Annotated in this window: 52 protein-coding genes, 2 tRNA genes, 1 other RNA gene and 1 pseudogene (1 of these 56 only partly in view); 46 read left to right on the forward strand and 10 right to left on the reverse strand. The window is 56.5% G+C overall.

Annotated elements, in window-relative coordinates:
• Positions 1-120: 120 nt before the first annotated feature.
• The 15 genes from BLU26_RS14910 to folE all read left to right on the forward strand — a co-directional run bounded on the left by BLU26_RS14910 (position 121) and on the right by folE (position 14,670).
• On the forward strand, positions 121-1,197 hold the full coding sequence (locus BLU26_RS14910) for an amidohydrolase family protein (RefSeq protein ID WP_092287661.1): 1,077 nt from the start codon (positions 121-123) through the stop codon (positions 1,195-1,197).
• A complete protein-coding gene (locus tag BLU26_RS14915) occupies positions 1,197-2,048 on the forward strand; it encodes a fumarylacetoacetate hydrolase family protein (RefSeq protein WP_092287662.1) in 852 nt (283 codons plus the stop codon). Before BLU26_RS14910 ends, BLU26_RS14915 begins: the two co-directional genes overlap by 1 nt.
• Before the next feature lie 14 nt (positions 2,049-2,062).
• Positions 2,063-2,965, forward strand: coding sequence for a 3-hydroxyacyl-CoA dehydrogenase (locus tag BLU26_RS14920; RefSeq protein ID WP_092287663.1), 903 nt, complete (start codon positions 2,063-2,065; stop codon positions 2,963-2,965).
• Positions 2,965-4,146 (forward strand): thiolase family protein, encoded by a 1,182-nt coding sequence (locus tag BLU26_RS14925; protein ID WP_092287664.1) that lies wholly within the window; start codon positions 2,965-2,967, stop codon positions 4,144-4,146. The genes BLU26_RS14920 and BLU26_RS14925 overlap by 1 nt, the downstream gene beginning before the upstream one ends.
• A complete protein-coding gene (locus BLU26_RS14930) occupies positions 4,146-4,649 on the forward strand; it encodes a carboxymuconolactone decarboxylase family protein (RefSeq protein WP_092287665.1) in 504 nt (167 codons plus the stop codon). The genes BLU26_RS14925 and BLU26_RS14930 overlap by 1 nt, the downstream gene beginning before the upstream one ends.
• A gap of 9 nt (positions 4,650-4,658) precedes the next feature.
• Positions 4,659-5,198 carry a glutathione peroxidase gene (locus tag BLU26_RS14935; protein WP_092287666.1) on the forward strand — a complete coding sequence of 180 codons (540 nt, stop codon included), beginning with the start codon at positions 4,659-4,661 and terminating at the stop codon, positions 5,196-5,198.
• A gap of 134 nt (positions 5,199-5,332) precedes the next feature.
• Positions 5,333-6,607 (forward strand): cytochrome P450, encoded by a 1,275-nt coding sequence (locus BLU26_RS14940; RefSeq protein ID WP_092287667.1) that lies wholly within the window; start codon positions 5,333-5,335, stop codon positions 6,605-6,607.
• Positions 6,608-6,854: 247 nt separating this feature from the next.
• Complete coding sequence (locus BLU26_RS14945) at positions 6,855-8,162, forward strand: amidohydrolase family protein (protein WP_092287668.1); 1,308 nt, start codon at positions 6,855-6,857, stop codon at positions 8,160-8,162.
• Positions 8,163-8,265: 103 nt separating this feature from the next.
• Entirely contained in the window at positions 8,266-9,417 is a 1,152-nt protein-coding gene (locus BLU26_RS14950) for an acyl-CoA dehydrogenase family protein (RefSeq protein WP_092287669.1), read from the forward strand.
• Positions 9,417-10,478 (forward strand): acyl-CoA dehydrogenase family protein, encoded by a 1,062-nt coding sequence (locus BLU26_RS14955; RefSeq protein ID WP_092287670.1) that lies wholly within the window; start codon positions 9,417-9,419, stop codon positions 10,476-10,478. The genes BLU26_RS14950 and BLU26_RS14955 overlap by 1 nt, the downstream gene beginning before the upstream one ends.
• Before the next feature lie 15 nt (positions 10,479-10,493).
• Complete coding sequence (locus BLU26_RS14960) at positions 10,494-11,294, forward strand: crotonase/enoyl-CoA hydratase family protein (protein WP_092287671.1); 801 nt, start codon at positions 10,494-10,496, stop codon at positions 11,292-11,294.
• A 28-nt stretch (positions 11,295-11,322) separates the two neighbouring features.
• On the forward strand, positions 11,323-12,447 hold the full coding sequence (locus tag BLU26_RS14965; RefSeq protein WP_092287672.1) for an acyl-CoA dehydrogenase family protein: 1,125 nt from the start codon (positions 11,323-11,325) through the stop codon (positions 12,445-12,447).
• Between the two features lie 74 nt (positions 12,448-12,521).
• Positions 12,522-13,352: a cache domain-containing protein gene (locus BLU26_RS14970; RefSeq protein ID WP_231701961.1), complete on the forward strand. Its 831-nt coding sequence runs from the start codon at positions 12,522-12,524 to the stop codon at positions 13,350-13,352.
• A gap of 20 nt (positions 13,353-13,372) precedes the next feature.
• A complete protein-coding gene (gene folM, locus BLU26_RS14975) occupies positions 13,373-14,098 on the forward strand; it encodes a dihydromonapterin reductase (protein ID WP_092287674.1) in 726 nt (241 codons plus the stop codon).
• 11 nt (positions 14,099-14,109) lie between these two features.
• Positions 14,110-14,670 carry a GTP cyclohydrolase I FolE gene (gene folE, locus BLU26_RS14980; protein ID WP_092287675.1) on the forward strand — a complete coding sequence of 187 codons (561 nt, stop codon included), beginning with the start codon at positions 14,110-14,112 and terminating at the stop codon, positions 14,668-14,670.
• A 48-nt stretch (positions 14,671-14,718) separates the two neighbouring features.
• Here folE and BLU26_RS14985 read toward each other — a convergent pair whose 3' ends face one another.
• Together BLU26_RS14985 and BLU26_RS14990 are read right to left on the reverse strand one after the other, a co-directional pair.
• Positions 14,719-15,555, reverse strand: a complete 837-nt coding sequence (locus BLU26_RS14985; protein WP_092287676.1) for an oxidoreductase — start codon at positions 15,553-15,555, stop codon at positions 14,719-14,721.
• 286 nt (positions 15,556-15,841) lie between these two features.
• Positions 15,842-16,441, reverse strand: coding sequence for a TetR/AcrR family transcriptional regulator (locus tag BLU26_RS14990; RefSeq protein ID WP_092287677.1), 600 nt, complete (start codon positions 16,439-16,441; stop codon positions 15,842-15,844).
• Positions 16,442-16,997: 556 nt separating this feature from the next.
• On the opposite strand from BLU26_RS14990, the gene BLU26_RS14995 reads away from it, so the two are divergent.
• The 4 genes and pseudogenes from BLU26_RS14995 (at position 16,998) to BLU26_RS15010 (ending at position 22,606) form a co-directional block, all read left to right on the forward strand.
• On the forward strand, positions 16,998-18,620 hold the full coding sequence (locus tag BLU26_RS14995; RefSeq protein WP_092287678.1) for a GMC family oxidoreductase: 1,623 nt from the start codon (positions 16,998-17,000) through the stop codon (positions 18,618-18,620).
• Complete coding sequence (locus BLU26_RS15000; RefSeq protein ID WP_092287679.1) at positions 18,617-20,107, forward strand: aldehyde dehydrogenase family protein; 1,491 nt, start codon at positions 18,617-18,619, stop codon at positions 20,105-20,107. Before BLU26_RS14995 ends, BLU26_RS15000 begins: the two co-directional genes overlap by 4 nt.
• A 117-nt stretch (positions 20,108-20,224) precedes the next feature.
• Entirely contained in the window at positions 20,225-21,562 is a 1,338-nt protein-coding gene (locus BLU26_RS15005; RefSeq protein ID WP_197674496.1) for an alpha/beta hydrolase domain-containing protein, read from the forward strand.
• Positions 21,563-21,658: 96 nt separating this feature from the next.
• Positions 21,659-22,606: pseudogene (locus tag BLU26_RS15010) on the forward strand (IS481 family transposase).
• Here BLU26_RS15010 and BLU26_RS15015 read toward each other — a convergent pair.
• The 3 genes from BLU26_RS15015 to smpB form a co-directional block, all read right to left on the reverse strand.
• On the reverse strand, positions 22,595-23,605 hold the full coding sequence (locus BLU26_RS15015; protein ID WP_092287681.1) for a hypothetical protein: 1,011 nt from the start codon (positions 23,603-23,605) through the stop codon (positions 22,595-22,597). The pseudogene BLU26_RS15010 and the gene BLU26_RS15015 sit on opposite strands and share 12 nt — an antisense overlap.
• A gap of 97 nt (positions 23,606-23,702) precedes the next feature.
• Positions 23,703-24,091, reverse strand: a transfer-messenger RNA (tmRNA) gene (gene ssrA, locus BLU26_RS15020).
• A gap of 214 nt (positions 24,092-24,305) precedes the next feature.
• Complete coding sequence (gene smpB, locus BLU26_RS15025) at positions 24,306-24,788, reverse strand: SsrA-binding protein SmpB (RefSeq protein ID WP_092287682.1); 483 nt, start codon at positions 24,786-24,788, stop codon at positions 24,306-24,308.
• Positions 24,789-24,973: 185 nt separating this feature from the next.
• Here smpB and BLU26_RS15030 point away from each other — a divergent pair, with 185 nt between their 5' ends.
• The 3 genes from BLU26_RS15030 to BLU26_RS15040 are packed head-to-tail and all read left to right on the forward strand — an operon-like array spanning position 24,974 to position 27,132.
• Positions 24,974-26,377 (forward strand): sodium-dependent transporter, encoded by a 1,404-nt coding sequence (locus BLU26_RS15030; protein ID WP_092287683.1) that lies wholly within the window; start codon positions 24,974-24,976, stop codon positions 26,375-26,377.
• 7 nt (positions 26,378-26,384) lie between these two features.
• Positions 26,385-26,819 (forward strand): type II toxin-antitoxin system RatA family toxin, encoded by a 435-nt coding sequence (locus tag BLU26_RS15035; protein WP_092287684.1) that lies wholly within the window; start codon positions 26,385-26,387, stop codon positions 26,817-26,819.
• Positions 26,812-27,132: an RnfH family protein gene (locus BLU26_RS15040; protein WP_092287685.1), complete on the forward strand. Its 321-nt coding sequence runs from the start codon at positions 26,812-26,814 to the stop codon at positions 27,130-27,132. The genes BLU26_RS15035 and BLU26_RS15040 overlap by 8 nt, the downstream gene beginning before the upstream one ends.
• 73 nt (positions 27,133-27,205) lie before the next feature.
• Here BLU26_RS15040 and BLU26_RS15045 read toward each other — a convergent pair whose 3' ends face one another.
• Positions 27,206-27,649 (reverse strand): outer membrane protein assembly factor BamE, encoded by a 444-nt coding sequence (locus tag BLU26_RS15045; protein ID WP_407920329.1) that lies wholly within the window; start codon positions 27,647-27,649, stop codon positions 27,206-27,208.
• Positions 27,650-27,740: 91 nt separating this feature from the next.
• Here BLU26_RS15045 and fur point away from each other — a divergent pair, with 91 nt between their 5' ends.
• Positions 27,741-28,151, forward strand: a complete 411-nt coding sequence (gene fur / locus BLU26_RS15050; RefSeq protein WP_092288516.1) for a ferric iron uptake transcriptional regulator — start codon at positions 27,741-27,743, stop codon at positions 28,149-28,151.
• Positions 28,152-28,222: 71 nt separating this feature from the next.
• On the opposite strand, the gene recN is transcribed toward fur, so the two are convergent.
• Positions 28,223-29,896 carry a DNA repair protein RecN gene (gene recN / locus BLU26_RS15055; RefSeq protein WP_092287686.1) on the reverse strand — a complete coding sequence of 558 codons (1,674 nt, stop codon included), beginning with the start codon at positions 29,894-29,896 and terminating at the stop codon, positions 28,223-28,225.
• 226 nt (positions 29,897-30,122) lie between these two features.
• Here recN and grpE point away from each other — a divergent pair, with 226 nt between their 5' ends.
• From grpE to dapB, 4 genes are all read left to right on the forward strand, one after another.
• Positions 30,123-30,695, forward strand: coding sequence for a nucleotide exchange factor GrpE (gene grpE, locus BLU26_RS15060; protein ID WP_092287687.1), 573 nt, complete (start codon positions 30,123-30,125; stop codon positions 30,693-30,695).
• 89 nt (positions 30,696-30,784) lie between these two features.
• Entirely contained in the window at positions 30,785-32,707 is a 1,923-nt protein-coding gene (dnaK, locus tag BLU26_RS15065) for a molecular chaperone DnaK (protein ID WP_092287688.1), read from the forward strand.
• A gap of 133 nt (positions 32,708-32,840) precedes the next feature.
• Positions 32,841-33,980 carry a molecular chaperone DnaJ gene (dnaJ, locus tag BLU26_RS15070; protein ID WP_092287689.1) on the forward strand — a complete coding sequence of 380 codons (1,140 nt, stop codon included), beginning with the start codon at positions 32,841-32,843 and terminating at the stop codon, positions 33,978-33,980.
• Positions 33,981-33,994: 14 nt separating this feature from the next.
• Positions 33,995-34,801, forward strand: coding sequence for a 4-hydroxy-tetrahydrodipicolinate reductase (gene dapB / locus BLU26_RS15075; protein ID WP_092287690.1), 807 nt, complete (start codon positions 33,995-33,997; stop codon positions 34,799-34,801).
• Positions 34,802-34,864: 63 nt separating this feature from the next.
• Here the strand turns inward: dapB and BLU26_RS15080 are convergent, their stop codons facing one another.
• A complete protein-coding gene (locus BLU26_RS15080; RefSeq protein WP_092287691.1) occupies positions 34,865-35,638 on the reverse strand; it encodes a hypothetical protein in 774 nt (257 codons plus the stop codon).
• A 372-nt stretch (positions 35,639-36,010) separates the two neighbouring features.
• Here BLU26_RS15080 and carA point away from each other — a divergent pair, with 372 nt between their 5' ends.
• Genes carA through BLU26_RS15100 form a run of 4 tightly spaced genes read left to right on the forward strand, consistent with a single transcriptional unit; the run spans position 36,011 to position 41,278 of the window.
• Positions 36,011-37,147 carry a glutamine-hydrolyzing carbamoyl-phosphate synthase small subunit gene (gene carA / locus BLU26_RS15085; RefSeq protein ID WP_092287692.1) on the forward strand — a complete coding sequence of 379 codons (1,137 nt, stop codon included), beginning with the start codon at positions 36,011-36,013 and terminating at the stop codon, positions 37,145-37,147.
• Positions 37,148-37,181: 34 nt separating this feature from the next.
• A complete protein-coding gene (gene carB / locus BLU26_RS15090; RefSeq protein ID WP_092287693.1) occupies positions 37,182-40,397 on the forward strand; it encodes a carbamoyl-phosphate synthase large subunit in 3,216 nt (1,071 codons plus the stop codon).
• Positions 40,398-40,874 carry a transcription elongation factor GreA gene (gene greA, locus BLU26_RS15095; protein ID WP_092287694.1) on the forward strand — a complete coding sequence of 159 codons (477 nt, stop codon included), beginning with the start codon at positions 40,398-40,400 and terminating at the stop codon, positions 40,872-40,874. It begins immediately after the preceding gene.
• Entirely contained in the window at positions 40,871-41,278 is a 408-nt protein-coding gene (locus tag BLU26_RS15100; protein ID WP_331457151.1) for a hypothetical protein, read from the forward strand. Before greA ends, BLU26_RS15100 begins: the two co-directional genes overlap by 4 nt.
• A 32-nt stretch (positions 41,279-41,310) precedes the next feature.
• On the opposite strand, the gene yhbY is transcribed toward BLU26_RS15100, so the two are convergent.
• Complete coding sequence (gene yhbY / locus BLU26_RS15105; RefSeq protein WP_092287695.1) at positions 41,311-41,625, reverse strand: ribosome assembly RNA-binding protein YhbY; 315 nt, start codon at positions 41,623-41,625, stop codon at positions 41,311-41,313.
• Positions 41,626-41,702: 77 nt separating this feature from the next.
• On the opposite strand from yhbY, the gene rlmE reads away from it, so the two are divergent.
• The 15 genes from rlmE to pnp all read left to right on the forward strand — a co-directional run bounded on the left by rlmE (position 41,703) and on the right by pnp (position 56,977).
• Positions 41,703-42,323 (forward strand): 23S rRNA (uridine(2552)-2'-O)-methyltransferase RlmE, encoded by a 621-nt coding sequence (gene rlmE, locus BLU26_RS15110; RefSeq protein WP_092287696.1) that lies wholly within the window; start codon positions 41,703-41,705, stop codon positions 42,321-42,323.
• A gap of 202 nt (positions 42,324-42,525) precedes the next feature.
• Positions 42,526-44,466, forward strand: coding sequence for an ATP-dependent zinc metalloprotease FtsH (gene ftsH, locus BLU26_RS15115; protein WP_092288518.1), 1,941 nt, complete (start codon positions 42,526-42,528; stop codon positions 44,464-44,466).
• A gap of 7 nt (positions 44,467-44,473) precedes the next feature.
• Positions 44,474-45,325 (forward strand): dihydropteroate synthase, encoded by an 852-nt coding sequence (folP, locus tag BLU26_RS15120; protein ID WP_092287697.1) that lies wholly within the window; start codon positions 44,474-44,476, stop codon positions 45,323-45,325.
• Positions 45,326-45,371: 46 nt separating this feature from the next.
• A complete protein-coding gene (gene glmM / locus BLU26_RS15125; protein ID WP_092287698.1) occupies positions 45,372-46,715 on the forward strand; it encodes a phosphoglucosamine mutase in 1,344 nt (447 codons plus the stop codon).
• A gap of 67 nt (positions 46,716-46,782) precedes the next feature.
• Complete coding sequence (gene tpiA / locus BLU26_RS15130) at positions 46,783-47,541, forward strand: triose-phosphate isomerase (RefSeq protein WP_092287699.1); 759 nt, start codon at positions 46,783-46,785, stop codon at positions 47,539-47,541.
• A complete protein-coding gene (gene secG / locus BLU26_RS15135; RefSeq protein WP_092287700.1) occupies positions 47,541-47,927 on the forward strand; it encodes a preprotein translocase subunit SecG in 387 nt (128 codons plus the stop codon). Before tpiA ends, secG begins: the two co-directional genes overlap by 1 nt.
• Positions 47,928-47,957: 30 nt before the next feature.
• Positions 47,958-48,042, forward strand: a tRNA-Leu gene (locus tag BLU26_RS15140).
• A gap of 101 nt (positions 48,043-48,143) precedes the next feature.
• Positions 48,144-48,220: transfer RNA gene (locus tag BLU26_RS15145), tRNA-Met, on the forward strand.
• 144 nt (positions 48,221-48,364) lie between these two features.
• Positions 48,365-48,820 (forward strand): ribosome maturation factor RimP, encoded by a 456-nt coding sequence (gene rimP / locus BLU26_RS15150; protein ID WP_092288519.1) that lies wholly within the window; start codon positions 48,365-48,367, stop codon positions 48,818-48,820.
• A 52-nt stretch (positions 48,821-48,872) separates the two neighbouring features.
• Positions 48,873-50,354, forward strand: coding sequence for a transcription termination factor NusA (gene nusA, locus BLU26_RS15155; protein WP_092287701.1), 1,482 nt, complete (start codon positions 48,873-48,875; stop codon positions 50,352-50,354).
• Between the two features lie 62 nt (positions 50,355-50,416).
• Positions 50,417-52,918 carry a translation initiation factor IF-2 gene (gene infB, locus BLU26_RS15160; protein ID WP_092287702.1) on the forward strand — a complete coding sequence of 834 codons (2,502 nt, stop codon included), beginning with the start codon at positions 50,417-50,419 and terminating at the stop codon, positions 52,916-52,918.
• Positions 52,919-53,013: 95 nt separating this feature from the next.
• Positions 53,014-53,400, forward strand: a complete 387-nt coding sequence (rbfA, locus tag BLU26_RS15165) for a 30S ribosome-binding factor RbfA (RefSeq protein WP_092287703.1) — start codon at positions 53,014-53,016, stop codon at positions 53,398-53,400.
• Positions 53,401-53,403: 3 nt separating this feature from the next.
• Entirely contained in the window at positions 53,404-54,324 is a 921-nt protein-coding gene (gene truB / locus BLU26_RS15170) for a tRNA pseudouridine(55) synthase TruB (RefSeq protein WP_092287704.1), read from the forward strand.
• Positions 54,325-54,512: 188 nt separating this feature from the next.
• Positions 54,513-54,782 carry a 30S ribosomal protein S15 gene (gene rpsO, locus BLU26_RS15175; protein WP_092287705.1) on the forward strand — a complete coding sequence of 90 codons (270 nt, stop codon included), beginning with the start codon at positions 54,513-54,515 and terminating at the stop codon, positions 54,780-54,782.
• A gap of 86 nt (positions 54,783-54,868) precedes the next feature.
• Positions 54,869-56,977 carry a polyribonucleotide nucleotidyltransferase gene (gene pnp / locus BLU26_RS15180; protein ID WP_092287706.1) on the forward strand — a complete coding sequence of 703 codons (2,109 nt, stop codon included), beginning with the start codon at positions 54,869-54,871 and terminating at the stop codon, positions 56,975-56,977.
• A gap of 108 nt (positions 56,978-57,085) precedes the next feature.
• Here the strand turns inward: pnp and BLU26_RS15185 are convergent, their stop codons facing one another.
• Positions 57,086-57,671, reverse strand: the end of a protein-coding gene (locus BLU26_RS15185) for a catalase (protein WP_092288520.1). It continues 869 nt past the right edge of the window; only the last 586 of its 1,455 coding nucleotides appear in the window; its start codon lies off the right edge, out of view — the gene reads right to left on this strand; its stop codon occupies positions 57,086-57,088.

Below are 57,671 nucleotides of genomic sequence, written 5' to 3' on the forward strand. Positions count from 1 at the left end.
AAAATAATTTGAACAGTTTTGCAGTATTTGATCATTTTGTATTATGCTTTAGCGTATGAGCAAATTCTGTATTGAGAATTTAATGGCTCAGCTAACTAAAACAAAATCGAGGTCCAAAACATGCTGATTGATCTTCACGCGCACGCTCCCCATCCTGAGTATTACGACCAGCACCCTCACTGGGGTCCAGCGTTTGAATTACAGCCTGATGGCGACATCAAACTGCGCGTTGGCGAATGGATTTTGTCGCTCGGCGCTCCTGAGCGTAAGGCTGCCTTGCGCGAGGCTCATGCACGTGGCGAGACGCTTCAGGTGGCTGAGTACATGGCCAAGTGGGCTGACCCGAAGCATCGCTTAGCTGGCATGGATGCCGCTGGTCAGAATGCCCAGGTTCTGTCTGTTCCCAGCCACTGCTACATGTATTGGGCTGAGCCCGAGTTTTGTGTGCCTTTCGCCCAAAAGGTGAATGATTCCTTGGCCAAATACTGCTCTGGTGCACCTGATCGCTTGATGTTCTGGGCGCACGCGCCTCTGAATGTACCGGTTGAGGCCGCAAAGGAAATTCGCCGAGCGTGCACGGAGCTGGGGGCGAAGGGGTTGGTCGCTGGGGGTTCTAATTTTGGCGGACTGGAGTTTGACTCTCCTGAGATGGATCCGGTGTGGGAAGCATTGTGCGACCTCGATTTGCCCATGTTTGTGCACGGTTACAATCAATCTGTGACTTGGGGCAAAGACGCAAATACAGATCGCTATGAGACCACAGCCATTGTCGGTATGAATTACGACGAGTCCAAGTGCTTCTGGTACATGATCAACGGTGGTGTGTTTGATCGCTTCCCCAACCTGAAGGTTTACATCACCCACGGCGGTGGCTTTGTTCCGTACCAATTGGGTCGCATGGCACAAACTAATCCCAATCTGGATACCTATCACAACAAAAAGCCCTTCCTCTCTTATCTACGCAATTTCTACTTTGATGTGGAGCTGCATGAAGTGCCAATGCGCCAGGCAATGGTTGAGGTTATCGGTGCTGATCGCGTTCTCTATGGCTCCAACTTCGGTGGCAGCGACGCTGTGCGTCACGACCTGACGAGCGACTTGAAGCTGTCGCAAGAGGATATGGATCGTATCCGGTGGAAGAATGCCTGCGAGTTGCTGCATCTCGATCCCGCCAAGATCGGAAAGGTGGGTGCGTAATGAGGCTGGCACGCTGCGCTCGCCATGGGGGAGCACCTTTCTGGGGGGTGGTTGATCTCGAGCATGGCGAGGTAAGTCCGATCTTGGGGCTGTTCACTGAGTGGGCTCCCAGGGTTACCGCAGGGGAGGGTATCAGTGCATTGAAACTGGCACACCGCCCCGTGCCCTTGGCGGATGTCGTACTGCTGCCACCCATCGATCCGGTAAATCGTGTGGTGGTGGCTGGTGCCAACTACACCAAGCATCTGAAGGAAGACTTTGGCCTGGAAGCGCCCTCGCAACCCGTGGCCTTCCTCAAGGCTTACGGGGCGCTTATCGGCGCAAGCGATTCAATCCGCTTTCCTCCGCTGACTGATGAGCTCGACCACGAGGTTGAGCTTGTGGCTGTAATTGGTCGAAACGAGGTAGATCCGCAGGACCCGTTAGCAAGTGTTCTGGGTTATACGGTTGGCAATGATGTCAGCGCCCGGGACCTACAGCGCAGCGGTCCCAAGGGTATCGGGATGGATCTTTTTGCTGCCAAAAGCCAGGACCGTACGACCGGGGTTGGGCCTTGGATAGTAACCCGTGACGAGTTTCCAGCGGGTTCTCCACGTTTGCGTTTGACCTTGTCTGTCAATGGGGAGTTGCGCCAGGACGGACATACTTCAGACATGACTTGGGATGTCGGTGAGCTGGTGGCGTTTGTGGCGGCCAGATCCAGCTTTGCCTGCGGAGATATTCTCTTTACCGGATCTCCGGCCGGGGTAGGTATGGGCACCGGCAAGTTTCTGAAGTCAGGCGACGTCGTTGAAGCGACGGTCGAAGGTATCGGTACGTTACGTAACGTCGTAAGTGAAAAATACAGCTGAAAGGGGCTTTCGCAATGAATGCTGAAAACAAAGGCAAAGTAGTAGTAGTGGGTGCCGGACTGATGGGAACCGGAATTGCCCACGCATTTGCTAGTTCCGGGTTTGAAACGGTCCTGGTTGATACGAACTCAGACTCGCTGAAACGCGCTTACGCCGGTATCGAGAAAATCCTTGGTGATGGTGTCCGTCTGGGGAAGGTGGAAGAGCTGGTTGCGCAGCAGTCAATGGCGCGCTTGAGCACAAACGGAGATTTACGCCAAGCTGCAGCGGGCGCAGCACTGCTGATCGAGACTGTTTCAGAGCAGCTCGCGGTTAAGAAAGCTGTCGTGACTGAAGCAGCGGCAATGATGGCGGACGATGCCATCATTGCTAGTAACACTTCAGCATTGAGTGTGACAGAGATTGCAGCAGTGGTTCCTTGTCCAGAACGCTTTATCGGAATGCACTTTTTCAACCCTGTTCACAAGATGAAGTTGGTCGAGCTGGTGCGGGGACTGGCCACCAGAGATGAGACCGTCGCCAGGGCGCGCGATTTATGTGCAGCTATCAATAAAACTGCGATTGTGGTCAATGAGTCTCCTGGCCTTACCACAAGCCGGATGTCTGCTCTGCTTGGCAACGAAGCCATGTACATGCTGCAGGAGGGCACGGCCAGCGCCGAGGATATCGATACCGCATTGCGGATGGGCTTCAATCACCCTATGGGACCGCTTGAACTTGGCGATCTGACAGGCTGGGACACGCGCCTGTCGGTCCTGCGCTACCTGCACTCGACGCTTGGTGAGAAGTTTCGGCCGTGCCCACTCATCATCAAAATGGTAGCCGCTGGGCGTTTGGGCAGGAAGACAGGTCATGGAGTCTACCGATATGAGGATGGCAAGCCAGTCGCCGGTTCGGGCTTGAAGGCGGGCTTCTGATGAATGACAACGATATCGTCATTGTCGAAGCTGTGCGCACACCGGTGGGTCGCTTTCGCGGCTCGCTCGCGGGCGTGCGTGCTGATCATATGGGGGCATTAGTACTCAACGCTTTGCTCGATCGAACCGGTATCTCGGCGGACCAGGTGAGCGATGTGGTATTTGGCTGTGTGACGCAAATTGGTGAGCAGTCAGCAAACATCGCGCGAACGGCATTATTGAGCGCAGGGTGGCCGTCATCCGTGCCGGGCATGACTATTGATCGCAAATGCGGTTCTGGTGAGGCGGCAGTTCACGTGGCTGTGGGCGCCATTGCATCCGGAGCTGCGCAGATCATGGTTGCCGGCGGGTCTGAAAACATGAGTCGAGTGCCGATGGGCAGCAACCGTGACCTGCACGGCGAAGCCTTTGGCTGGCAAGCCTTGGAGCGCTATGAGCTTACATCGCAAGGTGAGGCTTCTGAGCGCATGGTAGACAAATGGGCGCTGACGCGCGAAGAGCTGGACGCTTTTGCGTTACAGAGCCACAGTCGTGCGGCTGCGGCTGCGGACGCGGGGTACTTCGAGCGCGAGATTGTCCCTGTACCGATTGCAGATTATTGCGAAAAAGACTTTGACGGGGACAGGGGCGTATTCGGTAAGGACGAAACCATCCGTCGCGACACCTCGGCCGAAAAGCTTGCGACGCTGAAGACGAGTTTTCGCCCTGAGAATGGTCGAATCACAGCCGGTAATTCTTCACAGATATCGGATGGTGCTGCGGCCTTGATGCTGATGAAGGCAAGTACCGCTAAATCCTTGGGGCTGAAGCCCAGGGCTAAAATTCGTTCCATCGTTACCGTCGGCGCTGATCCGACACTGATGCTGACCGGACCCATTGCTGCGACCCAATCACTGCTGACCAAAACAGGTCTGACGCTCAGTGATATTGACCTATTTGAAGTTAATGAGGCTTTCGCCTCTGTGCCGCTGGCGTGGCTTCAGGAAATAGGTGCCGCGCCTGACAGGTTGAATGTGAACGGTGGCGCCATCGCGTTGGGGCACCCGCTAGGCGCTAGCGGCGCCCGGATAATGACATCGATGCTGCACGAGCTAGAGCGACGTGGTGCCAGATTCGGTTTGCAAGCAATCTGCTGTGCTGGCGGTCTAGGTACGGCGACATTGCTGGAGCGGTGCGATTGATGTCCCGGATCCAGCCGGTACCTCTGGAACAGCTGCCGGCTTCATTGGCTGGTTTGCTGCAGAAGGGCGTGAGTTCTGGAGTTCTGAGTTCGACTGTGCCGCTTCAAGTATGGGCGAATAGCCCCTCTCATGCGCAAGGCTGGCTGGCTTTGCTTGATCTATTCCACAGTGACAGCAGTCTCCCCGAACGATTGCGGGAGTTGGTGCGGCTTAAAATTGCCGGGATTACCAATTGCCGGGCGTGCCAGGTTGCTCGCAAGAGCGACCAGGTAAGTGAAGAAGAGGTGGCTTGTTTGAGCGCCGATGATGATCGATTTTCTGCCGGCGAGCAGGCTGCAATAAGGTTTGCGCAGTTGTTTGCCTCTGACTATACGGCGATTGATGAAGGTCATTTTGCAGCGCTACGCCAGCACTTTTCTTTAGAGCAGCTCACCGAGCTGAATATGTACTGCGCCTTGATGCTGGCAGGCGGTCGTATGACCTTCGTGCAGCAGGCCTACTGAGGTAATCATATGAACGAACAGCTGCAAGATATCCCCCTCATTACGATTGATGGGAAAGAAGTGTCGCTCAAGGACTATGCGGGCAAGGTCATTCTCATTGTTAACGTTGCATCCAAGTGCGGACTGACTCCCCAGTACAGCAGCCTTGAGAGGTTTTATCGGCATCACGCCGAGGAAGGCTTGGTAGTGCTGGGGTTCCCTGCTAATGACTTCAGGGAGCAGGAGCCAGGTACTGATCAGCAGATCGCTGATTTCTGTAAGACCGAATACGAGGTTACTTTCCCACTGTTTTCCAAAATTGCGGTTAGCGGGCCCCACCAGCACCCACTGTACACCGCGTTAATCAGCGCCAAGCCATCTACTGTGGGTGAGGGAAGCATGAGGCAGCGCCTGCAGGATTATGGTATTGCCGTGAACCCGGAGCCTGAAGTGTTGTGGAACTTCGAGAAATTTTTGATCAGTAGAGAGGGGGAGGTGGTTGGTCGCTTCGCGCCGGATATGGACATCACCGATACTCGGATTCAAGAGGCAATTCGGGCATTGCTTTGAGCTGGTTATTTTGTTGATCAAAATGTGTAAAACAGTTCAAAAACTAATTTGGGTGTCATAATCTTTAAAAGAAGACAGCGGGCACAATACATTTTCAGTCCGCCGCCACAAACAATAATCAAGAGGTAAGCGATATGTCCGAAGCGGCCAAGAGTGACCTTGAAAAAGTATTTGCCGATGTCGCCAGTAACTACCAGGGCTCTGACATCGATCTACATGCAACCTACGCGAAGATGCGTGCGGAAACCCCTGTGCTGGAAGCCAACTTCATGGAGCAGTTGGGCGTGCCCTCCATCGCTGGCGTCGACCCTAACCGCCCTTGTTACACGTTGTTTAAATACGATGACGTGATGAAAGTCATGCGTGATAGCGCGCAATTTACCAGCGGCTTCATTGCTGAGGGGCTCGGTGCCTTTTTTGATGGTCTTATTCTCACGGCTATGGATGGTGATCTGCACAAAAGCATGCGCAACCTGCTACAGCCGGTCTTTCTGCCTGAAACTGTAAACCGCTGGAAAGAGCAGCGTATCGATAGGGTAATACGCGAAGAGTTCATCAAGCCGATGCTGCCGAACAAAAGCGCTGATTTGATGGATTTTGCGCTGTATTTCCCCATTCGGGTCATTTACTCATTGATTGGTTTCCCGGAAGACAAGCCCGAGAAGATAAAGCAGTATGCCGCATGGGCCTTGGCGATTCTCGCTGGGCCGCAAGTGGATCCCGCCAAGGCAGAAGCCGCTAAGAAAGCTGCGATGGAGGCTGTGGTGGCGCTGTACGATGCTATCAAAGAAGTTGTGGTACAGCGCAGAGCAGAAGGCGCAGAGGGTGACGATCTCATTAGTCGTTTGATTCGAGCTGAGTACGAGGGTAGGTCCTTGGACGATCATGAGGTAACCACCTTTGTACGCTCCCTGCTCCCGGCGGCGGGTGAAACAACTACGCGTACTTTCGGCACCTTGATGGTTCAGTTGTTGGAAAATCCGGACGTACTTGAACGTGTTCGCGCTGATCGTGGTCTGGTTAACAAAGCCATCGACGAATCTATACGATACGAGCCAGTGGCTACGTTCAAAGTTCGACAGGCTGCTGACGCTACCGAGATAAGAGGTGTTCAGATACCCAAGGGTGCAATGGTTTCTTGCATTGTCAGTTCGGCTAACCGGGATGAGGAGGCGTTCGTCAATGCTGACAAATTCGATATTGATCGCAAGCCTCGTCCCTCGTTTGGGTTTGGTTTCGGCCCGCATATGTGCATTGGTCAATTTGTTGCTAAAACCGAGATCAATTGCGCCCTGAATGCGATCCTGGATCTTATGCCTAATCTTCGCCTCGACCCCTCAAAGCCTGCTCCGAAAATCACTGGAGCACAGTTGCGTGGGCCCCACGAGCTGCATGTTTTGTGGGATTGATATGCTCTAGTGGGTGATTCCCCTTGTACAAAAGCGCGTTGCATGAAAATGCATCGCGCTTTTTTTTGAACATTTTTAATGTTTGCTACCTAGGTATAAAAATTCATTTAAAAACAATAATTTGTGTTTTTTCATGAAATTTAAAACATTCACATGTGAACAGAATCAAAAAATATGTTTAAATTAACCCCTGTGTGATCTATCATCATCAAACAATCACAATCCGCGAAAAGCGAAGGGGAACATAATGAATCTGGACGACCTCATTCTCGTTAGTGTTGACGACCACGCGATCGAGCCGCCGGATGCGTTCAAGCATCATATGCCGGAGAAGTTCAAGGGCCGCGAGCCCCATGTTGAAAAGCGCGGCGATCGGGATGTATGGATTTTCGAAGATGAAGCTACTGGTTATATGGGGCTTAATTCGGTCGTAGGCCGGCCCAAAGAAGAGTACGGCATGGAGCCGTTGGGCTATGACCAGATGCGCCGCGGAACTTGGGATGTGGCTGCTCGCGTAGATGATATGAACGCCAATGGCGTACTCGGTTCGCTGTGCTTCCCGACCTTTCCTGGTTTTGCTGGCCAGCGCTTTCAGGCCCACTCCAATCGCGAGATCGCTCTGGCTGCTATCCGCGCTTATAACGACTGGCACCTATACGACTGGTGCAACGCCGCGCCTGGTCGTTTCATCCCGCTGATGCTGGTGCCTTTTTGGGACATGCCCGCAGCTGTGGCTGAAGTAAAGCGCTTGTCAGCCCAAGGTGTACATGCGTTGTCTTTCTCTGATAACCCAGCGCGTCTTGGGTATCCTTCAATCCACGATGATTACTGGGATCCGCTGTGGAAAGCCTGTTCTGACAACAACGTCGTGATCTGCTGTCACATTGGTTCTGGCGGTAAAGCGGAGCACGCCTCTGACTTGTCCCCTATCGACGCCTGGATCACCACTATGCCGATTTCCATTGCCAATGCGGCTGCGGACTGGATTTGGGCGCCGATGTGGAAGAAGTATCCGAATCTGCGTATGGCTCTCTCGGAAGGTAGCATTGGCTGGGTTCCATACTTGTTGGAGCGTGCGAACTTCACCCATCGTCACCATAACGCCTGGACCAACGCGGACTTCGGCGGAAAAATGCCGAGCGATATCTTCTTCAAGCACTTCGTCACCTGCTTCATTGAAGATAACTTTGGCCTGCAGAACCTGCACTTCATGAACGAAGACATGGTTACCTGGGAAAGCGATTACCCGCACTCAGATTGCACCTGGCCACACTCTCCCGAAACTACTTGGGAAGGTCTGAAGCACCTGACCAAGGAGCAGATCGACAAGGTCACGCACCTCAACGCTATGCGTCAGTTCTCCTACGATCCATTTTCTATCATGAAGCGCGAGGATTGCACCGTTGCAGCGTTGCGCGCCAAGGCGGCGCATGTGAGTACCGAGCCGGCTCTGGGTCTTGGTGGGGCAGAAGTCACTCGCAAAGACGGTAAGCCCGTGACTTCTGGCGATATCAACGCCATGTTCGAGACCGCGGACGCAAAGACCGCAATCTGATTTGCTCAGGCAATGCACAGTGCTCCCTTACATAGGGAGCATTTGAGTGCCACTGAACGAAATGACTTTTGTCGATTTTTGAATTATTCAGGATGCCTCGGAAATGAGTATTTCAGAGTTTAGCTACAGCGCTATTCCTGCCGACGCCGAGCAATTGCGTGCGCAAGTGCGTGCTTTTCTGTCAGACGTATTGCACGACTACCCAGAGGAAAAGCGTGCCTACTCTTGGATGGGCTTTGACGCAGAGTTCAGCCGTCTGTTAGGGGAAAAGGGTTGGTTGGGAATGGCACTGCCAAAGCAGTACGGTGGCGCAGAAGCATCTCCCTTTTCCCGCTATGTCATTATCGAAGAGCTGTTGGCTGCCGGGGCTCCGGTGTCTGCACACTGGATTGCAGACCGGCAAAGTGCGCCCCTTATTTTACGCTTTGGCACCGAAGCTCAGCGTAAAAAGTATCTGCCCCCTATTTGCCGTGGCGAGAGCTACTTCTGTATTGGCATGAGTGAACCTAACTCCGGCTCTGACTTAGCCTCCATCCGTACTACTGCCGTGCGTAATGCTGGTGGCTGGGTTTTGAATGGGCAGAAAGTATGGACCACCAATGCTCAGCACTCGCATTACATGATCGCTTTGGTGCGTACCGGCGATAAGGAAACCTCTGGACGTCATGGCGGGATGTCACAGTTCATTGTCGATCTGCGTACTCCTGGCATCACTATCAGACCGATCGCGGACTTGGCTGGTGGCGAACACTTCAATGAGGTGTTTTTTGACAACGCCCAGCTTGAGGAGGGTGCCCTGATTGGCGAAGAGGGTCGGGGATGGGATCAGGTGACAGCAGAGCTAGCTTTCGAGCGGAGTGGCCCTGAGCGATTTCTTAGCAGTATCGCGGTAATGCACACCGCCATCGATGCTATCGGGCGCCAGCCTGATGCGCTGCAAGCACGTGAAATAGGCAAGATTACAGCTCGTCTCTTAACACTTAGAAACATGTCGCTGGGGGTTACTCGACAGTTGAGTGAGGGCAAAAACCCTGCGTGGGCGGCTTCGTGTGTCAAGGACCTGGGCAACGTACTTGAGCAGGAATTGCCCGAGATATTGCAGGGTGTGGTTGATGAGCAGCCGCAGGTTGTTGGGGGTTCAGCACACGCGAAAGTGCTGGCATACCTTACGCAAATGGCACCTTCTTTCTCTTTGCGCGGGGGAACTCGAGAGATTCTCCGCGGGATTATTGCACGTGGACTGGGGCTTCGATAATGCGCGAACTTTTTGAATCGACTATTGAGCGACTGCTGTCTGATTTGTGCACGCCCGACCTGGTTCACGAAGCCGAGTCTGGAGAGTGGCCGGCTGCCCTGTGGCGAGCATTGGAGGATAACGGATTTCCTTTGGCAGGAGCTCCGGAAGTAGCTGGAGGTGCAGACGCGAGTTGGGCGGATCTGTATGTGATCATTCGAGCGCTAGGCCGATTTGCCGCCCCAGTGCCATTGGCTGAGATGATCATCGGCAACTGGTTACTGGAGCAGGCTGGACTCGGCGCACGCAGCGATATTCTGAGCTTAGCGAGCGAAACGAGTTTGACCATTGGCGAAGGCCGCGTTTCGGGAGAACTGGCTCAAGTGCCTTGGGGGCGATTTGCGGATTCGGTAGTGGCACTAGCCGGCGACAATGCAGGGCAAACCCATGTGGTACTGCTGGATGTCGCCACGGCTGAACGGGTTAGGCAGGGCACCAACATCGCAGGTGAGGCTCGTGATCACCTCAGCTTCAGCGCCGCCGCCGTCGCAATGTCCGCCGTATTGCCGACCCATCTGGCTGACGACGTCTTGCTGGCGGCAGGAGCCATGGCGCGTTCTGCGCAAATAGCTGGTGCCATAAACGCGTTATTGGAGATGACAGCCAGCTATGCAGGTGAGCGCAAACAATTTGGCAAACCAATCGCAGCCTTTCAGGCAATCCAGCAACAGTTGGCGGTCCTGGCAGAGCAGGCTGCAGCGGCCAACGTCGCTGCAGAAGCCGCCTTTGCGGGTGCTGATCAACGCCTGCCTATGTTCAGTGTGGCAGCGGCAAAAGTTTCTGCCTCGGAGGCAGCCAGCCAAGCTGCCGCTATCGGCCACTCAGTGCACGGCGCCATTGGCTTTACGCAGGAGTACGCTCTGCACACGTTAACCCGACGGCTCTGGAGTTGGCGTAGCGAGTTTGGCTCAAGCACATTCTGGAGCAAGGCACTAGGCGAGCATGTGTGCGCTGCTGGTTCAGCAGACTTCTGGCCAATGCTTACCAACCCCGAATTACAAGATCTTTCCACTACACAATAATAAGGAGCCGCACCCATGGGTAATTTTTTGCAGCTGGAGCGTCGCGGCGGCGTAGTCATCGTCCGTATGGATCGTCCGGATACGCGCAACGCGTTATCCGAGCCGTCGCAAATGCAGGAGTTCGTTGACCTGTGCGCGCAGATGCGCGCAGACGCTAGCGTTAAGGTCATTGTACTTACCGGTAACGGCAAATCATTTTGCGCCGGCGGAAACATCAAGGATATGCAAGCGCGCGACGGCATTTTTGCCGGCTCTCCATACGAACTGAGAAACACCTACCGCGATGGTATTCAGCGTATTCCAACAGCGCTCTACGACCTGGATATCCCTATTATCGCGGCCGTTAACGGAGCTGCGATTGGCGCTGGGCTTGATTTGGCGTGCATGTGTGATATCCGCATCGCTAGTACCAAAGCCGTTTTTGCCGAGAGCTTTGTCAAGCTGGGAATCGTGCCCGGTGACGGTGGCGCCTGGCTGCTGCCGCGCATAATTGGCATCCCCAAAGCCAGCCTGATGGCTTTTACTGGTGACACGATTGACGCGGAGAAAGCACTCGAGTGGGGGCTAGTAGAGCAACTGTGTGATCCGCAAGAGCTTGAGACGCAAGCGGTGGCTTTGGCAGAGCGTATCGCCGCGAACCCGGGTCACGCTTTGCGGCTGTGCAAGCGGCTTCTGCGTGAAGGCCAGCATATGCGCCTGGACTCCTTGCTTGAGTTGTCGGCCGCCTATCAGTCGCTGGCTCACCATACTGAAGATCATCAGGAGGCCGTGGCGGCCTTTGTTGACAAGCGTACGCCCGAATACAAAGACCGATAAACGCCAACTTGAGGGAGGACTCGTCACGATGCGTAGCGTATTCCGTGAAGACCACAATATGTTTAGAGAGCAGGCCCGTCGCTTTATTGAGCGGGAGATCAGCCCGAATCTGCATGAATGGGAAAAAAACGGCATCGTACCCAAGGAAGTCTGGTTGAAAGCCGGAGAAATGGGGCTACTGTGCTCCACAGTGCCTGAAGAGTACGGCGGTGCGGGCGGCGACTTTGGGCACTCTGCGGTCATGATCGAAGAGCTGGCTCGCGTTAATGCAACCGCTGTGGGCTTTACCACTCATTCTGAAATCGTTGCTCCATATATCGTGGCGTATGGCACTGAAGAGCAAAAGCACAAGTGGCTGCCCAAGATGGTGTCCGGTGAGATCATTGGCGTTATCGCTATGAGTGAGCCAGGCATCGGCAGCGATCTACGCTCGATGCGCACTTCCGTGCGCCAGGACGGTGACGAGTATGTGGTATCCGGCCAAAAGACCTTTATCACCAACGGTGGTAACGCAGACCTAGTAGTAACTGCGACCAAGCTGGATCCAAAGGGCAAGGATCTAACCCTGATCTGCATTGAGACAGATCGTCCGGGCTTTTCCAAGGGCAAGCTCCTAGACAAGATTGGTTTAAAAGGGCAAGACACCGCTGAGCTGTTTTTTGACGAAGTCCGTGTGCCTACGTCGAATCGGCTGGGTGAGGAAAATAAGGGCTTCAAGTACCTTACGCATCAGCTTGCGTGGGAACGGCTCATCATAGGCCTTCGTGCTGCCCAGTCTGTATCTACGCTGCTCGAAGAGACAATCGAGTACACGCGTGAGCGAAAGGTGTTCGGTAATCCGGTATTCGAGTTCCAGAACACGCGTTTCAAGCTGGCAGAGGTCAAGGCGCAGGCTACCATGCTGCGGGTTTTTATTGACGATTGCTTGCAGAAAGTAATGAGTGGAGAGCTCGCACCAGATGTTGCTGCAATGGCAAAACTCATGGGCTCTGAGCTTCAAGGCAAGCTGCTTGATGAGCTACTGCAGCTTCATGGCGGCTATGGCTTCATGAGCGAGTACAAGATCGGTCGGGCCTGGGTAGATGCTCGGGTAGCGCGGATTTATGGTGGTACATCCGAAATCATGAAAGAGATTATTAGCAGAAATCTCTAACTTAAGGGTGCTCGTAAAACAATAACAAGAGGGTCCAGGCTATGTGGCTTGCATGTCGAAATGTATTTATTTTCATGGCGTTGTTCTATATAGCAAACGCCTTTGCCCAAGGTATTCCAGAAGAGCAGTACTCTCAGGAAGAGGCTAGTGCAAAGCGTCTGTTAAACGAGGCTATCGACTACTACAAAAGGCACGGCGACGAAGCCATGGCCGCATTCAGCCGTCAGGGACGCTTTGTCCAGGATGACCTCTATGTCTATGTGATCAACACGGACGGGGTCATGCTGGCCAGCGGAGGTCCCTCTGCAAACCTCATAGGACGAGATGTTGGAGCTGCTCTCAACGATGATCTTAACAAGGCTTTGAAAGAAGCCCTGTCACTCCCTGAAACCGGAGAGATGCACGCGGCAGACTACCGCTGGATGAATTGGGCTGACGGTCGTGAAGAGCGCAAACGAGTGCTGTTCCAGCGAGTGGATGACAAGGTGTTTTCGGTTGGCTATTACCTGCCTCGGTCTAGCCGTGAAGAGGCCAAGTTATTTCTTGATCGCGTTGCTGCAGCAGTCGCGGACAGTCCGGAAGAAACCTTCGAGCGGATCAACGGACTGGACGCGGAGTTCCAGAGAGATGATCTCTACGCCTTCGTTGTCGATATAGATACCGAACGCTTCGTTGCGCATGGTTATAACCTGCGTCTGGTCCGTAGCGATTTTAGGAAAATCCATTCGGCGGATGAGCACCCTATCGGCAAGCAGATACTGCAGGCGGTAGAGCAAGCTGATCAAGGTACTGTGTCTTATGTGTGGCCAAATCCCGTTACCCGGAAGAATGAGCAGAAGATAACGATGTTTCGCAGAGTAGGGCACTACATCGTGCTGGTTGGTTATTACGAAGACCCGCGATGAAGGCAGGGTAAACCTTGGGCATGCTTGATAAAGAAGAAACATCTAAAGAGACTGTTTTAATCACCGGCGCAGGGCAGAGAGTGGGCTTGCATTGCGCTCAGCGGTTGGTCGCTGATGGTTATCAGGTCGTAATCACCTGTCGCAGGTTCCGGCCTGAGTGGAAGGTCAACCCCCTGAAAGGCATTGCGGTGATGCTTGCAGACTTCTCGTCAGAGCAGGGTATCAATGCCTTCATCCGGGTATTACAAGAAAGGGCGCATTCGTTGCGCGCAATCATTCATAACGCTTCTACGTGGATTGATGACGACCTTGTCGATGGTCCTGCCTTCCAGCGGCTATGCATGGTACACATGCAGGCTCCATATATGATCAACATGGCCTGTGCGAGTCTTTTTTCCGCCGACACTGTGGCTGACATCATTCACATCACTGACCACGATGCGCTCAACGGAGCGGATGATCACATTGCCTACTTGGCGACCAAGGCAGGACTGGAAAATCTGACCCGCTCGTTTGCCATGCATCTGGCCCCAAGCATTAAGGTCAACAGCATCGCGCCTGCGCTGATCATGTTCAATGACGGCGACAGTGAAGAGCAGCAGGCGAAGTTGCTTGCACGTTCCGCACTAGGTCTTGAGCCAGGACCGGAGGTCGTTTATCAAGCAGTAAAATACGTGATGAACAACCCTTACATCACCGGAACCTGTCTAGACCTGAATGGCGGCGGAACGCTGAAATTTGCATAAGAGAGTAGCCCATGAATATTGAAAAGCTAACCCGTCATTACGCTAACATTATTGAAGAGCTGGATGAAAACCCCACGCGGGACGGATTAAAAAACACGCCGGAGCGAGCAGCAAAAGCGATGCAGTTCTTGTGCAGAGGCTACGAGCAATCTCTGGATGAACTTGTTAATAATGCGCTTTTTGAGTCAGATAACGATGAAATGGTCATCGTGAAAGATATAGAACTTTATTCCTTGTGTGAACATCACATGCTGCCGTTTATTGGTAAAGCGCATGTTGCTTATATACCAACAGGTAAGGTGGTTGGGTTGTCAAAGATTGCTAGGATCGTGGATATGTTTGCACGTCGCCTGCAGATACAGGAGAATTTGACGCGCCAGATAGCGGAAGCGATTCAAACAGTTACCAATGCAGAAGGTGTAGCCGTAGTTATAGAGGCTAAACATATGTGTATGATGATGAGAGGCGTGGAAAAACAAAACTCAACAATGTATAGCTCGGTAATGTTGGGCGCTTTCAGGGAATCAGGGAATACGCGTCAGGAGTTTCTGCAGTTGATTGGCCGCCACTGATGTTAAATGCGTATGGCTGTTTTCAACAGCGCGGCCAATTTGTATTACTTAGCCGTTGTCAGTAGAGCGGGACAAATTTTCCCAGCTCTGCAGCTCGGCCCCCAATGTAGCCAAGCGGCTGTTAGCCATGTTGATAGCGTCCGACCCGGCAAGAAAGCGCGGCGGCGCCTCCGCATCTTTGCTTAGAGTCAGTAATGCCTGAGCAAGCTTGTCCGGACCTCCCTTTTGCTGGTGATTGTTGGCGTTGGAGGCAGCGACAATTTTTTCAGAAAAAGCACTGTAGTCTTCTATACCCTGGTCTGCGAAGTGCGCCGAGCTTGGGTCCAAGAAGTCAGTTTGGAAGGCGCCGGGCTGAACAGCGGTCACCTTGATACCAAAACCGTCTACCTCTTGTGCCAACGCTTCCGAAAACCCGCTGACTGCAAATTTTGATGCGCTATAGACGCTAGCGCCGGCCATGGCGTTTACACCAGCGATCGATGAGATGTTGAAAATATGGCCTGACCGTTTTTTTCTCATCACGGGCAGAACAGCTCTGCACATCTCGAAGACGCCGAAGACATTGGTGGAAAACTGATGCTCAATCTGGGTTTTCTGTGTTTGCTCAAATGCGCCGAGTAACCCATACCCAGCATTATTTATCAGGACATCAATGCCGCCAAAATGGTCGCATGCTGCAGCGATGGTTGCGGCTATTTGAGTGCCGTTGGTTACATCCAGCGGCAAAATCAAAAGATGCTGATTTTTAGTGCCAAGTTTTGATTTCAACGAGTCAGTATCCCGCGCTGTGGCAACGACATTGTAGCCTGCGCTGAGAGCAGATTTTGCGATAGATAGTCCCAGGCCACGTGCTGCGCCTGTAATTAGCCAGGTTTTATTTTCCATGAGTCTTCGCTACTTTTAATTGGTGGGTTGTTCAGCAAAATATAAGTTTAAGCTGGCTTGAGTCTAATATTTTAGCTATTTTTCTTAAAAAGTAATATCTGTTTGCGCAGCGTAGTAGCGGGGGCGCTGGCGGCTTTTCGTGGGGTAGTGTTCTACGGATGTTGTTTTGTCAGACGTGAATGTTGTGTTTGGTAAATATAATAAAACTCGGTGGGTAAGATATTAGTCTAGTTTTATCAAAGATGTTAAGGGTCCGGCTTTGTAGGGTATGGCTCGCACGTTTCTATCATAGCCAGGTACCGTTGTTCATCAGGGCGTCGAAGTGATGAATCATCTCCGTGGCCGGGTGTGGATAATCATGCCGTACCCACCATAGCCATAGGCCAGATAATGCGCCCACAAAGCAACGCACCGCTACCTCACCACCTAGCTCGTTCAATTGGTAGATACCTTGGCTGCGATAATGTTCGCGTACCTGAATAAGCAAAATATTCTCGAGGTGGGCAAGTATCACTGTTTGGGACGGGCTATTAAAAAATGCCGTCGTCAGCGTGGCGTGCCTCTCGGTGGCAGTAAACAGCCATCTTGCTACATCAAGGATGACGCTTTCGACGCCAGCGACACTGATAAGCCGGGTAGCTGGAGTGCCAATACTTTCATAACCAGCAACCAACATATCCTCTTTGTCGCGAAAGTGAGCGTAGAAGGTGGAGCGTGCTACCCCAGCTTTCTCAAATACTTCCTGAACCGTGATGTCTCTGAAGTCCTTTTCTAGCGCGAGAAGGTACAGGGTATCCAGAAGCCGCTGCCGGGTGCGGTTTGCTCGCTTCTTATGGCGATCATAGGATGCATGGGGTTCTTCGCTGTGTCCCGGTGAGGTCGTCAAAGGCGCTTTCCTGCTTGTCTCTACGTAAGGGCATAGGATTTCAGAATTCAGCCTGACACAGGGTGTGCAGGTCGGGCAAGGATAACTCTTAGTAAAATTCTACCTTCAAAATCGAACGGTTTCAGAATTCTGTCTGTTGTTGAATCGCTCGATGCAACTCTAAACTTTGCAAGGTCAGAAATTACAGACGGATCCTAACAATGACTGCCAAAAATGTGGACTTCAACAAGGCGTTTGGCGTTCCTGTTGGCACCATGCGACTGCTGAGAATGTATTCATCCAAGGCTGGGAAAACTTGTCCCGCGACTACAGAGCCCTGCGTAAAGGGCCGTCGGCATCTGCCCCAGGTAATGCATTACACCACCGCTCCAGCCCTTTCGATTCCAGCGTATATGGCTGCTTTCCCTGCGTACAAAGCTATGAATGTTCGTCCCTTGATCGCCGTGTGAGTCACTTTTTAGGTTGGCGCTTCGTACTGCTGAACTGCGCTTAGATAGGAAAAATCCAGCTTAAGCAACCTCGGGGCATTGGCGGTTCAAATACAGGAGTGTTTTTTGTGAAAGACCAATTTGACTATATCGTCGTTGGCGCTGGCTCAGCTGGGTGCGTAATGGCGAACCGGTTGTCTGCTGATCCGAATGTCTCGGTGCTCCTGATTGAGAGCGGCCCGGAACACACAAGCCCCCTGATAGCGATGCCTCGGGGTATAGGTAAGCTTCTGACGCCAGGTAATCCGCACGTTTGGGACTATCAAGCTGACCGCGGAGAGGGCATGGCTACGGAGCTTTGGCTAAAGGGGAGGGCTCTTGGTGGCTCGAGTTCAGTTAACGGAATGGTATACGTGCGAGGCGCGCCTGCCGATTACGATGCGTGGGAAGCCGCGGGATGCTGTGGCTGGGGCTGGCAAGAGATGGGGCGGCAGTTTGTTGCCATGGAAGACCATCAGCTCGGTAGGGCAGAGTGGCGAGGGGTAGGCGGGCCTCTAAAGGTGACCATACACCCGCCGGGTGACGACTTGTGTGATGCCATTATCAGCGCAGCGGAGAACATGGGAGTGCCCCGCGTTGAGGATACAAATCATGTAGAGTCCGTGGCGCTAGGTGGCTTTGGCTATCAGCCGCAAACCACCTGGAAAGGTCAGCGTTTCAGCGCCGCAAGGGCGTTCCTTGATCCCATACGTGAGCGGTCAAACTTGGCTGTTGTAACTCAAACAAACGTGCAATGTATTGACTTCAAGGGCAAGCTCGCAGTGGGCGTGCAGATAAGGGGCGCTGATGGACTGCAATCGTTGCGTTGCACACGCGAAGTGTTGTTGTGCGCTGGCGCAATTGAGTCGCCTAAGTTGCTTCAGTTATCCGGTATCGGACCGGCGTCACTTTTGTCTTCTTTGGGTATTTCACTGATCAAAGACGCTCCTGATGTTGGTAAGAATTTGCGGGAGCATGTTTATATCGCAGCACAATTCCGAGTAAAAAAGGGAAGCTTCAATCATTGTTTCTCTGGGTTGGGGCTAGCCCGTTCTGTGCTGAGTTACATTCTTGGAAAAAAAGGCCCTATGACTCACGCAGCCCACGAGGCAGGAGGGTTTATCAAAACTCGCCCTGGGCTAGAGCGGCCAGACGCGCAAATTGGCGTGAGTCTTTTTTCTATGGATGGTGACGGCAAAACAGTCTCCATAGATAAGCTGCCGGGCATCACTCTTGGGGGTTACTTCATGCACCCTCAAAGCCAAGGCGAGATCAGCATTGTTTCGACAGACCCGTCGACTCCTCCCAGGATAGTGGCAAATTACCTGAGCGCTGAGGTTGATCAGGTTGCCGCAATCTCACTATTGAAGTGGATCCGCCAGCTGGCGACGCAACCTTCACTCGCACCTTACCTCGTCCAAGAGTTGACGCCTGGCCCACAAGTTCAAACCGATAAAGAAATGCTTGCGGCATTTCGCCGGTTTGGTCAAACCGCTTACCACGTTGCGGGCACCTGCCGGATGGGGTCGGACGAGCGCTCAGTAGTTGATCCTGAACTGAGAGTTAGAGGTGTGGAAGGCTTGCGGGTGGTGGATACCTCAGTTATGCCCACGCTGGTGTCAGGCAATACTAACGCGCCGGCGATGGCTATCGCTATGCGAGCAGCGGAGATTATCGCTGCATCCAACCAGCAAGGAGATCGTGCTGCATGAGTATTCCTTTTTCGCACTTGGACAAGCTCTATATAAATGGGCTCTGGGAAACGGCTTCTGAAGGGACCGAAGCTATCCTTAACCCGGCCACCGAAGAGGTGATAGGTCATGCACCTGTCGGCGGGCTTGCCGATGCTGAGTTGGCCGTCGCAGCTGCACGGAGAGCTTTTGATAAGGGGCCTTGGCCTTGGCTGGGCGTGACCGAGCGCGCTGATTATATGCGGCGCATGCACGCGTCTCTGGTTGCCCGCCGAGAACAAATCGCGGCACTTATCGTGGCTGAGGTAGGCTGCTCGCAAATGGTCACCCAGGCCATGCAGGTTGATATGCCTTTAGGGCATGTTTTGCAGGCGATTGACCGTTCGCTGTTGGCCGAGGCGCGACAGATTCCTGTTGAGGCTGTACCCAATCAGATGAATCCCGCTGGGCCCATGATCCTAGGTAGCGGCAGCATAGAACGCGAACCGGTGGGTGTGGTCTCGGGTATAACAGGATACAACTTTCCTTTCCTGCTAAATCTGGCCAAAGTATTTCCCGCTCTGCTGGCTGGAAACACCCTGATATTAAAGCCGTCCCCCTATACCCCCTACTCAGCGTTGCTTTTTGGCGAGATCGCCGAGGAGATAGGTTTGCCCGCAGGCGTACTGAATGTGGTGACCGGTGATGCTGAGGTGGGTCGCTTATTGAGCAGTGATGCGCAGGTAGACATGGTTTCGTTTACCGGCTCGGAGACGGTCGGTATCAATATCATGACCCAAGCAGCCGCTACGCTAAAGCGGGTTCATCTTGAATTAGGGGGCAAGTCGGCATTGATTGTCCGCGCTGACGCCGACGTGCAAGCCGCCGCCCTTGGTGCTGTTGCTGGATTGATAGTCAACGCAGGACAGGGCTGCGCACTACTTACGCGTTTCGTGGTGCATAACTCGATCCGCAAGCAGTTCGTGCAGTGTGCCCAAACCGTTGCAAGTCAATTTAAGGTGGGCGATCCGGCTGATTCGAGTGTGATGATGGGGCCGCTTATTCGAGAGTCACAGCGGGCCAAAGTTGAGACGCTAATCGCCAGTGGGCTGGAGCAGGGGGCCAAGCTGGTATGCGGCGGCGGTCGCCCGGAGGGTATCAACAAAGGCTATTTTGTCGACATTACCTTGTTTGACGAGGTTACCAATGACATGACCATTGCGCAGGAAGAAATCTTTGGCCCGGTCGGCGTCGTCATTGGTTTTGATACGGATGATGAGGCGGTCGCTATAGCAAACGATTCGCGCTTTGGGCTTAACGGCGGCGTGATGACGGCAGATGCAGCAGTTGCGTACACAATGGCCAAGCGCATTCGTGCCGGCAGCGTTTACCTGAATGGGGGAGGGGGCACTATGCCGTACGCGCCCATTGGCGGTTTCAAGCGCTCGGGTATTGGTCGAGAGTTCGGACCTGATTGGCTCAATGAGTTTACTGAAGAGAAGTCCATTATCTATCCCGTCGGGCGCTGAGTTCGCTTCTAATCGTATCGGTATGAGGTTGAAAGTGTTGTGGCTAACAACAGAATCGGTGGTCCTGTACTTACAGAGCAACTACATATAGTAGCTGCGTCCGGAGGGCGGGGGAGCGTGGCTCTAGGTTCGGCGCTAAAATTTTCGATGAGCAGCGTTGGCTATACTGAAAAGGAGTTCATTCTCACTGGGTCTGCAGCGTCGTACGCCTCCCAGGAAAGTAACAGCTTGGGAGTCGACGGAAAGTGGGCTGTAGAGAAGAATGGCAGCGCAGCTTACACCACCCGTGCCATTGTTTATCGCCCCATAGATGAGGCGGAGTTCAATGGCACCGTCATCGTCGAATGGATGAACGTAACCAGTGGGAGCGACTCGAGCCCGGTTTGGATTTATACGCATAACGAGCTAATTCGAGAGGGCTATGTGCTGATCAGCCTTTCGGTCCAGGCTGCCGGCATAGCAAGTACGCAGAGGATGGACAGCGAGCGCTACAGAGAGCTATTGCACCCTGGCGACAATTACTCTTACGATATTTTTTCTCAGGTTGGACAGGCTGTACGAACTCAAGCTGATGTACTACTGGGGGGGCTTTGCCCAGAGAGGGTGATTGCAGCGGGGGAGTCGCAGTCAGCTTACCGGTTGGTTACCTACCTAAACGCGATACATCTGCTTAAACCTGTTTATGATGGTTATCTATTGCAGAGTAGGCCGGCTAAAGGCGCACCTCTGGCTATACTGGGTGATGTGGCCGGCGCTACTCAAGTGCGCGCCGACTTAGGTGTGCCGGTGCTGGTATTTCAGACAGAAACTGATATCAATCCTGTGACCCGGCAGGCCGATACAGCCACCTACAGACTATGGGAAGTTGCTGGAACAGCGCACTTTGACGCATATGGCGGAGGTCTCGGGTTACTGGATGTGGGAGACGTAGAAGGCGCCGCAAGCGTCCTCTATGCGCTGCGTAATCCGCCTGCCACAGTGTTTGGCTTTATCTGCTGCAACAAAGCAATCAACGCTGGACCAATGACCTTCGTGTTGAGTGCAGCATTGCACGCATTGAACCAATGGATTAAAACGGGGCGTGCTCCATCCTCGGTGGGGCAGTTGCAGGCAACGAATTTTGCGCTTTATAACCCCTGTATTCTAAGAGATGAACTTGGGAACGCGCGTGGGGGTATCCGGACACCCTTTGTCGAGGTGCCGCTCGCCGCATTGGCTGGAACTGGAAATTCCGGAAGCCAGGAATTCTGCATGTTTTTCGGCACCACGGAGCCCTACACCCCCGCTAGGCTGTATGCCTTATATCCTAATAGTAAGTCCTTTCTTGAAAAGTGGAGCAAAGCCACGACGCTAGCTGTGGAGCAGGGCGTTATCCGGCCCGCAGACGCAAAACGGCTGATCGCAGCAGTAGAAAAACTTGAAGATGACATCTATGGACTGCCCCCGCTCCGGTAGGCATCACTGGCCTAGGTGTGATCTTTCAGTAGGTTGTTCATTCGGGACATACCCGGCAGATTGGAGGTGCGAAACAACAAGCCCCCGGAGCCCCGAATGAACAACCACAAAAATGCCCGATTAACTGTCCATGGTCGAGCCCTTTTGATCACTCGTATCCTTGAAGATGGTCTGCGCCCCTGCGAAGCTGCACAAGCGATGGGTGTCAGCCTGAGTACCGCTTACAAGTGGCTCGCGCGCTACAAAAACGAAAGCAACGATGGGCTGCACAATCGCTCTTCCTGACCTCGCTATTGCCCGCATCAAACGCCATCTGATCAGCAGCAGCAGATCATTGAGCAGCGCCGCGAGCGCCGAGTTTATAGGCATATCAGCGCCCAGGTAGGCGTGAGCGTCGCCACTATCGGCCGAGTTTTACGACGAGCAGGCCTGAACCGGCTGAGCGCGCTTGAGCCTGCACGGCCGACCAATCGATATGAACACGACAACCCTGGCGACCTGTTGCACTTGGATATCAAGAAGCTGGCGCGCTTCCGGCGCCCCGGTCACCGTGTCACAGGTGAGTTCAAAGGGAAGTCGTGCGGCGCGGGCTGGGAGTACATCCACATGGCCATTGACGACCATAGCCGTGTCGCGTGGGCAACGACTCATCCTGACGAGACGGCTGCCAGTGCATGGCGTGCGCTGACCAGCGCCATTCGCTACTACCGGTCACTCGGGATACGTATTCAGCGCTTGCTGACGGACAACGGTAGCTGCTATCGCTCAGCCGTCTTTGCACGGGCTTGTAGAAGGCTGGGGCTCAAACACGGGCGAACACAGCCCTATACGCCACGAACCAACGGCAAGGCCGAGCGCTGGATACAAACGGCATTACGGGAGTGGGCTTACGCTCGATCTTACGACGACTCTGAGCAAAGAGCAGATCATCTAAATGCATGGCTACATCAGCACAACTGGCATCGCCCCCACTCAGCTATCGGTGATCTGCCACCTATCAGCAGGCTGCCGACAGTGAACAACCTACTGGCTTTACACAACTAGGCCTTCCAGCTGCTGATGCGCCTTCGCTAATGAGGTTTCCGTTGCCGCTAGTCGAAGGTTCAGTTGCAAGGTGCTTTCAACTGCTGATGCTAGGCGCTCTTTCAGCAAGGTCGCCACGATTGCCGACGTGGTAGGCAGCGTCAGCTGAAAGCTGCGAGTGGCAAGGATTGGGTATTGGTTTTTCATGGCGCAGGAGGTCATCTCAAGACGATATAGGCCTGAGGTAAGCTGGCGGGTGAGGAATGCTGATTTCTTCGGCGTTGGCCAGCTCAGAGAGGTCAGTGTGCTGTGGATGCGAAAGGCCGCAAGGGAGCCAGGTAGATCAGTCGGAATTTCCGGCAACGCCGCACCGCAGTCTGGTCGCGCGTAACACAGGTACTCATACAGGGCGAGAGCGCGGAAGGTGGCGGAGTGTCTTAGGTCTGCATTTGGCGTGTGCTGCTCAAGCTTGGCGACTGCAGTGAGTGCGTAGACAGCAGCATCTTGGCCCTGCGCGTGATCAGTGATGCCGAGTGGCCAGTCGATGCGGTCGAACTGTAGATTGAGGGCCAGCTGGAGAACTTGGCTGGGTTTGATAGACAGAATGAGCTCGCCGCCCGGCGTGTGGCTGAATAGCGTGGCTCGCTTTGCGCTATCTTCGACCAGGCGTTGCTTGCCAGTCGATAAGTCGGTTTGAGCCAGCTCTGCAGGCGTTGGCAGTGTGCCCCATGGGTTTTTAGCATTTTCTAGGGTGCGTTTGAGCCAGGCGTTGGCTTGCTTCAGACGTTCACGCACTAGCTCTGGCGTGACGAGCGTCGCGCCGGGTTTCTGGATAAGCGAAAGCTCGGCATCCAGTAGTCGGGCAAGCGTGCGCGCCAAGGCGGCATCACGGCCAAGTGACCAGCGAATCTGGACAGGGAGTCGGGGGTTGCTGCTGAGGTATTTGGGTAAGGTGAGGTAGTACTGATACACCCCGCTGGGCGAGGTGATCAGGTCCTGCTGCTTGCGTGAGTTGGACATGGTAGAGCGCCTTTTTTAAGTCTCAGATGGACTTTGTGCGATCTACCAAATCCTTTTCCCGCTGAAACCCCCGGTTTAGAAGGGTTTCATTACTAATTGGTGGAGCCGGGGGGATTTGAACCCCCGTCCGCCAGTCCGCCGCTATTGGGTCTACATGCTTAGCCAGCTCTACTGAGTTAACTCCTCACCGCCCGAGTGGCAGGGTGCTTGGAGCGAGTCGTGTAATGTTTAGCCGCGTCGTCCACGACATACTAGGCGGCGATCCTGTTCTATCTGACAATCACTTCGAGTTTACAGGCATCCTCTAATGATCGCTGGAGCCGAAGCTACCAGAAGTGCTTTCTAGGCTGCTTACGCAGCTAGTTGAGCACCATAATTGTCGTCATTGGCAATTATATAGGTTTGCAACAGTGGATTTACGAGTTCTGTTACCAACTCGGCATGCCCCTCCAGTTTTGTAACCGTCGTCGAATCCAAATCGGCCCCAAATCTTTCAGGTCTGTTACTGAGACGCGATTGTACGCGAAAGGTTCAGTGTGACAAGGGTGGTGCTGTGCGCACGCAAAAAAATACCCTGACGGGCAGGGTATAGGGTGTTGCTTGCTTTAAACCATAAACCGGACTGGTGGAGCGGACCAGCCCTGTTAATTACTCTGACGCGGCCGGTTTCAAGTAGTTCAAAAAATAATTCAATTATTTTTCAGCGCTGGTTGTCGCGCACTACGCGTTGCTTCTCGCGATCCCAGTCGCGCTCTTTCAGCGTCTGGCGTTTGTCGAAATCTTTCTTGCCGCGTACCAGCGCGATCTCGCATTTCACCAGATGCCCTTTCCAGTAAAGCGCGAGCGGAACACAGGCGAAGCCCTTTTGTTGGACGCCGGTGATCAGCTTGTCTATTTCGCGGGCATGCAGCAGCAATTTTCGCGTGCGAGTGGGGTCGGCCACCACGTGGGTGCTGGCGGTAGTCAGCGGGCTGATATGCGCGCCGAGCAGGAAAGCCTCGTTGTTTTTCAGTAACACGTAGCTGTCGACCAGTTGGACCTTGCCTTCGCGCAGGCTTTTCACTTCCCAGCCGGTCAGCGTCAGGCCAGCCTCGAAGCGGTCCTCGATGAAGTAGTCGTGTTTGGCCTTCTTGTTCAGCGCGATGGTGCCGCTGTTGGCCTTGTTGCTCTTTTGCTTGCTCATAGGCGGCGCATTATACCTATATTTATCGGTAAATCAGGTGGCGTTTTGCTGTATCACTGACCTGTTGAGCGCGACAAAGTGCCCGATTTCGGTTGTGAGCGCAGGGTGTTGGCTACGCTGGCTTGTGGCGACTGATCAAAATCTGGACAATGCCGTTCATTTTTCAGGGCTGACCGGGAACGGGTATGACCAACGAGAAGGTATCGATTCACGGGATCTGGGCAAGTCGCTGGGTTTTTATTCTGGCAGCAACTGGCTCCGCCGTGGGGCTGGGCAATATTTGGAAATTCCCCTATATGGCCGGCGCCTATGGCGGCGGTGCTTTTGTGCTGGTGTATCTGTGTTGCATCGCGTTGATTGGTCTGCCGGTGATGCTCGCAGAAACGCTGTTGGGGCGGCGAGGGCGGCAGAGTCCGGTCAATACCCTGCGCAGCCTGGCCCGGCAGTCCGGCGCGTCCGAGCGTTGGTCTTGGGCGGCGATGATGGGCATGCTTGCGGCGTTGCTGATTCTCTCCTTTTATAGCGTGGTCGCCGGCTGGGCACTGGATTACATTCTGGCAATGGCGCGGGGCGATTTTAACGGTATTGATGGCGCCGGTGCGGGAGCGCGTTTCGACGCGCTGACGGCGGATCCTTTGCGGCTGACGCTCTGGCATACGCTGTTTATGCTGCTGACTGCGTTCATAATCGGGCGCGGTGTGGTGGCCGGGCTGGAGCGCAGCCTGCGTATTCTCATGCCCTTGTTATTTGTGCTGCTGGTGGTTTTGCTGGGTTACAGCCTGACCACGGGGCACTTCATGGAGGGCGTGCGCTTCCTGTTCCATTTTGACCTGGCCAAGGTACCCGAAGGTATTCTGGCGGCAATGGGGCATGCGTTTTTTACCCTCAGCGTAGGGGTGGGCTCGATCATGGTGTTCGGCGCCTATATGCCGCGCAAGGCATCGCTGGGCTCGACCATCATCACCGTTGGGCTGTTGGATACAGTGGTCGCGCTGACGGCAGGCATGGCGTTGTTTCCGGTGGTGTTCGCAGCTGGTCTGGAGCCGAGTGCCGGCCCCGGTTTGATGTTCGTTACCCTGCCTATTGCCTTCGGCACCATCAGTATGGGCGTGTTGTTTGGCGTGGTGTTTTTTGTGCTGGTAGCTATTGCTGCCTGGAGTTCGGCAATTTCCATGCTGGAGCCGGCGGTAGCCTACTGGGTGGAGCGCAGTGGTAAAAGTCGCCCCGCTGTGACGGCCTTGATGGCGGTGTTCTGTTGGGTGGTGGGGCTGGGAACGGTGTTTTCGTTCAACCTGCTGGCAGATGCGCGGTTTTTCGTTACCAATACCGATGGTTGGCATTTCTTTCTGTGGACGTCAGAAGGCGGCAAGACGTTCTTTGAAAGCATTGATTACCTGACCAGTCGGATCTTCCTGCCGCTGGGTGGCCTGCTGTTCGTGATCTTTGCCGGGTGGGTATTGGACCGGGAGGTTTTTCGCGGTGAGCTGGCACTCAAGCACCCGCGGCTGTTCCCGGTAGTGTATTGGCTGTTACGCTATCTTGCCCCTGCAGGTATTCTGATCATATTCATTACGGAACTGAGTAAGTGATAACCGCATGACGCACATTCAACGTTCGGCCCTGCTGCCGTATCCGGCAAGCCGTTTATATGACCTGGTCAATCGGGTGGAGCACTACCCGGAGTTTTTGCCCTGGTGTTCCAAGGCAGAGATCCTTGGCGAAAGCGACATAGAGATGTGCGCGGAGTTGACGGTATCCAAGGCGGGTTTCTCACAAGCCTTTACCACGCGCAACACGCTGATACCCAACGAGCGCATTGCCTTGCACCTGGTGGATGGCCCGTTCAGCGATCTGCAGGGCGTGTGGGAGTTCAAGGCGCTGGGTGAGGCCGCATGCAAAATCACCCTGGATCTGAAGTTCGATTACTCCGGGCCGCTGGTCAAGGCTACCCTGGGGCCGCTGTTCAATCAGGCCGCCAATACGCTGGTGGATGCCTTTTGTCAGCGTGCCAAGGAGTTGTACGGTGGCTGAGAAAACCATGGTGGTCGAGGTGGCTTACGCGTTACCGCACAAGCAGAAGATAATCAGCCTGAATGTGCCGGAAGGTACAAGCATGAGCGAGGCCGTGAGGCTGTCGCGGATGGACGAGTATTTCCCCGAACTGGACCTGTCTGCTTGCCCTCTGGGTATTTTTGGCAAGGCGGTGCCAAAGCCGTCGGAGCGACTGTTGCAAGTGGGTGAGCGGGTGGAGATTTACCGGCCGCTGATTGCCGACCCTAAAGAAGTGCGCAAGCAGCGTGCCGCGAAGGCAAAGGCTGCCAAGGAAGAAGAGAGCGCTGAGTAAATCGAGCGGAGCTGAAAATGAAAAGGGCGCCCGGTGGGCGCCCTTTTTTTGTCTTGCGGGATCAGGCGGAGGCTTACTCGCCGGTGCCCAGCGGTGCGCCCAGGTCAACCGGATAGCTCTCGGTGCCGTCGCTGCGGTTGCTTTCCTGCGACCCCATGATTTCTTCGTCGGTGCTGGTGCCGGGCATGAAATCACCAGACAGCCCCACCAGGCGGTTATCCTCGAAGTTCAAACTGATGCGTTCCTGCACGCGGTCCTGACGGCCCGACTTCATGCTGTAAAGGTAGTCCCAGCGGTCGGGGTGGAAGGTGTCCTGCAGCAGTGGCGTACCCATGATGAAGCGTACCTGGCGCTGCGTCATGCCGGGGCGCAGTTGGTCTACCATTTCCTGTGTGACGACGTTGCCTTGCTGAACATCGATTTTGTACACCCCGGGGATAAAACCGCAGCCGCTAAGGGTGATAGAGAGAGTGCATAACAACAGCAGTAGTTTTTGATTAATGCTTTTTGGCGTCACGTGGTAACATCCACTATCTTGAAATGGCTGAATGGCCTTGAATCATACCCGACTGATCCCGCCCTGCGAAGCGCTGAACGAGAAAGTAACCATGGTAGAAAATCAAGAACTCCGCAAAGCCGGCCTGAAGGTAACCTTGCCTCGGGTTAAGATTCTGCAAATGCTCGATGGTTCACAAGAGCGCCACATGAGTGCTGAAGATGTGTACAAAGCGCTGATGGAGGCCGGTGAAGATGTTGGCCTGGCGACCGTGTACCGCGTCCTGACTCAGTTTGAGTCGGCCGGTTTGGTGGTGCGCCACAACTTTGATGGCGGCCACGCCGTGTTCGAACTGGCCGATGGCGAGCACCATGACCACATGGTCTGTGTCGATACCGGTGAGGTAATCGAGTTTTTTGATCCTGAAATCGAGCGTCGCCAACGTGAGATCGTCGAGAAGCATGGCTTCGAGATGGTTGACCACAACCTGGTGCTGTATGTGAAAAAGGCTGGCGGCAAGTAAGCGCTGGCAACACCTGCAGTACCCTGCAAAGCCAGACCCTCGGGTCTGGCTTTGTGCTTTCAGGTGCTTGCTTAGCTTACTGCTGACAGCAGCTTGCGGGCATGTGCCAGGGACTCGTCGGTAAGATCGATGCCGCCAAGCATGCGCGCCACCTCCTTTACTCTGGCCTGCTCATCGAGTTGATCGATACAGGTGCGGGTTTCATGCTTGCTCTGCTGTTTACGCACAAACAGATGTTGGTGCCCCTGCGCAGCTACCTGCGGCAGGTGGGTCACGGTGAGTACTTGCCCGCGGGCGCCCAGCTGACGCAGCAGTTGCCCGACGATCTCGGCGGTCGGGCCGCCGATGCCCACATCTACTTCATCAAATACCAGCGTTGGCACACGTGAGGTTTGGGCAGTAATCACCTGGATACCCAGGCTGATACGCGACAGCTCGCCGCCGGAAGCAACCTTGGCCAGTGGCTTGGCGGGCTGCCCTGGGTTAGCGCTGACCAAAAACTCGACGGTTTCCAGCCCGGTTACCGGGTAGTCGTCGGCAGCCAGTGCGCTTAATTGCAGTTCGACGCGCCCGCCGGGCATGCCCAGTTGTTGTATTTCTTTACTGACCGCCTTGCTGAGGCGCATGGCCTCTTTCTGGCGTATGCCTGACAGTTTCTTGGCTAACTGGTGGTAGTGCGCGCGGTAAGCTTCAAGCTCTTCGTGCAGTTGCTCGGCGTCGGCGCCGCGTTGTTGTTGTGCTTCCAGCTCGTCGATCAGTTGCTGCTGCAGTGTGGGCAATTCCTGCGGCGTGATGCGGTGTTTGCGGGCCAGCTCGAAGATCGCACTGAGGCGTTCTTCAACGTACTGCTGGCGCTCCGGATCGGCTTCAAAATGATCCAGGTAGCGGGTCAGCTCGCCCACCGCTTCTTCGATCTGTATTTGCGCGCTGGCGATCAGGTCGTTCGCCTCGCGCAGCTGTGGATTATGGTGTTTGAAGCTTTCCAGGCGATGCAGGCTGGCGCTCAAAGCTTCCAGCACGCTGCCGGCGTCGTTCTCGCTGCAGACGTTGATGACCTGCTGGCAGGAATGCAGTATCTGGTCGGCGCTGGCCAGCTCGCGCTGCTCGTTTTCGAGTGCTTCAAGCTCGTCATCCTGCAGGCTGAGGTTTTCCAGTTCATCCAGTTGATAGGCCAGCAGTTGCTGACGCGCGGCTTGCTCATCGCCTTGCTGGCTGACCTGCTTGAGCGTTTTTTCGGTTTGTTTGCAGCGCTGGGCCGCTAGCTGAACCTGGCGCGCGAGCTCGCTGGCGCCGGCAAATTCGTCCAGCAGGCGGCGATGGGTATCGGTCTTCAGCAGTGACTGGTGCTCGTGCTGGCTGTGTATGTCGATCAGCATCTCGCCGAGTGCGCGCAGGTCCTGCTGCGGGCAGGGGGAGCCGTTGATGTAGCCGCGTGAACGGCCTTCGGCAGTAATGACGCGACGCAGGATGACCTGGTTGTCATCCTGTTGCAGGTCGCGGGCGCTCAGCCAGTCACGCGCTTCGGCGATATCGCTGACATCAAAGGTGGCGAGAATGTCGGCCTTGTCAGTGCCTGGGCGCACCGCGCCGCTGTCGGCCCGGTCGCCCAGGGTCAATGCAAGAGCGTCCAGCATGATGGACTTGCCGGCGCCGGTTTCACCGGAAATGACGCTCATGCCGCCGCGCAGCTCCAGCTCCAGATGATCGACGATGGCGTAATTGTTGACCGCAAGGTGTACCAGCATGGCTCGCGCTCCCTGATTAAGTGTTCTGGTTGTTTATACAGTAGTTTTGGTTCGGTCGACAAGAGTCGGCATTAAAACCCACTGACTTGCCCAATCCCCCTTGAAGCCCTGAATTGCGACCCCATATAGGTTGCCAGTAAGGCTTTGTATAGACCCGGGCCGGGCGGTGCGCACTTTTACCTGTTCTCGCCGTACGCCCCCTTTTTTTGCATGACAGGAGAGACAGATGGCTGATGAACAGAGACCCGATCTGCAGGATCAGGATGACCTGGTAGACGAGACCCTGGATACGCCTGAAGGTGATCTTGCGGCACGCGTGGCCAGCCTGGAAGAGCAGTTGGCAACCGCGCAGGATCAGGCATTGCGTGCAGCGGCCGATGTGCAGAATGCGCGCCGCCGGGCAGAGCAGGAGGTCGAGAAGGCGCACAAGTTTGCACTGGAGCGCTTTGCCAATGACCTGCTGCCAATCCTCGACAGTCTTGAGCGCGGCATGGAGTTGTCCGACGCGGACGATCCGGCAATCAAGCCGATGCGCGACGGGATTGATCTCACACTGAAGATGTTTGCTGACACCCTGGCGCGTTTTCAGGTCGTGCCAGTCGTGCCGGAAGGCGAGCCCTTCAACCCGGAGTTTCACCAGGCGATGGCGATGGAAGAAAGCGCCAATGTTGAGCCCAATACGGTGCTCAAGGTGTTCCAGAAGGGTTACACCCTCAGCGGTCGCCTGCTGCGTCCAGCGATGGTGGTAGTCAGCAAGGCGCCCTCAGCGCCCGCGCCGTCGATTGATGAACAGGCTTGAAAAACTTTTTGATGACCCCATTTAGGGTTCATACACAGACTAAACCTCGCCGCTGACTGTACGCGGCAGCAAGACTCGGAGAAGCAAATATGGGCAAGATTATCGGTATTGACCTGGGGACCACCAACTCCTGTGTCTCCATCCTGGAAAACGGCACCGCCAAGGTGATCGAGAACGCCGAAGGCGCGCGCACTACGCCCTCTATCGTGGCTTACACCAACGACGGCGAGACCCTGGTAGGCCAGTCTGCCAAACGCCAGGCGGTGACCAACCCGCACAACACGCTGTACGCGGTGAAGCGCCTGATCGGTCGCCGCTTTGAAGAAGACGTTGTGCAGAAAGACATCAAGCTGGTGCCGTACAAGATCGTCAAGGCCGACAACGGCGACGCCTGGGTTCAGGTGAACGACGAGAAGATGGCGCCACCGCAAGTCTCAGCAGAAGTGCTGAAGAAGATGAAGAAGACCGCCGAAGACTATCTTGGCGAGCCGGTGACTGAAGCCGTTATCACTGTGCCGGCCTACTTCAACGACAGTCAGCGCCAGGCCACCAAAGATGCCGGTCGTATCGCCGGTCTGGAAGTCAAGCGCATCATCAACGAGCCGACCGCAGCCGCTCTGGCCTATGGTATGGACAAGGCGCGTGGCGACTCCACCATCGTGGTCTATGACCTGGGTGGCGGTACCTTCGACGTCTCGGTGATTGAAATTGCCGAAGTGGATGGCGAGCACCAGTTCGAAGTGCTGGCGACCAACGGCGACACCTTCCTGGGTGGCGAAGACTTCGACATGCGCCTGATCGACTATCTGGCGGACGAGTTCAAGAAAGAAAACAGCGTTGATCTGCACAACGATCCGCTGGCGCTGCAGCGTCTGAAAGAAGCGGCTGAAAAAGCCAAGATCGAGCTGTCTTCCAGCCAGCAGACCGACGTTAACCTGCCGTACATCACTGCCGATGCGACGGGTCCCAAGCACTTGAACGTCAAGGTTACCCGCGCCAAGCTGGAATCGCTGGTAGAAGACCTGATCAAGCGCAGCATCGAGCCATGCCGTGTGGCTATGCAGGATGCCGGTCTGGACGTCTCCGAGATCAACGAAGTGATCCTGGTGGGTGGTCAGACCCGTATGCCGCTGGTGCAGAAGACTGTCTCCGAGTTCTTCAACAAGGAGCCTCGCAAGGACGTTAACCCGGATGAAGCCGTTGCCATCGGTGCCTCTATCCAGGGTGCGGTACTGGCGGGTGACGTGAAGGACGTTCTGCTGCTGGACGTTACCCCGCTGTCGCTGGGTATCGAAACCATGGGCGGCGTGATGACCGCGCTAATCGAGAAGAACACCACCATCCCGACCAAGAAGTCGCAGGTGTTCTCTACCGCTGACGATAACCAGACTGCCGTGACCATTCACGTGCTGCAGGGTGAGCGCAAGCAGGCGGGTCAGAACAAGTCACTGGGTCGCTTCGATCTGGCCGACATTCCGCCGGCGCAGCGCGGCGTACCGCAGATTGAAGTCAGCTTCGATATCGATGCCAACGGTATCCTCAACGTGTCGGCCAAAGACAAGGCGACCGGCAAGGAGCAGTCCATCGTGATCAAGGCCTCTTCCGGCCTGTCCGATGAGGAGATCGATCAGATGGTGCGCGACGCCGAGGCCAACGCCGAGGAAGACCGCAAGTTCGAAGAGCTGGTAACAACCCGTAACCAGGCCGATCAGCTGGTTCACGCCACGCGCAAGACGCTGACCGAAGCGGGCGACAAGGCTACCGACGAAGAGAAGGCTGCCATTGAAACCGCGCTGAGCGACTTGGAGGCGGCGATCAAGAGCGACGACAAGGAGGCCATCGAGGCCAAGATCAACGCCTTGTCCGAAGCCTCTGGTCCGCTGGTGCAGAAGATGTACGCTGAGCAGGCGCAGGCTGGTCAGCCAGGTGCGCAGGGTGCTGACGCCGACGCTGGCAATGATGCCGACGACGTTGTTGACGCCGAGTTCGAAGAGGTCAAGGACAACAAGTAAGTCCTTGATGAACCGCGGTTTTGTGCGCTATCCGCAGTGATGCGGTTGGCGCCCAGGCCGACTCTGCCAGACAACGCGGGAGCTTCTCCCGCGTTGCCGTTTGTGCCGAGCGAATGTGAAGGAAGCCGAATAAATGTCCAAGCGTGATTATTATGAAGTGCTGGGTGTCGAGAAGGGCGCCAGCGAAGCCGAGCTGAAAAAGGCTTATCGCCGCTTGGCGATGAAGTTCCATCCGGACCGTAATCCGGATGACGAGAAGGCGGATGAGAAGTTCAGGGAAGCCACTGAAGCCTACGAGATTCTGACCGACGCCAACAAGCGCGCCGCCTATGATCAATATGGTCACGCCGGGGTAGACCCGAATATGGGTGCCGGCGGTGCCGGTGGTTTTGGCGGTGCCAACTTCTCCGACATCTTTGGCGATGTGTTTGGCGATATATTTGGCGGCGGCGGTGGTGGGCGTGGTCGTTCCAGTGTGCAGCGCGGCAGTGATTTGCGCTACACGCTGGAGTTGGACCTGGAAGAGGCCGTGCGCGGCACTTCAGTCACTATCCGCGTGCCGACCCTCGTGGGCTGTGAAACCTGTGATGGTAGTGGCGCCAAAAAAGGCACTACGCCAACCACCTGTTCTACCTGCGGTGGTCATGGTCAGGTGCGTATGCAGCAGGGTTTCTTCTCTGTGCAGCAAACCTGTCCGCGTTGCCACGGTACCGGCAAGATGATTACCGATCCGTGCAAGGACTGTCACGGTGAAGGGCGCATCGAAAAAGAGAAGAATCTCTCGGTCAAGGTACCGGCGGGCGTCGATACTGGTGACCGCATCCGTCTTGCCGGAGAGGGTGAGGCGGGCGTCAATGGCGGCCCGGCAGGTGATCTCTACGTGGTGGTGTCGGTGCGTGAGCACAAGATATTCCAGCGCGATGGCAAGAACCTGTATTGCGAGGTGCCGATCAGCTTTGTGGACGCAGCGCTGGGCGGCGAGCTCGAAGTGCCCACGCTGGATGGTCGCGTCAAGCTGAAGATTCCCGAGGGAGCGCAAACCGGTAAGCTGTTCCGTCTGCGCGGCAAGGGCGTAACGCCGGTGCGCGGTGGTTCTGCCGGTGATCTGCTGTGCCGGGTGGCGGTGGAAACGCCGGTCAACCTGACCAAGCGTCAGCGCGAACTGCTGCAGGAATTGCGTGAAACGCTCGAAGAAGAAGGTTCCAGTCAGTCGCCGCGCGCCAAAAGCTGGTTTGACGGCGTGAAGAACTTCTTTGAAGACATGAAATTCTGAAGCGGGAGCGCAAGATGAGACGGATTGCGGTAATTGGTGCTGCCGGACGCATGGGCAAGACGCTGATTGAAGCCATACATCAAGCCGAAGGTGCTGCGCTGACGGCGGCCATCGAGCGTCCCGACAGCTCTCTGGTTGGCGCCGACGCTGGCGAGCTGGCGGGTGTCGGGCGTCTGGGTGTGATGATCAGCGGTAGTCTGCAGCAGGTGCTGGATGACTTCGATGTGTTGATCGACTTTACCCATCCGACCACGACCTTGCTTAATCTGGAGGCTTGTCTGGCTGCCGGCAAGGCGATGGTTATCGGTACCACTGGGTTCAGCGAGGCGGAAAAGGCGCAGTTGGCCGACGCTGGCAAGCAGATCCCCATCGTATTTGCCCCCAACTTCAGCGTTGGCGTGAATCTTTGCCTCAAGTTGCTGGATATGGCAGCGCGGGTGATGGGTGACGATGCCGATATCGAGGTGATCGAGGCGCATCATCGGCACAAGGTCGATGCGCCCTCGGGCACGGCGTTGCGCATGGGTGAGGTGGTTGCCAAGGCGCTGGATCGTGATCTGGCCAAAGTGGCCGTGTATGGCCGTGAAGGTCAGACCGGTGCTCGCGACCCTCAGACCATCGGTTTCGCCACTGTGCGTGCCGGAGATGTGGTGGGTGATCATACGGTGCTGTTTGCTACCGAAGGCGAGCGGGTAGAGATTACCCATAAGGCATCCAGCCGCATGACCTTCGCTAAAGGTGCAGTGCGCTCCGCATTGTGGTTGGCGGAACGCGAGGCGGGTTTGTTTGATATGCAGGACGTGCTCGACCTGAAGAATTGAGATAGCAGAAACGAAAAAGCGCGTGGCACCCAAGGTGTCACGCGCTTTTTTATTGCCTGCTATTTAGCCTGCGTTGTTTTGCGCCAGGTTCGCCTGTTCGCTGGACAGGGTGTCGAGGGTCTCGATGTTCTTGCGCAGGTAGAACGCGGCAATGGTCGGCACCCAGTCGGTGTGGTGGTTGATCAACCGCGGCTCAATGAAGCCGTACTGCTTGTCCAGCTGGTTGAAGGTGTCCTGGTGGTCCGGCAGCAGAGTCTTGAGCTCGGCAGAGCCTTCCTTGATGCGTGCATCAAGGGTATTGAAGATGCCTTCCTGAGTTTGAATGAAGTAGACGCCTACCGAGCTGAACATGTTGTTCTCGTAGAGCAGCAGAATGCGGCTGGTCTCGATGCTCTGGTTGTGCAGCGCCAGTAGTGGCGCTGCGCTGCCTTCGGTCTCGGCGTTGTAAAGTTCGGCCGCTGCATTCTCGAGCTTGCCGTGAGCCATCATGATGCGGTTTACCGTCGCCAGGCCGTAATAGGCCTGCTCACCTTCTGGAAGTTGCTCGAGCTCGCGGACCAGGCCAACAAAATCGTTGTACAGCGGTCGCAGGTCTCCGGGGTCGCCCATCTGTCGCAGCAGGCTGTCCATGTTGCCCAGGGCGTCGCGGTAGATCTCGCGGTTACCGGGTTCGCGCACGCGCTCAAACAGGTTGTTGTCGATCAGCAGATAAGTGCCGGCAAGGAAGCCCTGGCTGCGAAACTCATGCAGTTGCTGAAGGCGCTGAATATCGGCGTGGGCCAGTGGTGCAAGGAACAGTAACGCCAGCACAAGGATGCGTTTCAAGTGCAATACCATGGTGGAAGATCCCCGAGTCCATTTTTGTTTTTGTTGTGTAGCCCAGGTTGCTGCGGTGCCTACCTGAAAAGACGATCTACGCCGTCTATGTCGGGCGTTGGCCCGGCTACGAATGTTCCAAGCCGTGTTTTAACACAGAAGCAGATGAGAATGAAGTCACGTTCTGAGGCATTCCGCCGCATCATCCTTTTCTGCTGGGGTGGTCTGGGAGGTGGATATTTTGGGGTCGAGTCGTTAAACTAATGCGCTAATCTGTCTATTCAGCGCGTATCTGACAAAGCCTTTGCGAGCGGGATGTTGTGTTCCACACTACATTCCCGCTTTTGTGCAGCCCGCGTTTGGTGAAACGTGTCAGTTCTTTCGGAGGTTTTCTTGTCCAAGCCAGCCATTCTCGCACTCGCCGACGGTAGCATCTTCCGCGGTGAGTCCATCGGCGCCGACGGCTCCAGCGTCGGCGAGGTCGTGTTCAATACGGCCATGACCGGTTACCAGGAGATCCTTACTGATCCCTCCTATGCACGTCAAATCGTTACCCTCACTTATCCTCATATCGGCAACACCGGCGTCACGCCGCAAGATGTCGAGTCTGACAAGGTTCAGGCCGCCGGTCTGGTCATTCGTGATCTGCCGCTACTGGCCAGTAACTGGCGCAGCAAGCAATCGCTGGATGAGTATCTGAAGGATAACGGCATTGTTGCCATCGCCGGCATCGACACCCGCCGCCTGACGCGCATTTTGCGTGAAAAGGGTTCGCAGAACGGCTGTCTGCTGGCCGGTGATGATATCTCCGATGAACAGGCGCTGGAGTTGGCGCGTGGCTTCCCGGGCTTGAAAGGGATGGATCTGGCCAAGGAAGTGTCGGTCAAGGAGTCTTACCAATGGCGCTCCAGCGTCTGGGCGCTGGAGACCGACAGCCATGCCGAGCGCAGCGATGCCGAGTTGCCCTACCACGTGGTGGCCTATGACTACGGGGTCAAGTTCAACATTCTGCGCATGCTGGTCGAGCGTGGCTGCCGCCTGACCGTCGTGCCGGCACAGACCCCCGCTGCAGACGTTCTGGCGCTCAATCCCGACGGCGTGTTTCTGTCCAATGGCCCCGGCGATCCGGAGCCCTGTGACTACGCCATCGCAGCGATCAAGACGATTCTGGAGACCGATATTCCGCTATTTGGTATCTGCCTGGGCCACCAGTTGCTGGCACTGGCCTCCGGCGCCAAGACAGTGAAAATGGGGCACGGTCACCACGGTGCCAACCACCCAGTGCAGGATCTGGACAGCGGTGTGGTCATGATCACCAGCCAGAACCATGGGTTTGCGGTCGATGAAGCCACGCTGCCGGCCAATCTGCGTCTTACCCACAAATCGCTGTTTGACGGCACATTACAGGGCATTGAGCGCACCGACAAAGCGGCGTTCAGCTTCCAGGGTCACCCTGAAGCGAGCCCGGGGCCAAACGACGTGGCCCCGCTGTTCGACCGTTTCATCGATGCCATGAGCAAGCGCGCCTGAGCCCCGGAACATCCAAGGATTTGTTGAAAAGACTATGCCAAAACGTACTGATATCAAAAGCATCCTGATCCTCGGCGCTGGCCCTATCGTGATTGGCCAGGCTTGTGAGTTCGACTACTCCGGTGCCCAGGCCTGCAAGGCGCTGCAGGAAGAAGGTTTCCGCGTCATTCTGGTGAACTCCAACCCGGCGACCATCATGACCGACCCGGCCATGGCCGACGCCACCTATATCGAGCCGATCAAATGGCAGACAGTGGCCAAGATCATCGAGAAGGAGCGCCCGGATGCGCTGCTGCCCACCATGGGCGGTCAAACCGCATTGAACTGCGCGCTGGATCTGGAAAAACACGGTGTGCTGGAAAAGTTCGGTGTCGAGATGATCGGCGCCAATGCCGATACCATCGACAAGGCTGAAGATCGCTCGCGTTTCGACAAGGCGATGAAGTCCATTGGTCTGGAGTGCCCGCGTTCCGGTATCGCTCACACCATGGCTGAGGCCTACGGTGTGCTCGATCAGGTTGGCTTTCCGTGCATTATCCGCCCGTCGTTCACTATGGGCGGCACCGGTGGCGGTATTGCGTATAACCGTGAAGAGTTCGAAGAGATCTGTAATCGTGGCCTGGACCTGTCGCCGACCAACGAGCTGCTGATCGATGAATCGTTGATCGGTTGGAAAGAGTACGAGATGGAAGTGGTCCGCGACAAAAAGGACAACTGCATCATCGTCTGCTCGATCGAGAACTTCGACCCGATGGGTGTGCACACTGGTGACTCCATCACCGTTGCGCCGGCGCAGACGCTGACCGACAAGGAATACCAGATCATGCGGAACGCCTCGTTGGCGGTGCTGCGTGAAATTGGTGTCGAGACCGGTGGTTCCAACGTGCAGTTCGGCATCTGCCCCGACACCGGCCGTATGGTGGTGATCGAGATGAACCCGCGGGTATCCCGTTCCTCGGCCCTGGCCTCAAAGGCGACGGGCTTCCCGATTGCCAAGATTGCGGCCAAGCTGGCGGTGGGCTACACCCTGGATGAGCTGCAGAACGACATTACTGGTGGCCGTACTCCCGCCTCGTTCGAGCCGTCGATCGATTACGTGGTCACCAAGATTCCGCGTTTTGCCTTTGAAAAATTCCCCAACGCCGATGCGCGCCTGACCACGCAGATGAAGTCGGTAGGTGAGGTCATGGCCATTGGTCGTACTTTCCAGGAGTCGGTGCAAAAAGCACTGCGCGGTCTGGAAGTGGGCGCCTGTGGTTTCGACCCCAAGGTCGACCTGGCTGCGGCGGACGCGCAGACCGAGCTGACCCGTGAGCTGACCGTGCCGGGCGCCGACCGCATCTGGTACGTAGCCGATGCCTTCCGCTCCGGCATGAGCATGCAGCAGATCTTTGATCTGACCAAGATCGATACCTGGTTCCTGGTGCAGATCGAAGACCTGATCAAGGAAGAGGAAAAGATCAAGACTTTGGGTCTGGCCGACGTCGACTACAGTCTGATGTTCCGCCTCAAGCGCAAGGGCTTCTCCGACACCCGCCTGGCTCAGTTGCTGGCGGTGAGCGAGAAAAGCCTGCGCCGCCATCGCCACAAGCTGAACATCTTCCCGGTCTACAAGCGCGTCGACACCTGTGCGGCTGAGTTCGCGACCGATACCGCGTATATGTACTCAACCTACGAGGAAGAGTGCGAGGCCAATCCGTCCGAGCGCGACAAGATCATGATTCTCGGTGGCGGCCCCAACCGCATCGGTCAGGGTATCGAGTTCGACTACTGCTGCGTACACGCTGCCCTCGCCATGCGCGAAGACGGCTATGAAACCATCATGGTCAACTGTAACCCGGAAACGGTTTCTACCGATTACGACACCTCGGATCGCCTGTACTTCGAGCCGGTGACCCTCGAGGATGTGCTCGAAATCGTCCGTGTCGAGCAGCCCAAGGGCGTTATCGTGCAGTACGGTGGGCAGACGCCGCTGAAATTGGCGCGCGCGCTGGAAGAGGCCGGTGTGCCGATTATCGGTACCAGCCCGGAGGCAATTGACCGCGCCGAAGACCGTGAGCGTTTCCAGCAAATGGTTGAGCGCCTGAATCTGCTGCAGCCGCCGAACGCGACTGTGCGCAGTGAAGAAGAAGCCATTCGCGCGGCCAACAAGATCGGCTACCCGCTGGTGGTGCGCCCCTCCTACGTGTTGGGTGGTCGCGCGATGGAGATCGTCTATCAGGAAGACGAGCTCAAGCGCTACCTGCGTGACGCGGTAAAGGTCTCCAACGACAGCCCAGTGCTGCTGGATCACTTCCTCAATTGCGCGATCGAGGTGGACATCGATGCGGTATCCGACGGCAAGCAGGTTGTCATCGGTGCGATCATGCAGCACATCGAGCAAGCTGGCGTTCACTCCGGTGACTCGGCCTGCTCGCTGCCGCCGTATTCGCTGCCGGCCCACGTGCAGGACGAGATGCGCGATCAGGTCAAGCGCATGGCGCTGGAGTTGGGCGTAGTGGGGCTGATGAACGTGCAGTTGGCGCTGCAGGGCGACCGCATCTATGTGATCGAGGTCAACCCGCGCGCCTCGCGTACCGTGCCCTTTGTGTCCAAGTGTATTGGCCAGTCGCTGGCCAAGATTGCGGCCCGCGTGATGGCGGGCAAGACCCTGGAAGAAGTTGGCTTCACCGATGAGGTGGTGCCGAGCTACTACAGCGTCAAGGAGGCGGTGTTCCCGTTTGCCAAGTTCCCGGGTGTTGACCCCATCCTTGGGCCGGAAATGAAGTCGACCGGCGAAGTCATGGGTGTAGGCGACAGCTTCGGCGAAGCCTTTGCCAAGGCGCAGCTGGGCTCGGGCGAGATGCTGCCGACCAGCGGCAACGTCTTTATCAGTGTGCGCGAAGACGACAAACCGTTTGTGGTTGACGTGGCGCGTGACCTGATCGAGCTTGGTTTTCAGATTGTTGCCACCAGTGGCACCGCCAAGGTGGTTGAGGCTGCCGGTCTTGCCGTGCGCCGCGTGAACAAGGTGACCGAGGGACGCCCGCACATTGTCGATATGATCAAGAACGATGAAGTCGCGCTGGTAATCAATACCACTGAGGGTCGTCAGTCGATCGCCGACTCCTACTCCATCCGCCGTAACGCGCTGCAGCACAAGGTGTATTCCACTACCACATTGGCCGGTGGCGCTGCGGTCTGTACAGCACTGAAATTTGGTCCGGAGCGTGCGGTGCGCCGTCTCCAGGACTTGCATAAAGGAATTTGATTGATGAAATACCCGATGACCAAACAGGGCGCCGAAGCCCTCGAAGTCGAACTCAAGCACCTCAAGACCGAGCTGCGCCCACAGATCACTCAAGCCATCGCCGAGGCGCGTGAGTTGGGTGATCTGAAGGAAAATGCGGAATACCATGCAGCGCGCGAGCAGCAGGGCATGGTTGAGGCGCGTATTCGCGATATCGAAGGCCGTCTTTCCAACGCTCAGGTGATTGATGTAACCACCATTGCCCCTACCGGCAAGGTGATTTTCGGCACCACGGTGACCATTGCCAACGTCGATACCGATGAAGAGGTTATCTACCAGATCGTTGGTGACGACGAGGCTGACATCAAGCAACGCAAGATTTCCGTCAGCTCTCCTATCGCCCGCGCACTTATCGGCAAGGAAGAAGGCGAAATTGTGGCGGTGAAAACACCGGGCGGCGTGGTCGAGTACGAAATCGTCGAGGTGACCCACAAGTGATAGCGACGGCCGGCCGCCGCGGTCGGGTGGTCTGGCAGTTGGCGCTTACGCTCTGGGTGGGCGGCGTCTGGTCCGCTCACTTCGTACTGCTGCCAGCACTCAAGCATATCGGGCTGGCGCCGCGGTTGGTCGAGGACGTGAGTAACCTGCTGCGCCCGATAATGCTCGGCTTCGCGGCGGTTTGCGCCGTGCTGCAGTTGTTGGTGGTGCTGGGCTACGAGGGTCGCCGGTTCTGGCGTGACATGCGCGGGCAATTGCTGCTGGTGGTATTGCTTGCGACGGGCTGTTACGTGCTGGTTGGCCAGCTGTCGCAGGGCTTGTTTCTATCGCTGTTCTGCTATCTGGTGGTAGCGTTTGCAGGTTTGGGGTTGATACTGCAGCCCCGGCCGGACGAGGGGCGTTAGCCTTCCGCTAGCGCCCCTTGCGGTCAAAGCGCTCAGAAATCCTTGTGGCGCTTGAGATTGGACAGATTGTCGTTGGGCTTCTTGGCCCGGCGCAAGAGTATCGCCATCTTGCCAATCACCTGAACCAGCTCGGCGCCGCTCTGCTTGCAAGCATCGGCAATGAGCGCCTGCTTGGCCTCGCGGTCACTGACCGTGACACGGATCTTGATCAGTTCATGGTCGTTCAACGCCCGATCCAGTTCTGTCAGTACGCCTTCGCTGACTCCCTGTTCACTGATGATGACGATCGGCTTGAGATGGTGGCCGATGCGTTTAAGATCTTTTTTCTGTGCGGAACTGAGCGCCATAATGGTCCGTATGATGATTTAATGAGTGTAAAGACACTAGTTTAACCGGCGGCGCGTCCCGCTGCACGAGGTATTCCGTGGCACAATCAAAGACCAGTAAGCGCTGGCTGAAAGAACACTTCGACGATCCCTTCGTCAAAAAGGCCCAGAAAGACGGCTACCGTTCCCGTGCGAGCTACAAGCTGCTGGCCATTCAGGAGCGCGACCGCATACTGAGGTCGGGTATGACCGTGCTCGATCTCGGGTCGGCACCCGGTGGCTGGTCACAGGTTGCTGGCCGTCTGATCGGCGAAAAAGGACGCATCATTGCCTCCGATATTTTGCCGATGGACAGCATCCCGGACGTCAACTTCATCCAGGGCGACTTTACCGAAGACGCGGTCTTTGAGCAGATTCTTGCCGCGATCGGAGATGCCCCTGTCGACCTTGTAATTTCCGATATGGCCCCCAATATGAGTGGTACGCCTGAAGTGGATCAGCCGAGGGCCATGTACCTGTGCGAGCTTGCGCTGGATATGGCGGGGCGTGTTTTGCAGCCCGGTGGCGATTTTTTGATCAAGGTGTTTCATGGTGAAGGCTTTGATGACTATTTCCGCCTGATGCGGGGGCAGTTTGACAAGCTGGTTACCCGCAAGCCGGACGCCTCACGTGGCCGCTCGCGGGAAACCTACCTGCTGGCGCGAGGCTTCAAGGGCTGATTCAGTTCTTGGTGTGAGGCTCGGCGCGGGTCTGAACTGTCCTGGCTGACGGCGGTCTGTTCAGGGTCAAGCGACACAGGGCGTTACACAGCGCTGACTGCCGACACCGGCTAAACTGGTGTAAGGTAGTCAACTGGAAAAAGACTCAGCGAAGCTTCCGCCAATGGTGGCGATGGGGCAAGAGGGTAATGATTTGAACGATATGGCGAAGAACCTCATCCTGTGGTTGATCATCGCGGCAGTGCTGGTCACGGTGATGAACAACTTCAGCAAAACCAGCGAGCCGGACGCGCTGAACTATACCCAGTTCCTGGAGCTGGTGAAGGATCGCCAGGTCGAGCGAGTCACTGTCGATGGTTACATCATCACCGGTAAGGAGCGTGGCGGCGAGTCCTTCAAGACGGTCCGTCCAGCGATTCAGGACAACGGCCTGATTGGCGACTTGCTGGAAAACGACGTGATTATCGAGGGCAAGCAACCAGAGCAGCAAAGCATCTGGACCCAGCTGCTGATCGCCAGTTTCCCGATTCTGATCATTATCGCCATCTTCATGTTCTTCATGCGTCAGATGCAGGGCGGCGGCGGTGGTCGCGGCGGCCCCATGAGCTTTGGCAAGAGCAAGGCCCGCATGCTGTCGGAAGATCAGGTTAAAACCACCTTTGCGGACGTGGCGGGCTGTGATGAAGCCAAGGAAGATGTCAGCGAATTGGTCGAGTTCTTGCGCGATCCGGGCAAGTTCCAGCGCTTGGGTGGTCATATCCCCCGCGGCGTTCTGATGGTCGGCCAGCCGGGTACGGGTAAGACCTTGTTGGCCAAGGCGGTTGCCGGAGAGGCCAAGGTGCCGTTCTTTACCATTTCGGGTTCCGATTTTGTTGAAATGTTTGTTGGTGTGGGTGCCTCCCGCGTACGCGACATGTTCGAGCAGGCCAAGAAGCACGCCCCTTGCATCATCTTTATTGACGAGATCGACGCTGTCGGCCGTCACCGTGGTTCCGGAATGGGTGGTGGTCATGACGAGCGCGAGCAGACGCTGAACCAGTTGCTGGTCGAGATGGATGGTTTTGAACCCAACGACGGCATCATTGTCGTCGCAGCAACCAACCGCCCAGATGTACTGGATCCGGCGTTGCTGCGCCCCGGCCGCTTTGACCGCCAGGTGGTGGTTGGTCTGCCTGATATTCGTGGTCGCGAGCAGATTCTCAAGGTGCATATGCGCAAGGTGCCTATGGGCGATGATGTTGTGCCTGCGCTGATCGCTCGTGGTACGCCCGGTTTCTCGGGTGCTGATCTAGCCAATCTGGTGAACGAGGCATCGCTGTTTGCTGCGCGCAACAACAAGCGCCTGGTCGAAATGCATGAATTTGAGATGGCGAAAGACAAGATCATGATGGGCGCAGAGCGCAAGTCCATGGTCATGTCTGACAAGGAAAAGTTGAATACGGCTTACCATGAGTCCGGTCATGCCATCGTGGGTCGCCTGGTGCCAGAGCACGATCCGGTTTACAAGGTAACCATTATCCCGCGCGGTCGCGCTCTAGGGGTCACCATGTTCCTGCCGGAAGAGGACCGCTACAGCCTCTCCAAGCGTGCGCTGATCAGCCAGATCTGCTCGCTGTTTGGTGGTCGTATCGCGGAGGAAATGACTCTGGGCTTTGATGGTGTCACCACGGGCGCCTCCAACGACATCATGCGCGCTACCCAGTTGGCCAAGAATATGGTGACCAAGTGGGGTCTGTCCGAGAAGCTTGGTCCGTTGCTGTACGGCGAAGATGAAGATCAAGGTTATCTGGGGCGTTCCGGTGGCGGCGGAGCATCCGGTGTGTCGGGTGAAACCGCAAAGCTGATTGACGAAGAGGTGCGCAGCATCATTGATGAGTGTTACGCCACCGCACGTCGCTTGCTTGAAGAGAATCGCGACAAGCTCGACATGATGGCTGAAGCGCTGATGAAGTACGAAACCATCGATACGCAACAGATCGACGACATCATGGCTGGTCGTCCGCCCCGCGAGCCGAAGAACTGGCAGGGCGACGACAAGTCCGGCCCCGGCGCGGTGATTACGCCGGACGATGCTGCCGACAGCAAATCCGATCAGCCGCCGAAAGACAGTGGCGTGATTGGTGGGCCTGCCGGGGAGCACTGATTCTTCAATGAATGCCCCGCTAAAAAGCTCCCGTCTGCCTTGCGGCAGTCGGGAGCTTGATCTTTCCCGTGCCCATGTTATGGGTATTCTCAATGTCACCCCTGATTCCTTCTCCGACGGCGGGCGCTTCAATAGTCTTGATACTGCGCTACGTCATGTAGAGGGGATGTTGCAAGCGGGTGCAACTCTGATCGATGTGGGTGGGGAGTCAACGCGGCCAGGGGCGCTAGCCGTTTCCGGTGAGGAGGAGTTGCAGCGCGTGGTGCCGGTGGTGGAGGCGATTGCTGCGCGATTTGACGTTGTGATCTCGGTCGATACCAGTACGCCTGCAGTGATGACGCAAAGCGCGGCGGTAGGTGCTGGCATGATTAACGACGTGCGCTCCCTGGAGCGGGAGGGGGCGCTGCAGGCGGCTGCCGCGACGGGGCTTCCGGTTTGTCTCATGCATCGCCAAGGCGAGCCCGAAAATATGCAGGATGCACCGACCTATGCGAGTGTTTTGGATGAGGTCAACGCTTACCTGACTGCTCGCGTGACGGCTTGTGAGGCGATTGGTATTGCCCGTGATCGGTTGTTACTTGATCCTGGGTTTGGCTTTGGCAAGTCGCTAGCGCACAACCTCCAGTTGTTTGCGCGCATGAGTGAGCTGCGCCCGGATGACTTGCCGCTACTGGTCGGTGTGTCGCGCAAGAGTATGATCGGTCAGGTGCTGGACCTGCCGGTAGATCAGCGCTTATACGGTAGTTTGGCTCTAGCGGCGCTGGCCGTTAACGCTGGGGCCTGCATTATTCGAGCGCATGATGTGGCAGAAACGGTGGATGTGGTGCGCATGGTTAATGCGGTAGCGCAAGCGCGTTGAACTCGGCAGGTAGCACAAAACAAAACAGTTAATAGGCAGGTAGGCAATGGATAAACGCTACTTTGGCACGGATGGCATTCGTGGTCGTGTCGGCAGTGCTCCGATTACCCCAGAGTTCATGTTGAAGCTTGGCTGGGCTGTGGGTATGGCGTTCAAGCACCACGGTACCTGCCGTGTGCTGATCGGTAAGGATACTCGTATCTCTGGTTACATGTTCGAATCCGCTTTGGAAGCCGGATTGTCAGCCGCGGGGGCGCACGTGCAGCTGCTCGGGCCCATGCCGACACCGGCCATTGCCTACCTCACCCGTACCTTTATGGCTGATGCGGGTATCGTGATCAGTGCTTCGCACAACCCGTTTTACGATAACGGTATCAAGTTCTTTTCTGCCTCAGGGAGCAAGCTGCCAGACAGTCTGGAGTTGGAAATTGAGCGCCTGGTCGAGGCGCCGATGAGCGTGGTTGATTCCGCGGCGCTGGGTAAGGTAACGCGGGTTGAAGACGCCTCCGGTCGCTATATTGAGTTTTGCAAGAGCAGTGTGCCGACGAGCACCAGTTTCAAGGGGCAGTCGTTGGTGCTCGATTGCGCGCATGGCGCCACCTACAAGGTGGCACCCAGCGTGTTTCGCGAGTTGGGCGCGCAGGTCAGCGTTATTGGTGTTGAGCCGGATGGGTTGAATATCAATGCGGGTGTGGGTTCCACTGATACCAGAGCGCTGCGTGACGCGGTGCTGCAGCGTGGCGCAGGCCTTGGCATCGCGTTTGATGGTGACGGCGATCGTGTGCTCATGGTGGATCACGAAGGTCATGAGGTCGATGGTGATGAGCTGCTCTACATTATGGCGGTAGATCTGCATCAGCGCGGTTTGCTCAAAGGGGGTGTGGTTGGAACGCTGATGACCAACCTAGGGCTGGAGCTGGCGCTCAAGGAGTTGGATATACCCTTTGTGCGGGCCAAGGTTGGCGACCGCTATGTGATGGCTGAATTGCGTGAGCGTGATTGGCTGTTGGGGGGAGAGTCATCGGGTCACCTGGTTTGTCTTAATCACACCTCAACCGGCGACGGCATCATTGCCGCCCTGCAGGTGCTCAAGGCATTGCAGCGCTCAGGCCAAAACCTTGCCGAAGCCCGCCAAGGCATGCGCAAGTGTCCGCAGAAACTCATTAACGTGCGCTATACGCCGGGTGCGGTGTCGCCTGTGGATGATCCTGACGTGCTGGCGGCGGTCGCGGCGACGGAGGCGCGTATGGGTGCGGCTGGGCGTGTGCTGTTACGCTTGTCGGGTACCGAGCCGTTGGTGCGGGTGATGGTTGAAGGACAGGATGCTGCGCAGGTTGAGCAGGAAGCGACGCATCTTGCTGAAGTCGTTGCTAAGACCTTCGGGGAATAAAAAAGGCGGTTGTGTAGCCGTTGCAACTTGGTTAAGATTGGCGCCCGCTTGGGTAGAGAGGTGAGGCATGCGTCGTCCGCTAGTCGCCGGAAACTGGAAAATGCATGGTTCGCGGCAGTCGGTAGAAACGCTGCTGGAGCAACTTGTCTCGCAAGACTGGCCAGACCAGGTCGAGCTGATGGTTGCGCCGCCTGCGCTCTTTATTGGTCAGTGCAATGAGCGTTTGCAGTCGACGCCGATTCGCGTAGCAGGGCAGACCTGTGCTACTCAAGCTGAGCCGGGTGCCTTGACCGGCGAAATATCGCCAGCGCAGCTGCGCGATGCTGGGTGTGAATTTGTACTCGTGGGTCACTCCGAGCGCCGAGCGTTGTTCGGCGAGACCGACGAGGTGGTTTGTAAGAAGTTTGCCGCAGCTTTGGCTTGTGGTTTGCGTCCGGTGCTGTGTGTGGGTGAGACCCAGGCGGAACGCGATGCCGGGCAGACGACTACGGTCGTTGCTCGCCAATTGCAGGCGGTGCTCGACACCTTTGGTGTGGGCGGTCTGGCAATGGGTGTTGTGGCTTACGAGCCAGTTTGGGCTATTGGTACCGGGCTCACTGCTACGCCTGAGCAGGCGCAGGAAGTGCACGCCATGATTCGCGCTAGACTGGCCATGCTGGATGATGAGCAGGCGCGCAAGGTACAGATTGTATACGGCGGAAGCGTGAAGGCGGATAACGCCGAGGCGCTGTTTGCCATGCCGGATATCGATGGGGGGCTGGTAGGTGGTGCCTCTCTCAATGCAGATGAATTTGGCGCGATAGCACGTGCCGCGGGACGAGTGTAATGATTGAGACCGTAATTGTGGTGCTGCACCTGCTGGTAGCTATCGGCCTGGTTGGCCTGGTGCTGATGCAGCAGGGTAAGGGTGCCGAGACCGGTGCGTCCTTTGGTTCTGGTGCTTCGGGCACCGTGTTTGGTAGCCAGGGTTCCGGTACCTTCCTGAGTCGCGTAACTGCGATTTTGGCGACAACTTTCTTTCTGACCTCGCTGGGCCTGGCTTACTATGCCAGCCACAAGGCGAGCGCGGTGCAAGAGGCAGGCCTGCCTGATCCTGCGCTGCAGATCGACCAGGTTGCTCCGGCGCCTGTGCTGAGCGAAGACGTTCCGGTCATTGAAGAAGATGTTATGGCTGTGCCTGCTGGTGAAGATGTTCCGCCCACGGCGGAGTGAGGTAGGCGTAGTTCCTCGGTAAACAGTTTTGCGGAAGTGGTGGAATTGGTAGACACGCTATCTTGAGGGGGTAGTGCCTTAGGGTGTATGGGTTCGAGTCCCATCTTCCGCACCAATCAATAAGGGCCTGTATCAGCAGGCCCTGTTCTTTTCAGGGGTGATTGCGCCGGTTGTCTTGTTTGGCTTCCGGGCGTATAATTCACGCCCTAGATTCGACGCGGGGTGGAGCAGTCTGGTAGCTCGTCGGGCTCATAACCCGAAGGTCGTAGGTTCAAATCCTGCCCCCGCAACCAGTCAAAGGCCCCTTTTTAGGGGCTTTTTGTTAGGGCACTTGCCGCGAGGTGGGTGCCAGTTCTGGACTTGATTGCGATCAAGTGGCCAGAGGCACGATGGGCTATAGGCCCATTTTTTATTCATGGATCAAAAGGGCGGTGAACGTGTCCGGCAAAGTATCTGAGTTGGAGAGCCTGCTGGTCCCGATTGTCGAGGCATTGGGCTATAACTGCTGGGGCATCGAATACCTGTCCCAGGGGCGACATACCCTGTTGCGGGTGTACATTGATCACCCGGACGGTATCAGTGTCGAGGCCTGCGCTGCGGTGAGTCGGCAGGCCAGTGCGGTACTGGACGTGGAGGATCCGATTTCCGGTGATTACACCCTGGAAGTCTCCTCACCCGGTATGGACCGCCCGCTGTTTCGGCTTGAACAGTACGCTGACCACGTTGGCGAACAAGCCAAGATAAGACTGCGCGTGCCCTATGAGGGGCGGCGCAATTTTCAGGGTGTGATTCGTGGAATTGAAGGTGATGACGTCATCCTGCAGGTAGAGGGTCACGAGTACCTGTTGCCGATCGACTCGATCGACAAGTGCAATATCATTCCGCGTTTTTGAGCATATTTCGGGCTCCTGTAGCCCCAATGGATGGCGTTAGGCGAGGCATACGATGAGCAAAGAAGTGTTGCTGGTTGTGGAATCCGTTTCCAACGAGAAGGGCGTTCCGCCCGATGTGATCTTTGAAGCGCTGGAATTGGCATTGGCAACCGCCACCAAAAAGCGCTACGAAGATGAAGTGGATGTTCGCGTGGCGATCAATCGCCATACCGGCGACTACGAGACTTTCCGTCGCTGGACTGTCGTGGCCGACGAGAACTTTGAAGAGCCCGATATGCAACTGACCCTGGACCAGGCCCAGGAGCGCGACCCTGCCCTCGCTATCGACGATATGATCGAAGAGAAGATCGAGTCGGTTGAGTTCGGGCGTATTGCCGCGCAGATAGCCAAGCAGGTTATCGTGCAGAAGGTTCGCGAAGCCGAGCGTGCGCAAGTCGTTGACGCTTACCGCGACCGCTTGGGCGACATTATCAGCGGTACGGTCAAGAAAGTGACCCGTGACAGCGTGATTGTCGACCTGGGCAACAATGCCGAGGCGGTGTTGCCACGCGAAGAGATGATTCCGCGCGAGACTTTCCGCACCGGCACGCGTATTCGTGCTCTGCTTAAAGACATTCGCACCGAGAATCGCGGCCCGCAACTGGTGCTGTCGCGCAGCTGCCCGGAAATGATCATTGAGCTTTTCCGCATCGAAGTGCCGGAAATCTCCGAAGAACTGATCGAAGTCATGGGCGCAGCTCGTGATCCGGGCTCGCGCGCCAAGATTGCTGTGCGCTCCAAGGACAAGCGTATCGACCCGCAGGGTGCCTGTATCGGTATGCGCGGCTCGCGCGTGCAGGCGGTATCCGGTGAGCTGTGTGGCGAGCGTGTCGATATCGTGCTGTGGGACGACAACCTGGCGCAATTCGTGATCAACGCCATGGCGCCGGCGGAAGTGGCTTCCATCATTCTGGATGAAGACACCCACGCGATTGACCTGGCGGTAGCCGAAGACAACTTGGCGCAGGCGATTGGCCGTAACGGTCAGAACGTACGTCTGGCCAGCCAACTGACCGGCTGGACCTTGAACGTCATGACCGAAGACGACATCCGTGCCAAGCAGGAAGCCGAGACGGGTGACATCCTGCGTAACTTTGTCGACGAGCTGGATGTCGAGGAAGAAGTGGCACAGCTGCTGGTAGAAGAAGGTTTCACCACGCTCGAAGAAATCGCCTACGTGCCGATGGAAGAAATGCTCGACATCGACGGCTTTGACGAGGATATCGTCAATGAGCTGCGCGCACGGGCCAAGGATCGTCTGCTGACCAAGGCGATCGCCAATGAGGAAAAACTGGAACAAGCACAGCCTGCTGACGACCTGTTGAACATGGATGGAATGGACCGCGCACTGGCTTTCCAGCTGGCAAGCAAGGGCATCCTGACAATGGAAGACCTGGCTGAACAATCCGTCGACGACCTGCTCGAGATCGAAGGTATCGACGAAGCCCGCGCTGGCACCCTGATCATGGCTGCCCGTGCCCCCTGGTTTGAATAACCGGTCGGATTAGGCGACATCACCCTGCGGTAACGCATGGACCCGACTGAGGAGAGAAGTGAATGGCGGAAGTGACGGTCAAAGAATTGGCTCAGGTAGTAGGTACACCCGTGGAGCGCCTGTTACAGCAGATGCGCGAAGCCGGGCTGTCTCAGACTACCCCGGAGCAGGCAGTGAGTGACGATGAAAAGCAGACTCTGTTGACGTTCCTCAAGAGCGCCCACGGTGACTCCGGCTCCGAGCCGCGCAAGATCACACTCAAGCGCAAGACGGTCAGCACCCTGAAGGTAGCGGGTAGCAAGACAGTCAATGTTGAAGTGCGCAAGAAGCGCACTTACGTCAAGCGTGAGCCGGCCGATCTGGAAGCTGAACGCCAGCGCGAGCTGGAAGAGCTGCGCGCCGCTGAGGAAGCACGCCAGAAGGCGGCTGAAGCGGAAGCACAGCGCGCCGCGGAAGAGGCTGCGAAGAAGGCTGCCGAGCAAAGCGCCAAGGCCGCGGAGCCCGTGGCCGCTGAAGAGCCTGCGCCGGCACCTGTTGCCGCGGAGCCCGCAGCGCCGATTGCGCCGGTGGTTGAGCCGGTTCCTTCACCGGCTGAGCAGCACAAGAAGAAAGAAGAGAGCCGTCGCAAGGCTCGCGAAGACGAAGAAGAACGTGGCCGCAAGCGCGCTGGCGGACACGGCAAGGATAAGGGGCGTCACGCGCCGCGTATCAACGACGAAGATGATGCCTCTCGTCGCCGCGGCGGCGGTGGCAAACTCAAGGCGAACAAGAAACGCAACCAGCACGGCTTCGAGAAGCCGACAGGACCGCTTGTGCGAGAAGTTGTAATTGGCGAGACCATCACCGTGGCCGAACTGGCCCAGAAGATGTCGGTGAAGGCTGCCGAGGTCATCAAGTACATGTTCAAGAACGGCAACATGGTGACCATCAATCAGGTGCTTGATCAGGATACGGCTACCATCCTCGCCGAGGATATGGGTCACAAGGTCAAGCAGATGAAGGAAAGCGCGCTGGAGGACAGTCTGGTCGAGTCCATGGCGCATGAAGGCGAAGAAATGAGCCGGGCACCCGTGGTTACCGTGATGGGTCACGTTGACCATGGTAAGACATCGCTGCTCGATTATATTCGCCGCGCCAAGGTGGCATCCGGTGAGGCTGGTGGTATTACCCAGCACATCGGCGCCTACCACGTGGAAACCGATCGCGGCATGGTGACCTTCCTGGATACCCCCGGTCACGCGGCGTTTACAGCCATGCGTGCCCGTGGTGCCAAGGCCACCGATATCGTGATTCTGGTTGTTGCTGCTGACGACGGTGTTATGCCGCAGACCGAAGAGGCCGTGGCGCATGCCAAGGCAGCAGGTGTGCCGGTCGTGGTGGCGGTGAACAAGATCGACAAGGAAGACGCTGATCCAGATCGCATCAAGAACGACCTGGCAGCCCGTGATGTCATCCCTGAAGAGTGGGGTGGCGACACCATGTTCGTACACGTATCGGCCAAGGTCGGTACCGGTGTTGAAGAGCTGCTCGAAGCCGTGTTGCTGCAAGCCGAGGTCCTGGAGTTGAAAGCTCAGCCTTCTGCACCGGGTCGTGGTGTGGTGGTTGAATCGCGCCTCGACAAGGGGCGTGGCCCGGTTGCTACCGTACTGGTACAAAACGGCACTCTGCGTCAGGGCGATATCGTCCTCGCCGGCGTCAACTATGGTCGCGTACGCGCCATGCTCGACGAGAACGGCAAGACCATCAAGGAAGCCGGTCCGTCGATTCCGGTCGAGATTCTGGGTTTGGACGGTACCCCGGATGCGGGTGACGAGCTGACCGTGGTGGCCGACGAGAAGAAAGCGCGTGAAATCGCTTTGTTCCGTCAGGGCAAGTTCCGCGAGATCAAGCTGGCGCGTCAGCAGTCGGCCAAGCTGGAAAACATGTTCGAGAACATGGGCCAGGACGAGAAGAAGACCCTCAACGTGGTCCTCAAGGCCGACGTGCGTGGTTCGCTGGAAGCGCTGCAGGCGTCGCTCACCGAACTGGGCAACGACGAAGTGCAGGTCAAGATCGTCTCCGGCGGCGTGGGTGGCATCACCGAAACCGACGCCAACCTGGCGCTGGCTTCGAACGCAGTGGTCTTTGGCTTCAACGTGCGTGCCGATGCGGCTGCGCGCAAGATCATCGAGAACGAAGGTCTGGATCTGCGCTATTACAGCGTGATCTACGAGATCATCGATGACGTCAAGAAAGCCCTGGGCGGTATGCTGGGCAGCGACGTACGTGAGCAGATACTGGGTGTGGCCGAAGTGCGTGACGTGTTCCGTTCACCGAAGTTCGGCGCTATCGCCGGCTGTATGGTGATCGAGGGTACCGTGTACCGTAACCGTCCGATCCGGGTACTGCGAGAAGACGTCGTGATCTACGAAGGCGAGCTGGAATCCCTGCGCCGCTTCAAGGACGATGTTGCCGAAGTCCGCAACGGTATGGAATGTGGTATCGGCGTGAAGAACTACAATGACGTACGCAGCGGCGACCGCATCGAAGTGTTCGAGCGTGTACAGGTTCAGCGTAGTCTGTAACCCGTCAGCGCTGGCCAAGTCTGGCCAGCGCCTGAATTTCGCACCAAACTCCGGCCTGTTCAGCAGTCCGGAGTTTGTTGCTTGAGGTAGGTAATATGGCAAAAGAATACAGTCGTACTCAGCGGGTCGCCGATCAGATGCAGCGTGAACTGGCGCTGCTGATTCAGCGTGAAGTGCGTGATCCGCGTCTGGGCATGGTAACGGTGACAGCAGTAGAGGTCAGCCGTGACCTGTCCCATGCCAAGGTGTTCGTCACTCTGATGAACAAGGACAGCGCGGAAGACATTGCGTTGAACCTGGAGATTCTCAAGGATTCGGCAGGTTACCTGCGCATGTTGCTGGGCCGCTCGATGAAGCTGCGCAGCGTGCCTTCACTGCACTTTCACTACGATGAAAGCGTGCGCCGCGGTGCGCACCTGTCTTCCCTGATCGAGCGGGCCGTGGCGGAAGATAGCCAGCACTCCGACGATAAAGAGGACTGAAGCGTGGCGGGTGCCAAGAAACAACGCCGCGCGATTGACGGCATTCTGATCTTCGACAAGCCACTTGGTATGAGCTCCAACCAGGCGCTACAGAAGGTGCGCTGGTTGTTCAACGCCAACAAGGGCGGTCACACCGGCAGCCTGGATCCACTGGCTAGTGGCGTGTTGCCGCTGTGTCTGGGTGAAGCCACCAAGTTTTCGCAGTACCTGCTGGATGCCGACAAGGCCTACATCACCGAGGCGCGGTTGGGCATGACCACCACCACGGGTGATGCCGAGGGTGATGTACTGGAAATCAAGCCGGTCGATATCAGTCTTGAACAGGTTCAGGCCCGCTTGCCGCAGTTTACCGGCGACATCGAGCAGGTGCCGCCCATGTATTCGGCACTGAAGCACGAGGGACAGCCGCTCTACAAGCTGGCTCGGGCGGGTGAAACCGTTGAGCGCAAGGCGCGTGCAGTGACCATCTCGCAGCTGACTATCCTCGGCCTGGAAGGTGACCGTTTGCAGCTGGAGGTACACTGCAGTAAAGGCACCTACATACGCACCCTGGTCGAAGACCTGGGCGCTGCGCTGGGCTGTGGCGCGCACGTTGCTTCGTTGCGCCGCAGCATTGCTGGCCCCTTCGACCTGAGCCAGTCGGTCACGCTCAAGGCGCTGGAAGCGCTGCACGCCGAAGGTGGGCCGGAGGCGCTGGATCATCTATTGCTGCCGATGGATAGCGGGCTGGAAGATTGGCCCGTGCTGGAGCTGACCGAGCAGACCGCCTATTACCTGAATCACGGCCAGGCGGTGCGGGTGCCAGGCAGCCCGGCCTTCGGCAAGGTGCGCCTGAAGGATGCCGAAGGGCGCTTTCTCGGCATCGGTGAGATGACTGAAGATGCCAGGGTGGCGCCCAAGCGTTTATTGCGCTTCAATGCATGATATTTTTCAGCATCTGCCCTAGCGGATGCGTTGCAGAATCAAGGTTGCAGCCCTCCTGGCGGGGGCTGCGATCCATAAGTTGACCCGATAGCGGGTCACCACGAGGGTGGCTGTCAACAGGCGCGGTCATACCTCGATTTAAAACACGGGACACTGGTCCCGGCCTGTTACCTCAGAGGAAATACAAGATGTCACTGAGTGTTGAAGAAAAAGCTGCAATCGTTGGCGAGTACAAGCGCGCCGAAGGCGATACCGGTTCTCCTGAAGTTCAGGTAGCTCTGTTGACTGCAAATATCAACAAGCTGCAGGGCCACTTCAAGGACAACAAGAAGGATCACCATTCACGTCGCGGTCTGATTCGCATGGTTAACCAGCGTCGCAAGCTGCTGGACTATCTGAAGTCGAAAGACCTGTCTCGTTACAGCGCTTTGATCAGCAGTCTGGGTCTGCGTCGCTAAGACCAGCCCCGTTTGGACATGGTCGGGTCCGAATCCCGACCATGCCCAGAGTTTCCCCCAAAGGCAAAAAAGAGAGAGAAGACACCGTGAAACCGGTCATCAAGCAATTCAAACTAGGCAACAGCACTGTCACTATGGAAACGGGCCGTATTGCCCGCCAGGCGACAGGTGCCGTTCTGGTCAGCATCGATAACGCTGTCAGCGTTCTGGTCACGGTCGTGGCCGCCAAGCAGCCCGAAGCGGGGCGTGATTTCTTCCCTCTGTCTGTGCACTACATCGAGAAAACCTACGCAGCCGGTCGTATCCCCGGTGGTTTCTTCAAGCGCGAAGGCCGTCCTTCCGAGAAAGAGACGCTGACCTCGCGTCTGATCGACCGTCCGATCCGTCCGCTGTTTGCCGATGGCTTCATGAATGAAGTCCAGGTCGTTTGTACCGTCGTGTCTACTGACAAGACTACCGACCCCGACATGGCTGCCATGCTGGGTACTTCCGCCGCTCTGGCCATTTCCGGTGCGCCCTTCAATGGCCCCATCGGCTGTGCCCGCGTCGCCTTTGATGACGAGAAGGGTTATGTACTCAACCCCAATTACGAGCAGCTTAAAGGCTCGCGTCTGGACATGGTGGTGGCCGGTACCGAAGACGCCGTACTGATGGTTGAATCCGAAGCGCAGGAACTGACCGAAGACCAGATGCTGGGCGCCGTACTTTTCGCCCACATGGAATTCCAGCCTGCTATCCAGGCGATCAAGGAACTGGCTGCCGAAGCCGGCAAGCCTCGCTGGGACTGGCAGCCAGAGCCGGAAAACACCGCGCTGCTGGACGCCATCAAGAGCCAGTTTGGTGCCGGTATTGCCGAAGGCTACACCACCACCGACAAGCAGGCGCGTTACAACCGTCTGGGCGAGCTGCGTGACGCTGCCATCGCGGCGCTGGCTGGTGAAGAGGAAGGCAAGTTCTCCGCCGGTGAGGTGAAGGACGGCTTCAAGGAAATCGAATACCGCACTGTGCGCCAGAGCATCGTCGATGGTAATCCGCGTATCGACGGTCGTGACACCAAGACCGTGCGCCCGCTGAACATCGAAGTGGGCGTGCTGGATCGCACTCACGGTTCTGCGCTGTTCACCCGTGGTGAAACACAGGCGCTGGTGGTTACCACTCTGGGTACCGCGCGCGACTCTCAGCTGCTTGATCAGCTGGAAGGCGAGCGTAAAGAGCCCTTCATGTTCCACTACAACTTCCCTCCCTATTCGGTGGGCGAGTGTGGTCGCATGGGCGGTACTGGTCGTCGTGAGATCGGCCACGGTCGTCTGGCGCGTCGCGGTATTCAGGCGGTTATGCCTGATATGGAGCAATTCCCTTACTCCATCCGTGTGGTCTCTGAAATCACCGAGTCCAACGGCTCCAGCTCCATGGCGTCCGTGTGTGGTGCTTCTTTGGCGCTGATGGATGCGGGTGTGCCGATGAAGGCCCCGGTAGCCGGTATCGCCATGGGTCTGGTCAAGGAAGGCGACAAGTTTGCGGTTCTGACCGACATCCTGGGTGACGAAGATCACCTCGGCGACATGGATTTCAAGGTAGCCGGTACCGAGAAGGGTGTTACTGCGCTGCAGATGGATATCAAGATCAACGGTATCACCGAAGAGATCATGGAAATCGCCCTGCATCAGGCCCACGACGCGCGTCTGAGCATCCTCAAGCAGATGAACGAAGTGCTGCCGGCCTCGCGCAAGGAAATCTCTTCCAACGCGCCGACCATGATCAGCATGAAGATCGATTCCGACAAGATCCGCGACGTGATCGGCAAGGGTGGCGCGACCATTCGCAGCATCTGCGACGAAACCGGCGCTTCCATCGACATTACCGACGACGGCACCGTCAAGATCTTCGCTGCCAGCAAGGAAGCCGCAGACGCCGCCAAAGCGCGCGTTGACGGAATCACTGCTGAAGCCGAGATTGGCAAGGTCTACACCGGTAAGGTTGAGCGCATCGTCGACTTCGGCGCTTTCGTCAACATCCTGCCCGGCAAGGATGGTCTGGTGCACATTTCTCAGATCGCCAACGAGCGCATCGAGAAAGTGACCGACGTGCTGCAGGAAGGCCAGGAAGTCAAAGTCCTGGTATTGGACGTGGATAATCGCGGTCGCATCAAGCTGTCGATGAAAGACGTTGAGTCTGCCGAGGCTAGCGGCGTATAAACGCAGCGGTTCGGTAACAGCAAAAACCCGGCTTTCGCCGGGTTTTTGCTTTCTGGGCAAGAGCAAGGTCTGTCGATGGCAGGCCTTGCTTGCTGCAGGGTGTTGCGTTTAGCTGCCCTTCATCCCCTTGGCGATGCGATCGCCGATATCCTGGTCAATCTTGCGCCAGTACTCCAGCGCACGCGACAGTACCGGCTCCTGCACACCATCGCTCAGATGGCCCACAACGTTGTTCACCAGGCGCTCGCGTGCCGCATCGTCGAACACCTCGCGCACCATGGTGCCCGCCTGACCGAAGTCGTCATCCTCGGCATGGAGGGTGTAGGCCTTGCGTACCATATCGCCACTGGTGCTCCAGACATCGACGGGCGGGTTCAGCGATGGATCGGCTGCCGGACCGCCCTTGGAATTGGGGGCGTAAACCGGGTCGGTGACGTTGTCCATGCGCATCGCACCGTCCTTGCTGTAACTGTGCACTGGCGACTGCGGGCGGTTCACTGGAATCTGTTTGTAGTTCACCCCAAGGCGAGCGCGGTGTGCATCGGCGTAGGAGAATACGCGACCAAGCAACATCTTGTCGGGGCTGACGCCAATGCCCGGCACCAGGTTGTTGGGCTCGAAAGCGGCCTGTTCGATTTCGGTGTGGTAGTCGGTGGGGTTGCGATCCAGCGTGAGCTTGCCGACCGGGATCAGC

This window comes from Halopseudomonas sabulinigri (assembly GCF_900105255.1).
In the GTDB taxonomy this organism is placed as follows: domain Bacteria; phylum Pseudomonadota; class Gammaproteobacteria; order Pseudomonadales; family Pseudomonadaceae; genus Halopseudomonas; species Halopseudomonas sabulinigri.

Excerpts from the sequence above, each read along its gene's own strand:
- secG (WP_092287700.1), top strand. The coding sequence starts at position 47,541 with ATGATTGAGACCGTAATTGTGGTGCTGCACCTGCTGGTAGCTATCGGC.
- BLU26_RS14950 (WP_092287669.1), top strand. The coding sequence starts at position 8,266 with ATGAGTATTTCAGAGTTTAGCTACAGCGCTATTCCTGCCGACGCCGAG.
- BLU26_RS15080 (WP_092287691.1), bottom strand. The coding sequence starts at position 35,638 with ATGGTATTGCACTTGAAACGCATCCTTGTGCTGGCGTTACTGTTCCTT.
- rpsO (WP_092287705.1), top strand. The coding sequence starts at position 54,513 with ATGTCACTGAGTGTTGAAGAAAAAGCTGCAATCGTTGGCGAGTACAAG.
- BLU26_RS14970 (WP_231701961.1), top strand. The coding sequence starts at position 12,522 with ATGGCGTTGTTCTATATAGCAAACGCCTTTGCCCAAGGTATTCCAGAA.
- BLU26_RS14930 (WP_092287665.1), top strand. The coding sequence starts at position 4,146 with ATGTCCCGGATCCAGCCGGTACCTCTGGAACAGCTGCCGGCTTCATTG.
- BLU26_RS14915 (WP_092287662.1), top strand. The coding sequence starts at position 1,197 with ATGAGGCTGGCACGCTGCGCTCGCCATGGGGGAGCACCTTTCTGGGGG.
- yhbY (WP_092287695.1), bottom strand. The coding sequence starts at position 41,625 with ATGGCGCTCAGTTCCGCACAGAAAAAAGATCTTAAACGCATCGGCCAC.
- folM (WP_092287674.1), top strand. The coding sequence starts at position 13,373 with ATGCTTGATAAAGAAGAAACATCTAAAGAGACTGTTTTAATCACCGGC.
- dnaJ (WP_092287689.1), top strand. The coding sequence starts at position 32,841 with ATGTCCAAGCGTGATTATTATGAAGTGCTGGGTGTCGAGAAGGGCGCC.
- grpE (WP_092287687.1), top strand. The coding sequence starts at position 30,123 with ATGGCTGATGAACAGAGACCCGATCTGCAGGATCAGGATGACCTGGTA.
- nusA (WP_092287701.1), top strand. The coding sequence starts at position 48,873 with ATGAGCAAAGAAGTGTTGCTGGTTGTGGAATCCGTTTCCAACGAGAAG.
- BLU26_RS15015 (WP_092287681.1), bottom strand. The coding sequence starts at position 23,605 with ATGTCCAACTCACGCAAGCAGCAGGACCTGATCACCTCGCCCAGCGGG.
- BLU26_RS14940 (WP_092287667.1), top strand. The coding sequence starts at position 5,333 with ATGTCCGAAGCGGCCAAGAGTGACCTTGAAAAAGTATTTGCCGATGTC.
- BLU26_RS14955 (WP_092287670.1), top strand. The coding sequence starts at position 9,417 with ATGCGCGAACTTTTTGAATCGACTATTGAGCGACTGCTGTCTGATTTG.
- tpiA (WP_092287699.1), top strand. The coding sequence starts at position 46,783 with ATGCGTCGTCCGCTAGTCGCCGGAAACTGGAAAATGCATGGTTCGCGG.
- ftsH (WP_092288518.1), top strand. The coding sequence starts at position 42,526 with ATGGCGAAGAACCTCATCCTGTGGTTGATCATCGCGGCAGTGCTGGTC.
- BLU26_RS14960 (WP_092287671.1), top strand. The coding sequence starts at position 10,494 with ATGGGTAATTTTTTGCAGCTGGAGCGTCGCGGCGGCGTAGTCATCGTC.
- dapB (WP_092287690.1), top strand. The coding sequence starts at position 33,995 with ATGAGACGGATTGCGGTAATTGGTGCTGCCGGACGCATGGGCAAGACG.
- BLU26_RS15030 (WP_092287683.1), top strand. The coding sequence starts at position 24,974 with ATGACCAACGAGAAGGTATCGATTCACGGGATCTGGGCAAGTCGCTGG.
- BLU26_RS14985 (WP_092287676.1), bottom strand. The coding sequence starts at position 15,555 with ATGGAAAATAAAACCTGGCTAATTACAGGCGCAGCACGTGGCCTGGGA.
- infB (WP_092287702.1), top strand. The coding sequence starts at position 50,417 with ATGGCGGAAGTGACGGTCAAAGAATTGGCTCAGGTAGTAGGTACACCC.
- BLU26_RS14945 (WP_092287668.1), top strand. The coding sequence starts at position 6,855 with ATGAATCTGGACGACCTCATTCTCGTTAGTGTTGACGACCACGCGATC.
- BLU26_RS14925 (WP_092287664.1), top strand. The coding sequence starts at position 2,965 with ATGAATGACAACGATATCGTCATTGTCGAAGCTGTGCGCACACCGGTG.
- fur (WP_092288516.1), top strand. The coding sequence starts at position 27,741 with ATGGTAGAAAATCAAGAACTCCGCAAAGCCGGCCTGAAGGTAACCTTG.
- BLU26_RS14935 (WP_092287666.1), top strand. The coding sequence starts at position 4,659 with ATGAACGAACAGCTGCAAGATATCCCCCTCATTACGATTGATGGGAAA.
- smpB (WP_092287682.1), bottom strand. The coding sequence starts at position 24,788 with ATGAGCAAGCAAAAGAGCAACAAGGCCAACAGCGGCACCATCGCGCTG.
- recN (WP_092287686.1), bottom strand. The coding sequence starts at position 29,896 with ATGCTGGTACACCTTGCGGTCAACAATTACGCCATCGTCGATCATCTG.
- BLU26_RS14910 (WP_092287661.1), top strand. The coding sequence starts at position 121 with ATGCTGATTGATCTTCACGCGCACGCTCCCCATCCTGAGTATTACGAC.
- BLU26_RS15035 (WP_092287684.1), top strand. The coding sequence starts at position 26,385 with ATGACGCACATTCAACGTTCGGCCCTGCTGCCGTATCCGGCAAGCCGT.
- dnaK (WP_092287688.1), top strand. The coding sequence starts at position 30,785 with ATGGGCAAGATTATCGGTATTGACCTGGGGACCACCAACTCCTGTGTC.
- BLU26_RS14965 (WP_092287672.1), top strand. The coding sequence starts at position 11,323 with ATGCGTAGCGTATTCCGTGAAGACCACAATATGTTTAGAGAGCAGGCC.
- folE (WP_092287675.1), top strand. The coding sequence starts at position 14,110 with ATGAATATTGAAAAGCTAACCCGTCATTACGCTAACATTATTGAAGAG.
- rbfA (WP_092287703.1), top strand. The coding sequence starts at position 53,014 with ATGGCAAAAGAATACAGTCGTACTCAGCGGGTCGCCGATCAGATGCAG.
- BLU26_RS14920 (WP_092287663.1), top strand. The coding sequence starts at position 2,063 with ATGAATGCTGAAAACAAAGGCAAAGTAGTAGTAGTGGGTGCCGGACTG.
- folP (WP_092287697.1), top strand. The coding sequence starts at position 44,474 with ATGAATGCCCCGCTAAAAAGCTCCCGTCTGCCTTGCGGCAGTCGGGAG.
- glmM (WP_092287698.1), top strand. The coding sequence starts at position 45,372 with ATGGATAAACGCTACTTTGGCACGGATGGCATTCGTGGTCGTGTCGGC.
- BLU26_RS15000 (WP_092287679.1), top strand. The coding sequence starts at position 18,617 with ATGAGTATTCCTTTTTCGCACTTGGACAAGCTCTATATAAATGGGCTC.
- carB (WP_092287693.1), top strand. The coding sequence starts at position 37,182 with ATGCCAAAACGTACTGATATCAAAAGCATCCTGATCCTCGGCGCTGGC.